General features: G+C 59.8%; 56 protein-coding genes and 6 pseudogenes (1 of these 62 only partly in view). 14 read left to right on the plus strand and 48 right to left on the minus strand.

What is annotated here, in order from left to right; all coding sequences use genetic code 11:
* From CUR85_RS17610 to CUR85_RS17740, 26 genes and pseudogenes are all read right to left on the minus strand, one after another.
* The coding region (locus tag CUR85_RS17610; RefSeq protein ID WP_280322961.1) for a DUF736 family protein at window positions 1-709 on the minus strand (709 nt) is incomplete at its 3' end.
* Window positions 710-832: 123 nt separating this feature from the next.
* A pseudogene (locus CUR85_RS17615) lies at window positions 833-1,134 on the minus strand (hypothetical protein).
* 100 nt (window positions 1,135-1,234) lie between these two features.
* Window positions 1,235-1,696: a DUF6915 family protein gene (locus CUR85_RS17620; protein WP_280322963.1), complete on the minus strand. Its 462-nt coding sequence runs from the start codon at window positions 1,694-1,696 to the stop codon at window positions 1,235-1,237.
* A 1-nt stretch (window position 1,697) separates the two neighbouring features.
* The gene (locus tag CUR85_RS17625) at window positions 1,698-2,084 is read right to left on the minus strand and encodes a DUF6878 family protein (RefSeq protein ID WP_280322964.1); all 387 of its coding nucleotides are present in this window, start codon (window positions 2,082-2,084) and stop codon (window positions 1,698-1,700) included.
* A gap of 126 nt (window positions 2,085-2,210) precedes the next feature.
* A pseudogene (locus CUR85_RS17630) lies at window positions 2,211-6,472 on the minus strand (strawberry notch-like NTP hydrolase domain-containing protein).
* A 115-nt stretch (window positions 6,473-6,587) separates the two neighbouring features.
* Window positions 6,588-6,983, minus strand: a complete 396-nt coding sequence (locus CUR85_RS17635; protein ID WP_108693367.1) for a type II toxin-antitoxin system death-on-curing family toxin — start codon at window positions 6,981-6,983, stop codon at window positions 6,588-6,590.
* Window positions 6,980-7,204 (minus strand): AbrB/MazE/SpoVT family DNA-binding domain-containing protein, encoded by a 225-nt coding sequence (locus CUR85_RS17640; protein ID WP_108693368.1) that lies wholly within the window; start codon window positions 7,202-7,204, stop codon window positions 6,980-6,982. Before CUR85_RS17640 ends, CUR85_RS17635 begins: the two co-directional genes overlap by 4 nt.
* A gap of 51 nt (window positions 7,205-7,255) precedes the next feature.
* On the minus strand, window positions 7,256-7,402 hold the full coding sequence (locus CUR85_RS20615; protein WP_369333113.1) for an antitoxin PaaA2 family protein: 147 nt from the start codon (window positions 7,400-7,402) through the stop codon (window positions 7,256-7,258).
* A 163-nt stretch (window positions 7,403-7,565) separates the two neighbouring features.
* On the minus strand, window positions 7,566-7,727 hold the full coding sequence (locus tag CUR85_RS20620) for a zincin-like metallopeptidase domain-containing protein (RefSeq protein ID WP_425520184.1): 162 nt from the start codon (window positions 7,725-7,727) through the stop codon (window positions 7,566-7,568).
* 38 nt (window positions 7,728-7,765) lie between these two features.
* Window positions 7,766-8,173, minus strand: a complete 408-nt coding sequence (locus CUR85_RS17650; protein WP_280322968.1) for a UPF0149 family protein — start codon at window positions 8,171-8,173, stop codon at window positions 7,766-7,768.
* Window positions 8,158-9,447, minus strand: a complete 1,290-nt coding sequence (locus CUR85_RS17655) for a hypothetical protein (RefSeq protein ID WP_280322969.1) — start codon at window positions 9,445-9,447, stop codon at window positions 8,158-8,160. Before CUR85_RS17655 ends, CUR85_RS17650 begins: the two co-directional genes overlap by 16 nt.
* A complete protein-coding gene (locus tag CUR85_RS17660; protein WP_280322970.1) occupies window positions 9,420-9,839 on the minus strand; it encodes a hypothetical protein in 420 nt (139 codons plus the stop codon). Before CUR85_RS17660 ends, CUR85_RS17655 begins: the two co-directional genes overlap by 28 nt.
* 331 nt (window positions 9,840-10,170) lie before the next feature.
* A complete protein-coding gene (locus tag CUR85_RS17665) occupies window positions 10,171-10,689 on the minus strand; it encodes a type II toxin-antitoxin system YhaV family toxin (protein ID WP_280322971.1) in 519 nt (172 codons plus the stop codon).
* The gene (locus CUR85_RS17670) at window positions 10,686-11,012 is read right to left on the minus strand and encodes a type II toxin-antitoxin system PrlF family antitoxin (protein ID WP_005668772.1); all 327 of its coding nucleotides are present in this window, start codon (window positions 11,010-11,012) and stop codon (window positions 10,686-10,688) included. Before CUR85_RS17670 ends, CUR85_RS17665 begins: the two co-directional genes overlap by 4 nt.
* A 139-nt stretch (window positions 11,013-11,151) precedes the next feature.
* Window positions 11,152-11,805 (minus strand): DUF6927 domain-containing protein, encoded by a 654-nt coding sequence (locus tag CUR85_RS17675; RefSeq protein ID WP_280323065.1) that lies wholly within the window; start codon window positions 11,803-11,805, stop codon window positions 11,152-11,154.
* A 105-nt stretch (window positions 11,806-11,910) separates the two neighbouring features.
* A pseudogene (locus CUR85_RS17680) lies at window positions 11,911-12,501 on the minus strand (regulator); the annotation flags it as partial.
* 73 nt (window positions 12,502-12,574) lie between these two features.
* Window positions 12,575-14,555 (minus strand): annotated as a pseudogene (locus tag CUR85_RS17695) (ParB/RepB/Spo0J family partition protein).
* Between the two features lie 153 nt (window positions 14,556-14,708).
* Window positions 14,709-15,098: a DUF3768 domain-containing protein gene (locus CUR85_RS17700; RefSeq protein ID WP_280322976.1), complete on the minus strand. Its 390-nt coding sequence runs from the start codon at window positions 15,096-15,098 to the stop codon at window positions 14,709-14,711.
* Window positions 15,099-15,185: 87 nt separating this feature from the next.
* A complete protein-coding gene (locus tag CUR85_RS17705) occupies window positions 15,186-15,395 on the minus strand; it encodes a DUF6330 family protein (RefSeq protein ID WP_280322977.1) in 210 nt (69 codons plus the stop codon).
* A 23-nt stretch (window positions 15,396-15,418) separates the two neighbouring features.
* Complete coding sequence (locus CUR85_RS17710; RefSeq protein WP_280322978.1) at window positions 15,419-16,357, minus strand: ArdC family protein; 939 nt, start codon at window positions 16,355-16,357, stop codon at window positions 15,419-15,421.
* 40 nt (window positions 16,358-16,397) lie between these two features.
* Window positions 16,398-16,883 carry a hypothetical protein gene (locus CUR85_RS17715; protein ID WP_280322979.1) on the minus strand — a complete coding sequence of 162 codons (486 nt, stop codon included), beginning with the start codon at window positions 16,881-16,883 and terminating at the stop codon, window positions 16,398-16,400.
* Window positions 16,884-18,087: 1,204 nt separating this feature from the next.
* Entirely contained in the window at window positions 18,088-19,299 is a 1,212-nt protein-coding gene (gene repC / locus CUR85_RS17720) for a plasmid replication protein RepC (RefSeq protein WP_040884173.1), read from the minus strand.
* Window positions 19,300-19,512: 213 nt separating this feature from the next.
* Window positions 19,513-20,442 (minus strand): plasmid partitioning protein RepB, encoded by a 930-nt coding sequence (gene repB, locus CUR85_RS17725; protein WP_280322980.1) that lies wholly within the window; start codon window positions 20,440-20,442, stop codon window positions 19,513-19,515.
* Window positions 20,426-21,619 carry a plasmid partitioning protein RepA gene (gene repA, locus CUR85_RS17730; RefSeq protein WP_280322981.1) on the minus strand — a complete coding sequence of 398 codons (1,194 nt, stop codon included), beginning with the start codon at window positions 21,617-21,619 and terminating at the stop codon, window positions 20,426-20,428. The genes repB and repA overlap by 17 nt, the downstream gene beginning before the upstream one ends.
* A 134-nt stretch (window positions 21,620-21,753) precedes the next feature.
* Complete coding sequence (locus CUR85_RS17735) at window positions 21,754-22,635, minus strand: recombinase family protein (protein WP_280322983.1); 882 nt, start codon at window positions 22,633-22,635, stop codon at window positions 21,754-21,756.
* A 58-nt stretch (window positions 22,636-22,693) separates the two neighbouring features.
* Window positions 22,694-23,791: a tyrosine-type recombinase/integrase gene (locus CUR85_RS17740; protein WP_280322984.1), complete on the minus strand. Its 1,098-nt coding sequence runs from the start codon at window positions 23,789-23,791 to the stop codon at window positions 22,694-22,696.
* Between the two features lie 165 nt (window positions 23,792-23,956).
* Between CUR85_RS17740 and CUR85_RS17745 the strand changes: the two genes are divergently transcribed.
* The 6 genes from CUR85_RS17745 (at window position 23,957) to CUR85_RS17770 (ending at window position 31,708) form a co-directional block, all read left to right on the plus strand.
* Complete coding sequence (locus CUR85_RS17745) at window positions 23,957-25,603, plus strand: Mu transposase C-terminal domain-containing protein (protein WP_280322986.1); 1,647 nt, start codon at window positions 23,957-23,959, stop codon at window positions 25,601-25,603.
* The gene (locus CUR85_RS17750) at window positions 25,596-26,474 is read left to right on the plus strand and encodes a TniB family NTP-binding protein (protein WP_280322987.1); all 879 of its coding nucleotides are present in this window, start codon (window positions 25,596-25,598) and stop codon (window positions 26,472-26,474) included. The genes CUR85_RS17745 and CUR85_RS17750 overlap by 8 nt, the downstream gene beginning before the upstream one ends.
* Window positions 26,471-27,490, plus strand: a complete 1,020-nt coding sequence (locus CUR85_RS17755) for a TniQ family protein (protein WP_280322988.1) — start codon at window positions 26,471-26,473, stop codon at window positions 27,488-27,490. Before CUR85_RS17750 ends, CUR85_RS17755 begins: the two co-directional genes overlap by 4 nt.
* 205 nt (window positions 27,491-27,695) lie before the next feature.
* On the plus strand, window positions 27,696-28,580 hold the full coding sequence (locus CUR85_RS17760; protein ID WP_280322989.1) for a DUF1403 family protein: 885 nt from the start codon (window positions 27,696-27,698) through the stop codon (window positions 28,578-28,580).
* Between the two features lie 2 nt (window positions 28,581-28,582).
* Complete coding sequence (scpB, locus tag CUR85_RS17765; RefSeq protein WP_280322990.1) at window positions 28,583-29,191, plus strand: SMC-Scp complex subunit ScpB; 609 nt, start codon at window positions 28,583-28,585, stop codon at window positions 29,189-29,191.
* A gap of 801 nt (window positions 29,192-29,992) precedes the next feature.
* Entirely contained in the window at window positions 29,993-31,708 is a 1,716-nt protein-coding gene (locus CUR85_RS17770; RefSeq protein ID WP_280322991.1) for a peptide ABC transporter substrate-binding protein, read from the plus strand.
* Between the two features lie 241 nt (window positions 31,709-31,949).
* On the opposite strand, the gene CUR85_RS17775 is transcribed toward CUR85_RS17770, so the two are convergent.
* Window positions 31,950-32,156 (minus strand): hypothetical protein, encoded by a 207-nt coding sequence (locus CUR85_RS17775; RefSeq protein ID WP_280322992.1) that lies wholly within the window; start codon window positions 32,154-32,156, stop codon window positions 31,950-31,952.
* A 319-nt stretch (window positions 32,157-32,475) separates the two neighbouring features.
* Here CUR85_RS17775 and CUR85_RS17780 point away from each other — a divergent pair.
* Window positions 32,476-32,595: pseudogene (locus tag CUR85_RS17780) on the plus strand (IS5/IS1182 family transposase); the annotation flags it as partial.
* 45 nt (window positions 32,596-32,640) lie between these two features.
* On the opposite strand, the gene CUR85_RS17785 reads toward CUR85_RS17780, so the two are convergent.
* The 5 genes and pseudogenes from CUR85_RS17785 to CUR85_RS17800 all read right to left on the minus strand — a co-directional run bounded on the left by CUR85_RS17785 (window position 32,641) and on the right by CUR85_RS17800 (window position 37,636).
* Entirely contained in the window at window positions 32,641-32,934 is a 294-nt protein-coding gene (locus tag CUR85_RS17785) for a putative quinol monooxygenase (RefSeq protein WP_067622669.1), read from the minus strand.
* A gap of 175 nt (window positions 32,935-33,109) precedes the next feature.
* Window positions 33,110-33,232 (minus strand): annotated as a pseudogene (locus CUR85_RS20625) (integrase core domain-containing protein); the annotation flags it as partial.
* Window positions 33,233-34,519: 1,287 nt separating this feature from the next.
* Window positions 34,520-35,605 (minus strand): hypothetical protein, encoded by a 1,086-nt coding sequence (locus tag CUR85_RS17790; protein ID WP_280322994.1) that lies wholly within the window; start codon window positions 35,603-35,605, stop codon window positions 34,520-34,522.
* Entirely contained in the window at window positions 35,602-36,999 is a 1,398-nt protein-coding gene (locus CUR85_RS17795) for a cbb3-type cytochrome c oxidase subunit I (RefSeq protein WP_280322995.1), read from the minus strand. Before CUR85_RS17795 ends, CUR85_RS17790 begins: the two co-directional genes overlap by 4 nt.
* Before the next feature lie 97 nt (window positions 37,000-37,096).
* Window positions 37,097-37,636: a cytochrome c oxidase subunit II gene (locus tag CUR85_RS17800; protein WP_280322996.1), complete on the minus strand. Its 540-nt coding sequence runs from the start codon at window positions 37,634-37,636 to the stop codon at window positions 37,097-37,099.
* A gap of 44 nt (window positions 37,637-37,680) precedes the next feature.
* Here CUR85_RS17800 and CUR85_RS17805 point away from each other — a divergent pair, with 44 nt between their 5' ends.
* The gene (locus CUR85_RS17805) at window positions 37,681-38,196 is read left to right on the plus strand and encodes a DUF2231 domain-containing protein (RefSeq protein WP_067627752.1); all 516 of its coding nucleotides are present in this window, start codon (window positions 37,681-37,683) and stop codon (window positions 38,194-38,196) included.
* On the opposite strand, the gene CUR85_RS17810 is transcribed toward CUR85_RS17805, so the two are convergent.
* Both CUR85_RS17810 and CUR85_RS17815 read right to left on the minus strand, forming a co-directional pair.
* The gene (locus CUR85_RS17810; protein WP_280322997.1) at window positions 38,166-38,678 is read right to left on the minus strand and encodes a CopD family protein; all 513 of its coding nucleotides are present in this window, start codon (window positions 38,676-38,678) and stop codon (window positions 38,166-38,168) included. The two genes, CUR85_RS17805 and CUR85_RS17810, sit on opposite strands and share 31 nt — an antisense overlap.
* A complete protein-coding gene (locus tag CUR85_RS17815; protein WP_280322998.1) occupies window positions 38,675-39,394 on the minus strand; it encodes a cytochrome c oxidase assembly protein in 720 nt (239 codons plus the stop codon). The genes CUR85_RS17810 and CUR85_RS17815 overlap by 4 nt, the downstream gene beginning before the upstream one ends.
* Window positions 39,395-39,584: 190 nt before the next feature.
* Between CUR85_RS17815 and CUR85_RS17820 the strand changes: the two genes are divergently transcribed.
* The 5 genes from CUR85_RS17820 to CUR85_RS17840 are packed head-to-tail and all read left to right on the plus strand — an operon-like array spanning window position 39,585 to window position 43,320.
* Entirely contained in the window at window positions 39,585-40,325 is a 741-nt protein-coding gene (locus tag CUR85_RS17820; protein WP_150120101.1) for a gluconate 2-dehydrogenase subunit 3 family protein, read from the plus strand.
* Window positions 40,326-40,341: 16 nt separating this feature from the next.
* Window positions 40,342-40,746, plus strand: a complete 405-nt coding sequence (locus CUR85_RS17825) for a hypothetical protein (RefSeq protein ID WP_280323000.1) — start codon at window positions 40,342-40,344, stop codon at window positions 40,744-40,746.
* Window positions 40,650-41,297, plus strand: a complete 648-nt coding sequence (locus CUR85_RS17830) for a GMC family oxidoreductase (protein ID WP_280323001.1) — start codon at window positions 40,650-40,652, stop codon at window positions 41,295-41,297. Before CUR85_RS17825 ends, CUR85_RS17830 begins: the two co-directional genes overlap by 97 nt.
* Window positions 41,258-42,100 carry a GMC oxidoreductase gene (locus CUR85_RS20415; RefSeq protein WP_280323002.1) on the plus strand — a complete coding sequence of 281 codons (843 nt, stop codon included), beginning with the start codon at window positions 41,258-41,260 and terminating at the stop codon, window positions 42,098-42,100. Before CUR85_RS17830 ends, CUR85_RS20415 begins: the two co-directional genes overlap by 40 nt.
* Window positions 42,097-43,320, plus strand: coding sequence for a c-type cytochrome (locus tag CUR85_RS17840; RefSeq protein WP_280323003.1), 1,224 nt, complete (start codon window positions 42,097-42,099; stop codon window positions 43,318-43,320). Before CUR85_RS20415 ends, CUR85_RS17840 begins: the two co-directional genes overlap by 4 nt.
* Before the next feature lie 656 nt (window positions 43,321-43,976).
* On the opposite strand, the gene CUR85_RS17845 is transcribed toward CUR85_RS17840, so the two are convergent.
* The 13 genes from CUR85_RS17845 to CUR85_RS17905 all read right to left on the minus strand — a co-directional run bounded on the left by CUR85_RS17845 (window position 43,977) and on the right by CUR85_RS17905 (window position 53,931).
* Window positions 43,977-44,231: a hypothetical protein gene (locus CUR85_RS17845; protein WP_280323004.1), complete on the minus strand. Its 255-nt coding sequence runs from the start codon at window positions 44,229-44,231 to the stop codon at window positions 43,977-43,979.
* Entirely contained in the window at window positions 44,179-45,810 is a 1,632-nt protein-coding gene (tnpC, locus tag CUR85_RS17850) for an IS66 family transposase (protein ID WP_280323066.1), read from the minus strand. The genes CUR85_RS17845 and tnpC overlap by 53 nt, the downstream gene beginning before the upstream one ends.
* Window positions 45,810-46,160, minus strand: a complete 351-nt coding sequence (tnpB, locus tag CUR85_RS17855) for an IS66 family insertion sequence element accessory protein TnpB (RefSeq protein ID WP_280323005.1) — start codon at window positions 46,158-46,160, stop codon at window positions 45,810-45,812. The genes tnpC and tnpB overlap by 1 nt, the downstream gene beginning before the upstream one ends.
* Window positions 46,157-46,564 carry an IS66-like element accessory protein TnpA gene (tnpA, locus tag CUR85_RS17860; protein ID WP_280323006.1) on the minus strand — a complete coding sequence of 136 codons (408 nt, stop codon included), beginning with the start codon at window positions 46,562-46,564 and terminating at the stop codon, window positions 46,157-46,159. The genes tnpB and tnpA overlap by 4 nt, the downstream gene beginning before the upstream one ends.
* A gap of 107 nt (window positions 46,565-46,671) precedes the next feature.
* On the minus strand, window positions 46,672-46,980 hold the full coding sequence (locus tag CUR85_RS17865) for a hypothetical protein (RefSeq protein WP_280323007.1): 309 nt from the start codon (window positions 46,978-46,980) through the stop codon (window positions 46,672-46,674).
* Between the two features lie 94 nt (window positions 46,981-47,074).
* Window positions 47,075-47,317 (minus strand): hypothetical protein, encoded by a 243-nt coding sequence (locus tag CUR85_RS17870; RefSeq protein WP_280323008.1) that lies wholly within the window; start codon window positions 47,315-47,317, stop codon window positions 47,075-47,077.
* A gap of 130 nt (window positions 47,318-47,447) precedes the next feature.
* Window positions 47,448-47,714: a hypothetical protein gene (locus tag CUR85_RS17875; protein WP_280323009.1), complete on the minus strand. Its 267-nt coding sequence runs from the start codon at window positions 47,712-47,714 to the stop codon at window positions 47,448-47,450.
* 24 nt (window positions 47,715-47,738) lie between these two features.
* Window positions 47,739-48,398 carry a sodium:calcium antiporter gene (locus CUR85_RS20420; protein ID WP_280323010.1) on the minus strand — a complete coding sequence of 220 codons (660 nt, stop codon included), beginning with the start codon at window positions 48,396-48,398 and terminating at the stop codon, window positions 47,739-47,741.
* On the minus strand, window positions 48,395-48,805 hold the full coding sequence (locus CUR85_RS17885; protein ID WP_280323011.1) for a hypothetical protein: 411 nt from the start codon (window positions 48,803-48,805) through the stop codon (window positions 48,395-48,397). Before CUR85_RS17885 ends, CUR85_RS20420 begins: the two co-directional genes overlap by 4 nt.
* Window positions 48,777-51,245, minus strand: a complete 2,469-nt coding sequence (locus tag CUR85_RS17890) for an NAD-dependent epimerase/dehydratase family protein (protein ID WP_280323012.1) — start codon at window positions 51,243-51,245, stop codon at window positions 48,777-48,779. The genes CUR85_RS17885 and CUR85_RS17890 overlap by 29 nt, the downstream gene beginning before the upstream one ends.
* A gap of 236 nt (window positions 51,246-51,481) precedes the next feature.
* Window positions 51,482-51,688 carry a COG4315 family predicted lipoprotein gene (locus CUR85_RS17895; protein ID WP_280323013.1) on the minus strand — a complete coding sequence of 69 codons (207 nt, stop codon included), beginning with the start codon at window positions 51,686-51,688 and terminating at the stop codon, window positions 51,482-51,484.
* Between the two features lie 262 nt (window positions 51,689-51,950).
* Window positions 51,951-52,694, minus strand: coding sequence for a PRC-barrel domain-containing protein (locus CUR85_RS17900; protein ID WP_280323014.1), 744 nt, complete (start codon window positions 52,692-52,694; stop codon window positions 51,951-51,953).
* A gap of 466 nt (window positions 52,695-53,160) precedes the next feature.
* Window positions 53,161-53,931 carry an endonuclease/exonuclease/phosphatase family protein gene (locus tag CUR85_RS17905; protein WP_280323015.1) on the minus strand — a complete coding sequence of 257 codons (771 nt, stop codon included), beginning with the start codon at window positions 53,929-53,931 and terminating at the stop codon, window positions 53,161-53,163.
* 70 nt (window positions 53,932-54,001) lie between these two features.
* On the opposite strand from CUR85_RS17905, the gene CUR85_RS17910 reads away from it, so the two are divergent.
* Window positions 54,002-54,991 carry a lysylphosphatidylglycerol synthase domain-containing protein gene (locus CUR85_RS17910; RefSeq protein WP_280323016.1) on the plus strand — a complete coding sequence of 330 codons (990 nt, stop codon included), beginning with the start codon at window positions 54,002-54,004 and terminating at the stop codon, window positions 54,989-54,991.
* Here the strand turns inward: CUR85_RS17910 and CUR85_RS17915 are convergent.
* Window positions 54,886-56,406: the 3' portion of a phospholipase D-like domain-containing protein gene (locus CUR85_RS17915; RefSeq protein ID WP_280323017.1), read on the minus strand. Its footprint extends 21 nt past the window's final position; 1,521 of the gene's 1,542 nt are visible here — the last part of the coding sequence; its start codon lies beyond the right edge, outside the window; the stop codon is at window positions 54,886-54,888. The two genes, CUR85_RS17910 and CUR85_RS17915, sit on opposite strands and share 106 nt — an antisense overlap.

Consider the following 56,406-nt stretch of genomic DNA (forward strand, 5'->3'; position numbering starts at 1 on the left):
CCGCGCCTGCGTCCTGCGGCTGCTCACCGCTGTCGATGAACGGGATGATCGAGAAGGTCTGGCCGCCGCGCTGTTCTTCGTTCTGCACGGCGTTGACGCGCAGGTCGCCATCTGGCGTGTTGATCAGCAGCGACAGGTAGTCATTGCCCGTGCGGCTGCTTTTCGCCATCCACGCCGAGCCGACGCGGATCGGTGTGCCCCGAGGCGAGCTGACCTCGATCCGGTAGTCGGGGTGGGTCTCCTCGGATTTGTAGCTGTTCTCGATCAGCATGAACTCCAGATCGAACATCATGTTGGCGATGTAGCCGGTGAAGGCGTTGTCGGCGTCCATGGCGGTGAGCTCGCCCGAGATCGAGCCGGATTTCATCAGGCCGTTCGAGACCAGCGGGATGATCTCAAATTCGCCGCTTTGGGCCGCACGCGCCTCTTTCGTCTGCACTGCGTTGACCCGGAACGGGCCGAGGCCGACATCGATCTGCATCGAGATGTAGGGGTTGCCGCTGGTATTGCCGGTCTCGTTCCAGGCCGTGCCGATACGCACCTTGCGGCCTGATTTGTTGACTGCCGTCACGTCAAAATCCGGGCTGCGTTCGGACATCTTGGCCCGCGCCTCCAACTGGATGGCGATATCGAAACGTGTCGAATGGATCATGCCGTTGTACTGAGCGGCTGCGGTCTCGACGTTGCGGGTGAGGGTTCCTGCGAACATGGGATAGTTCCTTTTGGATTGGCCGGTGCCTGACGTTCTTGCCAGCGCATCCGGGATTGCTTTCTCGACCCCTTGAGGGATCACAAACCAGAAAGCCTGCTTTCCTTTCAGCCCGCCCACGGGTCAGAGCTGCCGTCCGAGCGGGAATGCCCCGCCCCTCCGGGTGCTACGCCCCTCCCCTGCCCGTCTGGTCTTGATTGGCGGCCCGAATTTTCCGAGCCGCCCTCCGGTCGCGCGATGAAGAACTCTGCCTCTTTTCCGTTCAACCCGTGCCCGCCCCGGTCGGTCAGACCGATGCAGCTACCATTCGGCACATAGGTGATGAGGTATTGACCGAGCCGGTCCTTGTGGACAACGTAGCCGGCATTGGCCCAATGCACGGTCTGGCAGGCATCGACGGCGGCCTTGATTTCATCGAGTGTCATGCGAACCTCCTTACGAAGAATGGTGGGTAAACGCCGGAAGAAGCCCGATCTTCCAACCGGGCTTCTGTGCGGCATTCATTTGGCGAAGAGCCGGGACCTATCAGGCGCTTTGCGTGGTTGGCGTTGCGCGCGCCGCCATCCAATCCTTCAGGCCAAGAACCGTTCTGCCGTCGGCGACCTCGGTGGCCCAGGCAACCCTTGGGTCGCCGCAGGGCTCATTGCCGACATGCCGGTCGATATGACCATTGGCCATCCATGGCTCGGGCTGGATCCGGCGCAGCCAGTCCGCCATACTCGGGATACGGCCCTGACAGTCTTCTCGAACATGCTGCTCGCCGATCCAACGCACGGGGATCTCTCGACCCGCGCTATTGGTCAGGGTCAGACCGAAGACACGTTCAGCCTCGAACAGGCCTTGGGCATGGTGGCGCAAGGCTCTGTGCGTGAAGAGCGCAAGGTGCTCTTTCGAGGCATCGAACCAGTCGTGCACAGCCTGATAGTCAGACGGCACCCCGCCGAATTTTCGGGCCGAGCTTTCGGCATGATGAAGCGGATGCGCCATCTCAAAGCCCCTCGTCATAGCTGTGAGAACATTCGACATAGCGATCCGCATGATCGAGCGTGATGCTGTCGGCGGTGATGTCCCAGGTCAGCGTGCCGTAGCCGCCCTCGTTGTTCTCAAACCCCGGGTGATGGTGATAGGCGAGCGACCAGGCGAAATCGCCCACGGCGGTGACAAGCGCTTCCGGCAGTTTGACCTCCGCAGGCTGCACATTCACGTCCTCGACATTGCCAGAGTCGCCATAGCCTTCGTATTCGGCGGTGACCTCGCTGATGCCAAGCGCACGTAGTTGTGCGATCAGCTCCGCTCGGGATGCCTTCAGGGTGGTTTCGCGCTCGGCGCGCCACTGAGCCGCCATTGCGGCATAGTCGATCTGGGGATTGGTCATGGGTCTGTCCTCTTGTCTGAATTTGGGGCGCGCGCAGGCGTGCCATTGGCCTGCCCGCGCGCCCGGAACGCGCAGACCGGTCAAATCCCGATCCGCGACGCCCCACCCAAAGCCTGCTTTGGCTTTTCAGGCGGCTTGGTCTGCCGCCTTGCTGGTTCCCTGCCCCACGATCCGTGCCAGAATGCCCAATGTATCGACCCCTTCCTCATGCGGCAGGAACACCCGCAGCTGGAAGGCGATGATCTCGGTGAAGCAGCCGAGGGCTTTGAGGCCATCAATCATGCCCCGATCCGCACCACCAAGCTCGAGGCGCATCTCGCCAGCGACCCGGCGGCGGGTCAGGGTCAGGCCGCGGCCCAGATCGACAGGCGCGGTGGTTCCGAGGGCTGCGGTCAGCATCTCCTGCGGCGTTTGCGGGTCGGAGACGAGGAAGCGGGCGCGCAGCGCGGCCGCCCCGTCCTCGCTCAGCGTCCGCCCGATCATGGCCGTCGCCCCGTCGGGCGTGACCCGGTAGATGCGCTCATTGGTGGTCGGAATGTCCTTCCAGATCGGCAGCAGGAGACCGGTCAGCAGATAGAGCTTGGTTGTGGTGGTCTTCGGCAGGGCAGCCGCCTCTTCATCCCAGAGCCGAATGAACTCAGACTTGCCGATCTCTTCCCAGGCCGAGGACTCGAAGCGCATCTCCTCAAGGTAGCTCGACCCGTTGGGCCGTACCGCCTTGCGCATCAGCGTCACGATATCCTCGTCATACATCTGCATGGGGCGGGCCGAAATGAGCGCGGCGCGGCCGGAGGCGCGATTCACCATCGTGGTCTTGTCCAGATTGCGCGATATGGCCTCTTCGGCCCCAAGAACGTGGACCGGGTCGGTGACTTCCAGTCCGATGATCCGCGTCACGGCGCCGGATTTCGGGCAGGTCCAGAGATCCTCTGTGGAGACCTGTTCGATCTTTTCGCCGCGCAGGGTTTCCACGCCGAGATCGAGCATGCCTGCCGCGCGCGCCCGTTCCGTCTGATCAGCGATCCGGCGCATGAATTCGGCAAAGAGCGCGTTCTGCATGTGGATGGGAAGGGCAAGCACCCGATTGAGAAACCGCTGGATCGGGGGAAGCTCTTCGAGCAGCACACCGTCCTTGTCGATCAGCCGCAGGGCCGTCCAGTCGGTGAAGCTCTCGTAGCTCATCGCCTCGGCGCGCCCAGCGGCAAGATCGGCGAAATACCCACGCAGCGCCGCCCGCGCGATCGGGCTTTCGAGATTGTCCTCCTCCCGGAACATGCCCTGCGAGCCGGTCTCGCGCTGGCCTTTGGTGAGGGCCCCAAGCTGATTGAGGCGTTTCGCGATCGTCGAGGTGAAGCGCTTCTCGCCATGCACATCTGAGGTGCAGACCCGGAAGAACGGCGCGCTGACCTGAGCCGAGCGATGCGTGCGACCAAGCCCTGGATGGCCGCATCGGCGCGCCAGCCGGGCTCCAGCAGGTAGTGCCGCCGCCGTTTCTGGTTCTTCGCCGTTTGGGCCGCGTGATAGGACCGGCCCGTCCCGCCCGCATCGGAGAAGATCAGGATATCCTTTTCGCCGTCCATGAAGGCTTGGGTTTCGGAGGAATTGCTGCTGGCGGCGCGCTTCTCGATGAAGAGATGGCCGTCCTCGGCCTTGAGGGGCCGGATAGATCGGCCTGTGACTTCTGCCACGGCCTCGTCGCCAAAGGCCCAGAGGATCTGGTCGAGCGCCGAGGGGATCGGGGCCAGCGTCATCAAATCCATCATGGCCGCGTCACGAAGGGCAAGCGCCTCGCGCGAGACGACCAGCGCGCCGGTCTCGTCCCTGAGCGGCTCGGCCACCATAGTGCCGTCGATCTCGACCAGCTTTTGCGCGTGGATCGGGAAAGCCTGTTCGAGGTAGCCCAGAACATAATCGCGCTGCGTCAAGGCACCCTCGACCAGCTCGTCTTCCGGGTCCGTCGTTTCAAGCCGGCGTTTCAGCAGGCTCTCGCCTGTCGAGACGACCTGGATGACGCAAGCCTTGCCTGCGGCCAGATCTTCCTCGATGGCGCGGATGATGGTCGGGGCCTTCATGCCCATCAGGAGATGGTTGAAGAAGCGCTGCTTCGTGCTTTCAAAGCGGGACTTGGCCGAAGCGCGTGCGGCAGAGGCATTGGTCTCCCCCGAGGCATCGTTGACACCGGTCGCCGTCAGCGCCGCCTCGAGATTGTGGTGGATCGTCCGAAACGCGCCCGCATAGGCGTCGTAGACCTCGATCTGGGCCGGGGTGAGCGCGTGTTCGAGAACGTCATATTCCACGCCATCGAAGCTTAGGGCACGGGCCGTATAGAGGCCGAGCGTCTTGAGATCGCGCGCGACCACCTCCATGGCGGCAACGCCGCCGGCTTCCATTGCCGAGACGAAGCTCTCGCGGCTCGGGAAGGGGTATTCCGGCCCCTGCCCCCAAAGCCCAAGCCGCGCGGCATAGGCCAGGTTATGCACGCTCGTGGCACCCGTAGCCGAGATGTAGAAGACGCGGGCGCGCGGGGCGGCCAGTTGCAGACGAAGGCCTGCGAGGCCCTGCTGCGAGGGTTTGACCCCCCTGCCCTGCTCTGACCCGGCCGCGTTCTGCATGGCGTGAGCCTCGTCGAAGGCCAGCACGCCGTCGAAGTCGTCGCCCATCCAGTCGAGGATCTGGCTCAGCCGCGTGGTGCCGCATTTGCCCGCGGACCGCAGCGTGGCGTAGGTGACGAAGAGGATCCCGTCACCCATCGGGACGGGCTGGTCCGGTTTCCATTTGGAAAGCGGCTGGATGTCGGCTGGCGAGCCGCCAAGATCGGTCCAGTCGCGGATCGCGTCCTCGATAAGCGTGGCGGATTTGGAGACCCAGATCGCTTTCCTGCGTCCGGCCAGCCAGTTCACGAGAATGAGCCCCGCGCATTCGCGCCCCTTGCCGCAACCGGTGCCATCTCCGAGGAAATACCCGAGGCGATAGTGACACGCATACGGGTCATCATCGGCACGCGTCAGCTTTGTCTGGTCGTCATCGATCGTGAACCGGCCTGGCAAATCACGCCCATGGGCATCATGCGCCATGATGATGGTTTCCAGCTGTGCCTCTGAGAGATGTCCCTCCTCGATCAGCCTGGCGGGCAGACGCAAGTCATCACTGCCCGTGTTTGAGGGCATGGGCGGGGCAACCGAGGCCATGGCGATGCTTTCGACGAGCGGCGTGGGATGTTCTTGCGCACCCGCGATCTCGATCCGCTGCGGACGGTAGCGCGCATAGATGTCCGAGACGGGCGTGTTGTCGCGCGGGGCCTCAAGGCTTGTGAAAGTGAGCGGTATGGCGGCGTTGGTCTGAGCGTTGGACGCCGCAACTTTGGCAACTGGGCGCTTGCGCGTGACAAGTAGTGGACCGACCGATCGCGCATGAGGGTTTGTCGCCGCCCGTTGGACGGGGCGCGTCTCAGGCCGGTTTGCGGCCACGGTGTCAACAAAAGGAAGGGCTTCCTCCAGATCCTGAACCGCGGCGCGGATCATCTCGCCGTCCTCCTGCACCTTGTCGAAGACCATCAGCTGGGTTTCCACAGTTGTGCCGAGCTTGCGGTAGACCTGCCCCGGTATTGTGAGTGCCAAGCGCGGCGTAAGGAGGCCGCAGGCGCGTGCCCAATGCGCGGCATCGCGTTCGGGAGTGAATCCCGGCAGCATGATCGCCACCAGCCGCCCGCCGGGTGCCAGGCGCTTGGCAGCCCCGATGAGATGTTTGGCGGCGATGTGTTTGTCCCGGGCGCGATCGACCGAGGAGGCGAAGGGCGGGTTCATCACCACGATGTCGGGCAGAACCGGCGTCTGCAGCAGATCGTCGATATGCTCGCCGTCATGGCCCGTCACCTCGCCGCCGAAGAGGGCCCGCAGGAGGCGCTGGCGAAAGGGGTCGATCTCGTTGAGCAAAAGCGTGGCACCGGCCCGGGCGGCGAAAGCAGCAAGGGCACTTGTGCCAGCCGACGGCTCCAGAACGGTCTCGCCTTTGCGGATCGCTGCGGCCCGCACGACAAGGGCTGCGTATGGCAGCGGCGTGGAAAACTGCTGCAGCCGGATCTGCTGCTCCGAGCGGCGCGTTTCCGTCAGGAGCCGTGAGGCAAGCAGCTTTGCCGCGGCGATGTCACCTGCCGCGCCGTCCCCACGCAGCAGCATTTGGACGGCAGCGGCCTGCATCAGGTCATAGGCCATGCGCCAGTCCCAGGCACCGCCGGCATCGCTGCCATGAAACGTCTCGCGCATGATGCGCGCCAGCGCTGAGCTACGCAGGGGTTGGTGGTCGATCTGCGCGCCGATCTGCGCGAGGGCAGAGACGAGATCAGCGCCGGAATCGACGGGAGCGTGATGCGTTGAGCAAGGCTTGGCCATGGGATTTTTCCTTTGGATGAGGGTCTGAATTCCAAAGGACAAAAAGCCAGCTTTCCCCTTTTGGGGTTAAGGATCTGAAATCAAGAACCGGAGCGGGGCAGGACTGCCAATGCGATCAGACGTCATCGGTCTTTGCGGCAAGGTCACGGAGCCAAGCAGAAAACGCGGCTTCACTCACCTGATCGGCGGCAAGGTCCTCCATCATCCGGACACCCTTCCCGGGATCGGGCCGCAGATTTACGCCATTGAGCCGCAAGAACGCAAAAGCGGCCACGAATGCTGTTCGCTTGTTGCCATCGACAAAGGCATGCGCTTTGGCAAGACCATAGGCATAAGCTGCCGCAATCGCGAACACATCCACGTCCTCATAGGACGCGCGGTTCATTGCCCGTGTGCATCCCATTTCCAAAAGGGCCGGATCGCGGGTGCCTGGCGCACCGCCGTGGCGCGCGATCTGGCGATCATGGACGACGTACGAAGCGGCCAGCGGAATCCAGACCCAATCGCTCATGCAAGTGCTTGGAGCAGATCGCGGTTCTCATCCATGACGATCTCGGCGGCGGCAAGCGCGGCCTGAAGTTCCGGGTTTTCCGTCATCAGCTTCAGCCCGCCATCATCCGTGCGCACGGCATAGAGGGTATCCCCCTCCTTGGCATCCAGGAGCGCGAGCATCTCTGTGCTGAGTGTCATGACGGCGGAATTGCCGACCTTGCGGATTTTGGCTTCGATCATGGCAGGGCCCGTATGGTTATACGTATGTATATACGAGACCTCTGCGCTAGGTCAAGTTTGCTCCTGGCGCTTTTCGTCAATCAACGTCTGCAACTGATGCAACGCGTGGGCGTGCGATATCGGCGGGCGCGGATCTTTGAGCGCTTCCTGCACCCTGGATCGAAACCAGGCATCGTGGGATTTCGTTTCAGCGGTCACGGAAATGGTCGTCGAGCCCCCTATCCAGAAGCTCGCCTAGGTAACTCGGCATATCGGCAACGCTCAGAGCGACCTGAGACCGGCGGTCGGGGATTGGACCCTGGACCCGTCGACTTTGTCGCAGGCCTGTTTGCGATCTGAAGGCTGTTTCAACTCGGGTCCCCTATTGACGCGATGATCGAACGTTACAGCAAAGTTTCCCGAACGATAAGAGCCTTGAAATCTCTATCTCTTTCATCGCCTCAAGCCACCCCTCGACATAGGCGGCGCTCTGGTCGAATTCAGGTTCCACCCCGATTTGCGCGCAAAGCATGCAGTTTCCGATTTCCGCGACTTATCCTGACAGTCAATCCAAGAAAGCTATCATTTCTGCTTGTCACATTGCTTGATCAGCCATTTGTGCAAGGCGGGGGCTTGGTCGGGTTTGGTTCTGAAATCCGCCGCCTGTTCGAGGAGCGCGCGCATGGCTTTGCCGTCTTTGCCGAGGGATTTGTTAGGCCAGTGGGGTTTGTGCGCTTCCCATGCTGTCAGATAGCCGTCAGCCCAGATGGAAAACAGGACCGGGTCCGCCGGGAACAGCACCTCTGCCGGAGCACCGTCTCGCAGCAAGGACAGACGGTGATTGTAGGCTATTACGATCAGGTCGAGGAGTTTTTGCAAGTCCGCATCGGAGGCGAGATCGTCTGCCACTACATTGAAAATCGTGACGATCCACTCGGAGGGTTTGATGAACTTGGGCGCGGTGCAAAGACCTGTCAAAAAGCCTTCCATCCAGGGGGTGTGATCTTGGCTGGACGCAGAAGTTTATCCAGCGCCTTTTGTTCCTTTGTGCCGAACGGTGCGACCTCGGCGTAGGTTCCCGGGGCCGCGCGTTCTTCGGTGACCTCAAGACCGCCGAACGGCATCGGCGGCGCGTCCTGATGGACCCACGCCTCAAAGCTCATGGCGTGCACGAAATGCATGATCGGGGCCTTCTTCAGGTCGCGGCCCTCGGACATGGCCTGGGCCACGGCGACAAGCTCAGGCGTTATGGGGTTCTTTGCAGCCGCCAGCAAGGCGGCATTGCGGGCAAAGATCATGGCCCAAAAGTTGCGGCGGGTCTCCAGATGCTGCCAAAGCTTGCGGGTCATGGCATTTTGAGTCGTTGCACTTTCAATGGCATCTGACGATGCGTCGCTGTCCTCGAACCAGCTGTCCGAGATCGGGAAGTGATCAGGCCAATGCTCACTCGCCATGATCAGGCTGCCCCGTGCGCGGACGGAGAGAGTGGAGACGGCGCCTTCGGGGTCAGCAATGGCCGCGATGTCTGCAATATCTGCCGATCGCGGGCGCAGATCGGCAAAACCTGCGGTCTCGACGACATCGAGCAGACCCGCCGCGGGCATTGTCCCATTTGCTTGCCCGTCCGCAAGCGCCCAAGACAGAGCGGTGAACGCATAATCTGCTGTTGCCTCCAAGGCGCCGGACTCATTTGCAATCTGCGCGATCATCTGTTTTTGCTCGGTGGCGCTGGTGCACGGAAGCACAAAAGCGTCTTTCACGCCAAACCCCTGTTTGAGCAGCACCACCGCCAAAGCACGTCGGCCACCCGATTGAATGGCCATGGAGAGGCTCTGCGCACCGCTGCCATCGACCATCGAGGATACAACGCGGTGGATCTTGGGTTTTGAGCGCGTGTCAATTGCCTGCGTCCCGGTTTTGAGGGCGGATCGGATGATCTCATCCATACCGCGCAAGGTGTCAGGGTCTTGTAGCCAGCTTCGGATCAAGGTGATGCGCGATAACAAGGTCTGAGACAGATCACCCGCCTGCTGGCGCAGAGCGAGACCGGTTAGCGCGCCGGAGCTCACCGAGGCGTCTGTCGCAAGTAGCAGCGCTGCGGCGGCATCTCCACATAGGGACTCTGGTCGGGTAGCGAGTTTGCGAATGAAAGCAAAGCGTGCTTCTGGCGGCAAGGTTGGCAGCATCTCATCCAGCATCGCCAGCATGGCCGAAACCGAGTCTTCGCCGATGCCATTTAAGCCTTTGAAGATACCGTCGAACATCTCATCGGGGATGTCGGGAATGCCGTTGATGTCGGCAAAGGCATCCGGGTCTTCGGGGATGACCGCATGGGCCAGCGATGGTGGCGGGTCAGGCCCGCACGCGTCCAGGCGCTGGAGAGAGACAAGGCCGTTTGGGATGTCAGGTCGGCGTCGAGCAAGGCCACCACATCGCGCATGTCATCCAGTAAGGTGCGCCCTTTGCGCTGCCCGCTCTCATCGGCCATGCGGGCCTCATCCAGTGCGGCGACCAGCATCGCCATCTGGCCGTCCGACAATGGGCCACTCGCGGCCTCTTGGATCAGCGCAGCGCAAAGGTCCGGGCGCGCCAGAAGATCCTTGCCAAACTGCCGTAAAAGCTCTGACTGCTGCAACGGCAACTTTGGCGCTTCCACGGCCCGAACCATCTTTGAAAGAAACGCGTCCACCCTGATCCCCCTCGGTTGACATCATTGCATTGCAGAAAGTTTGGTTCTGTCCAAGGCAAAACCATATCTTGGCTGATCACTCGCCCGAAATCTGCCCTATCACGTTGCGAATTCGCGCGCGTTCCGCCTTGAGAGAGGCCCGCTAGGGAGCTGGCAATCGCTTCTCTTTGAGCAATGATTTGACGTCTTCCTGTGCCTTTTGCCAGGCTGGCAGGTGACGCGCGCGGATACAGGCGTTCGGGCATTTGGTTGACAGCCATAGCGCTGCCTGTGCGTCGCGGGCGTTACCAAAGCCATCTCAACGGCCAGGCGCCACCTTAACGGACTTCTCGAACCGCTTGTCCGCCGCCGCCGCTTCTTTCAAGAGCGCGTCGAAATTGTCAGGTGGGTTGCCATCTTCCAGCATTCCTTTGAACGTCGCATAGGCATCCGTCTTGCTGCCATAGGCGCGCAGGGTCTTGTCGTCGTTCACCCAGGCCACCACGATGACCTTTGCATCGCTGTTGAACCGATAGAACAGCCGATACTGCTGGAAGAATTTCGCCCGGAACCAGTGTTTGCGGTGATCGCCGAGTGTGCCGCCTTGGCGGAAGGCGGCGGCACCCGGATCTGCCGGTATGGCCTCGGTGACCAGCTTGAAGATGGCGGCCAGCCGTTTCGTGGAATTTTTCTTGCGCCAGGTCTTGGGATCGCGAGCCTTACGCGCCTCGACCTCCAGGGTCAGCCCTTCGAGCTGGTCCAGAAAGAGCGGATGCGCATAAATCGACCATCCGTTTACGACAAGTGGCGCTTGGGCGGGCATGCTATCGCCGCTCATTCATCCTCGAGCGATAGCGGCGCATCGAGATCGACGTCAACGTCTCCGACCAGTGCTGCAAGACGGTCATGCAAAGCCCCATCGAACGCCCGAATGCGGTCCGGATGCGCCTTGATATCGGCCTCGACAAAATCGAGAAAGGCTCCGAGCACGGGATCTTCCTCGTCGCTGCGCACGGGCTCGATATAGACCCTGCCACTCGGCTCGGTGCAGTAACGAATCTGGTCGCCCTTGCCCAGCTTGAGCTGTTTGCGCACACCCGCCGGCACGGTCGTCTGATACCGATCCGTGAGTTTCGAGACATCTTGTGCGAGGGCTGTCATGGCAGTCTCCTGAAGAAAAGGTTCTTTAAGAAAAGGTTCTTTGCTGCCCGCGATAGGTAATGCATTTGCATTGCCTTGTCAAGACAAGCCGCAGCATCTGCTGTCGCCGGGCAGGTCGATGAACCGTCCGGCGCAGGACCTAATCTCGCCTCGCCAGGAACTCCGCCAGCACTGGACTGGCAGCACCTTTCGCGGAGCTGAGCAGCTCCGAACCCGCAAGCGTGGCCTTCGAGAGGCGTACGAGCCCGCCGGTTTCCTCGATGCGGTAGCAGCGGCGTTTTTGCCGCCCGCGTCTGTAGTGCGTCGCGGTGACGATCTGGCAGGTGCTGCCATCGGCGAGCGTCACAGGTGCTGCAAGCTTGATCTTGTCGCCTTCGGCATAGTCCGGGATCGACGCCCAGTCCCGGCAACGCTGACGCCAGTCCTGGGCGTAGCTGGCCGGGTCTTTCAGGTCGGAGAGGAGCTCGATCAGCCCAAGAGGAGCGCGAGACTCGTTCGGGCCAGCGCTTTCCTCCATATCCTTGTAGCCCCAGCAGCCATCGTCGTAGGCGGTGAGGAAGACGGCGGCGAAGGTGATCGAGCCGTCAGGATCGGTGATATAGGTCGCGTCCTCGACAGCGGTGCCGTCGAGATTGGTAACCCTAGCCGCTGCATACCAGGTGGAGGCGACCTTGCAGGCTTTGACCAGTTCCGTCTTGCGGCTGTCGCCCTCGAAGGTGCACAGCCGAGCAATCTCCGCTTTCTCATCCGCGTAGGTCTGGACGCGGCCGTCGGTGTAGAAGAGCCATCCCATCTCAGAGTCCTTTCTCTCATTGGGGAAACTGTTGTTGCCAATGTCCCGAGCGGGCCGCAGGCCCGGCAGGGTATTGGCGATGCTTGTTTGAGAAAGGGCGCATTGCGCCACCCTCCGGTCATCGAGTTCCATCAGCGCATCGAGCGGCACGCGGTAGGGCTGCATGGCGTCGAAATCCTCGCAATTGCCGCAGTTCTGTACGATTGCGAAGGTGTCGCAGGCATCCTTGAGAATGACCCGGAAGGTGCCGCCAAGGCCCGAGGGCACTTCGTAGGTCCCGCCGATGAGATAGTCCGAGGCCCGGCGCACGAAGACGCGGATGCTGTGGCCATCGGTGGCGAGCCGGATCGCACCCCGCCCCCGGTCGATGAGCACCTGCACGTCATCCAGGATATCGGTGTAGAACTGGCCGGTCAAATCGCGAAACGCCATGCGGCGCTGCGCCATCCAGTCGGTGTCGCGAAACGGGTTCATGCCGTCGGCGAAGGCGAAGGAGGGATCGGCCTGCGCGGTGGTAACGATACGGGTGGTCGTGCCATCGATGCCGTTCGAGCGCAGATGCACACCATTGCCGACGATGAGGATCAGGGCGGGCCTGTCCACGGGCCCGTTCCAGTTGGGCAGGAAGGTCTTGCAGGCGCGCGCATGGGCGATCTGCGCCGCAACAGCGGAGGCAGAGAACTTGAGAATAGCCATGGGGATGTCTTTCCGTTGGGTGTGGGAGGGGTCGACCCGCGCGGGGAATGCCTCGCGCGGGTCGCGTGAGGACTCAGGCCGCTTGCGCGACCTCGCTGTCAGGCTCCGGAGATTCCTCGATGGGCTCCGCCTCATCACAGGCGACACCGGCGGTCTGCATCATCGGCGGGCACCAGGCGGCCACGGCAGCGAGCTGTGCGTCGGTGAGCGTGGCGAATGGCTCGGCGAAGAGCTTGTCGCAGAAGGCGACGATCTCCTTCTTGCTCGAAGAGGCCAGTGTCACCGCCTCCTGGGCGAGACCCAGATCCTCGCCGAGGATCTTCAGGAGCCAAGCCTTCTTGAAGCGGTTGAAGAGCGCCGCATTCGGCGTCCAGTGGGCGCGGATGTCGGGCATGATCTCGATCTCGAACGCATGCATCAGGCTGTCGCGCTGGCGGTCCCGCGCGAAGCAGGACTGCGTGGTGCTGGCCGTGGCATAGGCCACGAGCTTGGCCTTCTCGCCGGCCTCCAGCGCGCGAAACGCCGCGAACTGATCGGCGGGCGCGCGGCGTCATCGAGCCAGGAGAGATCAAGTGCATCATGCGCCGCCGCCACCTGCTCGAGCGAGGTCTCGTCGATCTCGTCCATCTTGGCATGGCTGCGGTATTCCTTGCGGGCATCGATCTTGATCGCCTGCGTGACACTCATGCCGCTGGCCAGAACGTCACTGACCAGCTTGAAGAGCGTCAGATCCAGCGTGGCCTCCGGATGTAGCGCCATCGCGGCCCCAAGCGCCATGGCTCGCTCGGTCTTGAGGTCCTCAGCCAGCGAGGCCGGGTAGCTGATCTCGCCCGGGTCAGGGGCCTCTTCCCCGTCTGACTACTCGAGGCGCCGCGCGTGCCCTCCGCTTTGACGGTGTCCTCCGGGCGTACGAGGCCGATATGGAGCGTCACCTGACCATTCGACCACGAGGCGATTACCCCGGACCGCGCCAGGTCCTCGGCGCTGTAGGCCTCCTGCAGATCGCGGGCTTCCTCTTCCAAGGCGTCCACGCGCTCGTAAAGCGCGTTGTAGGCACTGTCCTCGAGCCCCTCATCCTCCATCTGTAGCTGCAGTTGCTCGAGCTCGGCGGTGATCTCATCGATGCGCTTCTGGGCGGTCTCATCAGGCTCGATCGGGCCGGGATAGACCCGGCCGTAGTCGGCCATGGTCGCGTAATCATACCGGACCATCGCATCGGCCCAGGCAAAGCCCAGTTTTATGCGGGCCTCTTCGGCAGCGGCACCGAGCTTTTCGAGCAGGATGGTCTCGACCAGCGCCGCATCCTCGAGCACGGAATGCTCTTCCAGAAGGTCAGCCGCGACTGCGCCGCCACGCGCCTCGTAGTCCGCGCGCACGAAAGCCCCGATATCATCGCTGACCTGCACCCCGCGGGATTTGAGCGCCTGTCGAACGGTATAGGCCTGCAGATAGCCGCCGTCCTTCGTGAGCGCCTCGAAGACCTCGCGCTGCGCCTCTTGGCTCGGATGCTCGGCGAAGGCCTTCATCGTGTCGAGCGTGATCACCTTGCCCCGGGCCGCGGCGCGGATGTCGGGGTGGATCAGGCCATAGCGCAACCGGCCTTTCACGGCGGCCACCGTGGTGCCGAAGGTCTTGGCGATCGTCTCGGGCGTCTGGCCGTCGACCTCCATCATCCGAGCGAAGGCCTCGAACTCGTCGATCGCGTTCATCGGCGCTTGCGTGATATTCTCGGCGAGCGACAGAGCCGTGGTGACGTCGCAATCCTCCGGCACGAGGCGGCAGTCGACCTTGGTTTTCGCGGTGAACCCCTTCTCGCTTTTGTCCGCGACCAGTTCCTTCAGGGCGGCATGGCGTCGACCACCGGCCAGCACGGCGAACTTGCCGTCGAGCTTCTGGACCAGGAGCGGCTGCAAGAGGCCCAGCACCGCGATGCTGGCTTTCAGATGCGCGATGTTCTCGGGGTCATAGGTTTCCGGGGAGTTGCTGCGCACATTGGCGGGATGCGGGACCAGATCGCCGATGGCGACGGAGACGGGTTTGAAGCTTGCGGTCATGGGATATCCTTCCAGGTGGATGAGATGCGGCCCGCGCGCTTGCGCGTGACCAATCCCCGGCTTCAGGGATCACTACGACAAAAGGCCCACTTTCCCTTTGAGGGGTCAGCGGGCCATCATCGTCTCAGATGTCAGGGGGAGGAGTCCCCTGCCCTACCAGTCGCGCGCCAGCATGATGGTCAGCACGCGCATGGTGGTGGCGGGATTGTCCGGGGTCTCAGCCCCGTAGCGGAAATCCGAATCTGCCTCATAGAGATCGATTTTCCAGAACACGGTCTCGCCCCGGATCTCGAGAGCGCCGAAATCGTGCCATCCCTCGGGATCATTCTCAGGCTCGAATGTATCGAACGCACCTGTGGACTTCACCGCCTCGGCCATGAAGCCGTCACCGGCCTCCATAAGCGCGCGGGTGACATGCATCCGGCCCTGGATGGGCTGCGCGGGCGGCAGCCCAAGGCATGTGAGCTTGCGAAACGCGTCGTTTTGCGCCGCGATCACGGTCGGATCCGGACGGTCTGGCTGGGATTGAACATTCATGGACATGGGGATCTCCTTCGAGAAGTTGAAACACCCTTCCCAAAGCCCGCTTTTTCTTTTCTGCTTGTCGGAAAGACCGAAGCAGAAGGAACCCTACCCGAACAGCCCCTTGGGTCTGTAATTCGGGTTGGGGATGGTTTCGATCCAGCCGCCCTGTTCAATGATGCTCTCAAGTGCTGCCAAGAACGGATAAGCGCCCTCGGCAGCGCTCCACCAATAGGCACCGCGCTTGAAGGTGATGATCTTGCGGCGGCCGTCTTCGAAGCAGGCCACCCGCAGCGTCTTGGGTTCCTTACGTGACATGGGTGTCTCCGTTCTCCGTGCGGTCAGGCGGCCTCGGCACTGCGACCTGCCCTGCCCACCTCCGATCTGGCGATCAGATAATCACAGGCGCGCTGCGCGTCCGCGGCGTGCCGGAAGATCGCGCCCTTGTCCGACCGAAGGACCCGCAACCAGTTGTGCAGGTAGGCGGCATTCATCTCGAGCGTGTGCGCCGTGAAGCCGAGCGTCTGACCCAGGAACACCGAGGTCAATTCCGCGACGATCTCCTCGCGCGCATAGGACGTGTTGCCAAACTTCGAGAACCCGAAATCACGGTTCAGTCGATGCGGGGCTTTCGTGGCATGGGCCAGCTCATGCGCCCAGACCCCGTAGAAATTGCGCGGGTCATGGAACCGCGTGATAGACGGCATGTAGACCTTGTCCACGGGCGGCAGATAATAGGCTTCAGTTCCCGTGAAGACGGTCGTGATGTCAATGGCATCGAAAAACGCCTGCATGTGCGGGATGGGCTCGGACGGAGGATGCTCGGGTGCGGGCTCCGGGTCGGGGAAGAAACTGTCGGGCAGGCCATCGATCTGGCAGGCATTGAACACGCGGTAGGCTTTCTGGAAGCGGAAGATGCGGGCTTCCTCGGAGCGATCATCGCCATCGCTGCGGTCGTCCTCGCCGCCCGCGTCTTTCCGGCTTTGGCCGTAATAGACGACGACAGAGGATTTCTCGCCCTTGCGGACCTTTGCGTCCAACGCATTAGCCTGCGGCAACGTCATCCAGAAGGGCGAGCTGTGGCCCGCCATCACCGTTCGCATGGTGAGCAGGAAGTTGTTCACACCCTGGTAGGGTTCTCCGCCCACGCGCAGGGGACGAGAGCTGCCGCCAATGGTCCAGGGCTTGCGCCAGGGCAGGACGCCGCGCTCGATGATGCGGATGATTTCGTTCGTGATGACCTCGGAGGCATCGAATTTGGGCGTGCGGGATCGGGCCATGGCTGGCGTCCTTTCGAGTTTAGGTGAGAGGAAATGGTGATCAGATTGACTTATGGGACCGCGGATCATTGGTGATGCTCGCGCCGAGCTGTTCGACCATGTCGACGTAGGTGATCAGCGATACAGCGCTGCCAAGCCCCCAAGGTTCATGGTCGGCGGATCCGTCCCGCGTCACCCGCGGCAGGTTCGCGAAGGCAATCACATCGGTGACGGGTCGGATATCGATGAACGGGGTCCCTCGTGCGACCGCAAGAGTGGCCAAGGGAAAGCGCTCAATCGGCGCGAAGGTCGACACGGTGGTCCAACCAAGATGGATGAATGTCCCGCCCTCTCCGCAGATCACGTGCACGTTTGGCAATAACGCCGCCTGCTTCAGATAGCCGAGATCACGCAGGACGGTCTCGCGCTCGAGCCGTTGTGCCTGCCCCGTCTGGCCGGTTCGGCGTAGTTCCTTGTGTCGCCACCACGAGGCAGCGCTCGCGCGCAACACGCGCAAGACACCTGTTTGCATGGGAATGCCCTTCATCAGAAACGGCAGACCGGAACCCGGCCCGGACCCATCTGAGGGACCCCAAAGGCCCTCATCCGTCAGTCACAAAACCCGAAGAACACTTTCTCTTTTCGTGGACCAAACCCATGAAACACCCAACCGCCACCGAACTGTACTGGTACGACGGGATCAGAACTTCCACAGGGCCCATCGGCTAGACCTGTGGCGGTTCCTTCTTCACGAGATAGCCCAGACCGCTCAATCGGCCCGCAACTGCCAACTTCTTCGTAATGTGTGCTGATGCTTTGGCTTCCCGTCGATGTAGCGGATCGGCACCCTGGAAAGGGAAATCATGTCGATGAAGGCTGTTATGGGCATGATTTCTCATCGCGAATACCAAAAAACGCAATAACCTATTGTTAATAAATCATTTTCCGCCATCTGACGGATCAGATCATTCCGCAGCCAACATCAATGCACTCTTTTGAAGAGTTCGGGTGTCATGAAATCAAGAGATTGAGTTGCAACCGCTGTTCTGCGATGTCCTCGTCGTCCACTACGACCAAATCAGCGGAACGCGGGACCGCTGGCAACCAGCTGCTGCGCTTGAGGAACCGATTGCCTCGTTGGCCATGTCGCCATTATCGAAGTGACTGAGAAGTTACCGGCTCCCCTTCCCCGCGCGCGGGAATTCGAGGATCGAGCCCTTGGTCAAACGGTTTTGGCAACCATCGATCGTCTGCTCCTTGTCCGCTACGGCCCGTAGCCACGATATCATGCAACAGACATCCACAACCTACCTCTCAGGCATTAGCACCGATGAAGGGCAAGCGAATATCCGAGGCCAGGACCCAAATCGCCGTCAGCAGGCGCCGGATAGCGTAGAGCCAATTGTTGAGGGTATTTATCATCAGATCTCAGACATCGAAAAGGGCAGGGGCCGCGGAGGCGCGGAACTGCTAGGTTGGCTACAGCGCAACGCTCTGTATGTTCTTCGCTAGCCGCCTTTGCGCTACTAGCAGCGATGGTCACCGGCTGAGGTTTTACCATGATGATCGGGATGCCCTCGTCATCAGAGCTTCGCCGGGACGAAGGCGAAAGCCACTTTCACGATCTCAAATACCGCCACACCTCAACCCCCTAACTTTTCTCTCTCAAACACCGTTTGTGTGCCGAGAGCCTACTTAACAGCTGTTAAGTTATGCCATGCCAGCCGCACGAGATCGGAGTTTAACAGCTGTTAAGCCGCGTTCCGCCGGCCAATCAATGCCATGACCATTGGGCCACAGGAAAACTCGCCTGCCGCAGCTTTGGCAGTCAGAGCTCGCAAGTATCCACCAGGCGATCTTATGTCGGCGAAGCGTTCCAGCATGGCAGCAACAACGATCGACGCTTGCTCCGGACCCATGAACCGCTGTGCTTCTTCCCATGCAGACGCACTGATTCCCATGGCTGGCCGCACATGGCACGCCGCATCGAAGAGCTGATGCCAATGCCGGATCTCACCTTGGTAGAAGGTTTTAAGCGAGGGACATGCCGCGATCACTAGGTGCAGCGGGATCTTTGGCAGGTGTCTTGTGTCCTGTTCATCGACGTCAGCCACAGGCTCATCCGTGTCCACATCTGGCACACCCGCCGCCGCCCCGCTTTTTTCTAAAGCAGGTTCAAGATCTATAGATTCTTTATTTGAATTATGATGGTGACGCTCAGAATGGGCATCATTGGTGTTCATTTCTTCTGTTTCAGGGCCATCAATGATGTTGCGTGCCTGGTCAAGGAGAGCTTCAAGGTCGGCTCGATAGGCCGCGAGGTCCTCAATTGAAAGCTTGCGGCGGAGCGCGCGGGCTGTGAGTGCAGCCTTGTCGCGAAGCTGATCCCAGAAGCCTAGGCCGGGCTGTATCTCGTCTCCGAACTCGGCGAGGGCCGCGAGGTCGCGGCGCATGAGGCTTACGACCTCTCTCAGGCGCCTGACGCGCTCCTCAGCCTCACGTACGGCCTCTGCGGCCCGTGCTATCTCTTCGGACTGACAGTAGAGCGGGGAAAGATCGAAGCCAAAGGCAACGCGATCTTCGCCGTGCTTGCGGACGTAACGCTTCCCATTGGGGCTATCGCGCCGCTGGAGCAAGCCAGCCTCGACAAGACGCGCGAGGTGACGACGCATCGTGGAGCAGGGCATACCATTCAGGCGCTCACAGATCGCCTTGTTCGAGGGGAAGACGACCATCTCGGCGTTCCCGCCAAGCGCATCGTCCGGAAAGAAGCTGAGGAGCCCCTGCAAAACCGTCAGATCACGTTCCGAGACCCCAAAGGCCGCTTGCGCCTTGGAGAGCTCGCGCAGGAGTTCCCACTTGTTAACGGGTCTGGCTGGAACAGATGCCTCGGGTCGCTCAATGACGCGCAAATGGGCGTGCGAAATCGGCCGCATAAACGGCGAGATTGGTGTGTACTCCATGAAAATGTCCACGAAGACAAAAATTCTAGGGCCCGCGAATCGCTTTGCGCTTGCGGCGTAGGGGCCAGAACGCTACATTCAGAAGTGCGAAAACTGAGATTTTGTAGCGGGCTGATCCCGGTGCGAAACCTTACAAAGGTCTCGTGAAGCTAGCTTCTCGGGGCCTTTTTCTTTTTGCCTGTATCGTGCCTCCTTCTTGTTGGTTGCTCTTCCTCAGTCTCCTGAACGCTTCCAGCGCTCATGAAGCTCGGTAATCAGCTTTGGGGCATTGCCCTCCAACCAGCTGATAAAATCAGGTTCATCCGTAGTTAGATCAAGTTTGAGCTGCTTGCCTTGGCGGCCGGTCTTGACCGTCGCAGCTCCAACACCGGGGATCGCCAAAGCAGGCACACCCTTTCTAGACGGGCTTGCTTTCTTCTCTGCTCTCTTCGCAGCTGCCAGAACTGCGAGAAACGCACGCTCAGAAACCTCATCGACCGAGCCGGAACTTTCGGACTTGGCTGTATGAGCTACGGCTTGCAGTTGGTCTCGATCACCGTCGTAGGCACCCAAAGCCTTTTTGAGCTCTTCCCATCTCGGGCGACCAATCCCGGGAGCCGCACCAATTGCCTGGATGAGTTCCTCGCCGACCGTCCGAACGACACTCAAGAGTTGTGAAACCCCAGCTTCGTGGAGGTTAAGGACTTCGGCGACACCTCGATTGGTGCGCTCAGCCCCTTCCAAATGATCACCGTCCAGAAGTGCCGTCGCAACGAGCGCACGCTCAATAAAGCTAAGATCACGACGCTCTTGGTTCTCGAGAAGCTGATCTCGAAGCGCTTGATCACCTTCAACCTCTGTGACGATGGCTCGAACTTTGATACCGATTTCGCGACATGCTTCCAGGCGTCTGCGGCCATAGATCAGGTTGTAGCGATCGCCTTCCAGTGGGCGGACCAAGACAGGCACACGCTGACCGTTCTTGGAAATAGAGTTCTTCAGGCCCTCAACGTCAATCTGAAGCCTGTCATCCAACCGTCCTTCGGTAACAATCTGCGCCGGATCGATCTCAAAAACACCGCCACGCAGTCGGCGCCCTTCAAGAGCGTCAGGAGCGTTGCGAAGGGTCTGCAGCGGCAGGCCAAGTTTAGGCTTTCTTGCCATTCCGCCCCCATGTGTTCTGGATGATTTCAGCGATCTCATCGTTCACTGCGTTCATAGATTCGATCGCACGATCAAACGTCTGACGCGTGAAGTCCTTCTTGTCAGCTTCGTAGAGCGTTTGCTTGGTCAAGCCGGCATCAGAAATTGCGGTCGACTCAACCATGTGATTGGTCAGGACCGACCTCCCAAAGAGCCCGCGAATGAAGGCGATGACTTCGGTCTGTGGCGCGTCGCCGACTTTGTATCGCGTTGGCAAGAAGCGAAGCCAATCGAAGCGCAGATTTGCGCCTGCATCCCTGATTACTCCAAGGAGATCCGCAGTCATTCGCAGGAATTGGGACATCGACATAAGGTCAAGCATCTGCGGGTGAACCGTCACGAGCACACCCGAGGACGCGGAAAGTGCTGACATCGTCAAGAAACCAAGTTGCGGCGGACAGTCGATCACAACAACGTCGTAGTTCGCTTCAACACTATCGAGTGCGTCATGAACTCTCGCGAAGAACGCCTTCGCTCCGCCTCGCTGGATCGCAGCAGGCGTCTCGTGCTCGAACTCCATGAGTTCAAGGTTGCCCGGGATAAGATCAAGGCCACGGATGTAGGTTTTGCGGATCACTTCGGCGATCGGAACCGGATCGTCATAGCGAACGGCATCATAGAGGGTTCCGCCCTCCATGAGGTCGAGTTCTGGCTGGATTCCGTGAAGAGCCGAAAGAGATGCTTGGGGGTCGAGATCGATCGCAAGAACCTTGTACCCCTTGAGCGCCAAGCGCTGAGCGAGGTGAGCAGACGTCGTCGTTTTGCCGGACCCGCCCTTGAAGTTCACCACTGAAATAACTTGAAGCTCGTCACCGTCGCGACGCCCAGGCACGTAAGTTCCAGACTTTTTTGCGTTTCCTTCAAGCGTCTGCCGGATTTCCCAGATATCGTCGAGAGTATAGCGACGATGACTTCCAGCCGTCGTCTCGACGTCGACGATCTTTCCTTCTCGATGAAGCTTCCGAAGATAGGTATGGTCGACGCCAAGGAGCTCGGCAGCTTCGCCGCTGGTCAAAGTGCGCATCACCTTCTTTGCATCCGGAGGGAAGTGTGCGGCGCGCTGAGCATGCAGGTTCGACGCGAGAAGTTCCGCGTAGTGCCCGATGGCGATGTCTAAATCCTGCTCTACTTCGCTCATGTCTGCCCCGATCCGTGGGCGCGTTTTTTATGTGGCCGCGCGTTATTTTTCGAGACTATTGCCCGACCAACCAGATTCGTGCAAGCACTTTCTAGATTTAGTGGCAATCGGTTAGGCCAACACAAGTGTGATCCTCAGAGGAGCCCCAGCTTTTCAGCACGCTCCAGCAGCATTCTGACCGAGGAAGGCTGCCAGCTGGTGCGACCGCGAGGGGTGCGCTCACGCATGGATTCGAGCCGGTCGCAGATTGCCTGCAAGGTGATCTCGGGGTCAGCACCTTTGATTGCAGCGACAATCGCAGGCAGGCGATCGTCGGTTTCGCGACGTCCAGCGCGTCCAAGCACTTCAGCGGGCAGGAATCCGTCCGCCACGTATGCCTTCACGGCGCGGAGCAGGCGGCTTTGCGTCCAGCGCTGATCATAGGGCAGGGGGCCATTGATGATCCGCAGGACGTCTTCCCAAGCCATATCGGGGCGCAAACGGCGCACATGGGGCACCCAATCCTGCGCAGTTTCGTTCAAGCGCTCCATGTAGCCGTCCTGTCGCGCCAGCCGCACCTTGCGCAGCGCTTCAGGGTCCTTGGCGCGAAGACCTGGGTTGCCGCCGACGCGGCCCTTTGAGCGTGCCGAGGCAAGTCCGGCTTTGGTACGCTCGCGGATCAGAGCGCGTTCGAACTCAGCCGCAGCGCCCAGAACCTGCAACGTGAACTTGCCCTGGGGCGAGGCAGTGTCGATCGGGTCCTGGAGCGAGCGGAAGAACGCCCCCTTGCCCTCCAGTCTTTCGATCACCTCAAGTAGGTGCGACAAAGACCGCGCAAGCCGGTCGATCCGCACGACGACCAGCGTGTCGCCCTTGCCAATCCGCTCCAGCACACGTGCAAGCACGGGCCGCGCCCGATTTCCGCCTGAGGCGTGCTCTTCAAAGATCTCTACGCAACCCGCAGATTGAAGGGCCTCGGACTGGGGCAGGGGGGTCTGATCCTCTGTGGATACGCGCGCATAGCCTATCAGGGGCATGGAAAAGAGCCGTTTGCAATTTAAGATATCGCCAATAAACGACCGAATGACCGCGCGATTATAGTCCCGCGGCTTTGGTCAGGTTCACGCGGAACCTGTCTCGGCGGCGCTGGTAACGACGGGTCATTTCGGCGCTTGTATGGCCGAGCTGCTTCTGGACATAGCGCTCGTCGACTTCTGCCGAACTGGCGAGACCGGCGCGCAAGCTATGGCCAGAGAAGAGGGCGAGGCGGTCTTTCTCGGGCAGCTCGGATCGAATGCCCGCTTCCAAGACGGTGCGCTTGATCAAGCGCGCGACATGCTTGTCGTTGAGACGCGCTTCCAGCGCTTTCTTACCGTCGCGTGAGGTGCGCACGAACACAGGCCCGAAGTCGATCCTGGCGAAGTGCAACCATTGCTCCAGCGCATGCACCGGGCAGGTTTGCTCCTTGGAGCCGCGGCCGATCTCGACCTCACGCCAGCCAGTCTTGGCATTGAGGGTGAGCAGGGCACCCTTCTCGAAGATCTCGATCCAGCCACCCGAGTCCGGCGTGTCGTCCTTGTGAACGTCGAGGCTGACGATTTCGGAGCGTCGAAGGCCCCCGGCATAGCCCAGCAGCAGCATCGCCCGATCTCTGAGCCCGCGCAGCTCAAAGGGCAGGGTGGCGACCATCGCGAGGATGTCCTCGGCCAGGATCGCTTCCTTCTGCACCGGCGGACGCGCATGCCGGCGCTTGATCCCCGCTAGCACCGTGGCGATGTGACGGTTCTTGCGATCGAAGGTGAACCCGCGTTGCGCATAGTTCCAGACAAGCCCGGACAGGCGGCGGTCGATGGTCGAGACCGATAGGGCAGGGGAGGGTCCCGATCCGGACGCCAGATCTGCGAGATAAAGCCCCATCATCTCAGGCGACGGGGGCAGAGGCTCCGTGCCCTTCATCCGGCACCAGCGGGTGAAATGCGCCCAGTCCTTTGCATAGGCCTTCAGCGTATTGTCGGAGGCCGCGGCGCGCGCGTAGTCGCGAGCGGTGTCGACCAAGCGACCGAGATTGCCGGAACCGGCGACATGTGCGGGAAGGGAGATGCTGTCGCTTTTGTCTTGATCGCTGTCGCCGTTCTGAGCGATACTAAACACACCAGAGTTTGATGATGTCGACTTCTCGTCCTCTGAGGCCATTTTCCAGTGAATGTCGGTCTGCCGGAATTTCTGAGACTGCGTTCCATTTGTTTTCAATAGCTTGCCTGTGTCGCATTTCTGAAACCGATTCAGGGTATGTGAGACTGGACGCCGATTTGAGTCACCATTGGTGGGACTATCCGGCATCCATGCACTGAGTAAGTTATGTCCGATAATTTTCCAGTTGACAAGGATTGGGAAGAGGCCGAGTACCGCGCCCGAGTGATCGGGGAACTGCCGGCCCAGCTCACTCAGGGCAATGTCGACTGGGCCATGCGTCAGTTGAATGTCGGCCGATCCACGCTCTTTCGTATGGTGAAGCAGTTCCGCGAAGACGGGCGGACCAGTGCACTGCTACGGGATACCCGAGGGCCCAAACCGGGCATGCAGCCCCTGGACCCGGCGGTGGAAGCGATCGTGACCCACCATTTCAAAGGCTTCTATGCCACCCGCCGCAAACCGACCAAGACCCGGTTCTGGCGCGAGGTTGCAGCCGACTGCCGAGCGCAGGGGTTGGCCCCTCCTTCGATCCGGCGTTTGGGTCGCTGGCTGGAGGGGCACGATCAGGCAAAGCTGATGGCCCGGCGTGAAGGCAAGGACAAGGCCGAGCGACGCCATCTGGCCACGCCGGGAGGCCTTACTGCAGACAGCCCTCTCGATATCGTCCAGATCGACCACACCAAGGCCGACGTGACAGTGGTCGACCCGGTGACGCGTCGCCCGCTCGGTCGTCCGACGCTGACTGTGGCAATCGATGTGAACACCCGCATGGTTTTGGGGTTTCATCTGTCGCTGGAGCCGCCATCGCTGCTGGCCGCCGCAATGTGTCTGACCCATGCGGTGATGGAGAAATCGCACTGGCTGGCAGCGCGTGGGATCAACACAGACTGGCCAACGCGGGGCATCCCGAACGCGATTTACGTGGACAATGGCGCGGAGTTCCATGCCCGGGCTTTTCAGCTTGCCTGTTCCGAATACCAGATCGACCTGCAGTACCGTCCGCCCGGCACGCCGCGCTATGGCGGCCATATAGAGCGCCTGATCGGCACGATGATGGGCGCGATTCACCTGCTGCCGGGCTCGCATTTCTCGAATATTTTCGAGCGCGGTGATCTCGACGCGGAAGCCGAGGCGGTGATGACGCTCAGAGAGCTGGAAACCTGGCTCGCTCTCGAGATCACTGGCTCCTACCATGCGCGGGTCCACAGCGCGCTGGAAACGACACCTGCAGCGGCTTGGGCGGCGCGGACGAACGAGGTCCGGATCCAAATCCCGGCCGATCTCAGGCAGTTCCTGGTCGATTTCCTGCCCTCCGAGCAGCGAGTTTTGCAGCGCGACGGCCTGCACCTCTTCCACATCCGCTACTGGGCGGACGAGTTGCGCTGGCTGATGGGCCGGGAAAGCCGCAAGTTCACGCTCAAATACGATCCGCGCGATCTTTCGCGCATCTTCGTGCTGACAGAGAACGGGATCATCGAAGCCCGACCGGCGGATCTGACACGGCCTGCGATCACGCTCTGGGAGCACCGCGCGGCGCGACGCGCTTTGCGCGAGGCCGGGCGCCGGTCGGTAGATGAGGAGCTGATTTTCAGGACGATCGAGGTGCAGCGCGACCTCGTCGACAGCGCCGAGCGGCAGACTAAGGCCATACGGCGCCACCAGGCGCGGCGGGCGCATCTGGCCCCTTTGCCGATGATCGATGTGACACCGGATGCCGCCGCGCGAGATGCCCTGCCTGCGCCGGAAGGGAAGGGGAGCCCGTTCCTCAGCCACCCCGGCTTCAAGGTCGAGGAGTGGTACGACGATGACTGAGTTCCCGCATCTCTATCCGGGAGCGTGCAAGATCGCCGCGCTCAGCGCCGAGGAGCGCATTCACCGGATTCGCGCCGACCGCTGGATTTCCTATCCCAGGGCCGAGGCTGCCTTGGAGAAGCTGGAAACGCTGATGTCGTTTCCCGAGCGCGCCCGCATGCCGAACCTGCTCATTGTCGGCGACAGCGGCATGGGCAAGACGATGATCATCGAGAAGTTCACCCGCGATCACGCATCGAGCTTCGACGAGACCAGCGGACGGCTGCATATGCCGGTCGTCGCCGTGCAGATGGTGTCTGGGCCAGATGAATCGCGCTTCTACCGCCGGATCCTGGCGGCGATTGGTGCCCCGGAGCCGCCGCGGGCGACACTGTCTGTACTTGAAAGTCTGGCCTTGCGACTGCTCGCCGAATTGCGCCCAGGAATGCTGGTCATCGACGAGATCCACAGCCTGCAGGCGGGGACGATCCGCGAACAGGCGCGATTCCTGAACATGCTGCGCTTTCTGGGCAACGAGCTGCGCATCCCGCTGGTCTGTGTCGGTACAGCGCAGGCTCGCAACGCGCTGCGCACCGATGATCAGCTGGTGCGTCGCTTCGAGGCCTTTGCCCTGCCGCCCTGGCGGGAGGGCGAGGATCTGAATGGGCTGATGAGCACGCTCGCGCGCACGCTGCCGCTTCGGCGCCAAAGCCAGATCGACGAGAAGGCGCTGACGCGGATGATCAAGGTGACCGGCGGCATCACCTCGGGCATCTTTTCGATCTTGTCGCAGCTGGCGATCGCCGCCATCGAAAGCGGCGAGGAACGCATCCTCTCGCGTGACATTCTGGGCGGCGACCGGTTGCAGGCGGTCCTGGGAGAGCCGGTGTGACGGCGCGCGGGCGCCTGCCGGTTGTCTACCTCCCCGAGGCGGACGAACGGCTGTCTTCCTGGGCCGCGCGCATGGCCCCGTTCTACGCCATGACGGTTTCGGAATTCGTCGCCGCACTTGGTCTAAAGGGGCACGACGTGTTCGACCTGGAATGGCGTCTTTCGGAAGGGCAGGGGGCCCTGATTGCGGCCCGCACCGGTCTCGCGCTCGAGGCGGTGCAGGCCATGACTTTCCTGGAGTTGGGGGCTGCGGCGCGCATGATGATCGCGCGGAAGAACCGGTATTACTGCCCGCACTGTCCCGAAGAACCGCAACGCAAACCCACAGCGCTGCCGTGGCGATTCCGCTGCCCGGTGCATGGCGTGGAATTTCGGGACGCCACCGGCGAGACCCTGTCCGACCGCTTCGGTACGGATTGCTTCAAGAAACTTGAAGGGCATGCCGAGGCCGGTGCCGCGCATCTCGATGCCTGGGCGCGCGGCGCGGAGCAGGGTGATCTCGAAGCGCCCGACGTGCTCCAGGTTCTGACGGCACGGCATCGCCGCGCCTCGCCGCCGAACGTCGGCGAGCAGCCACGAATGTCTCTGGAAGACCGGCGGGACTATCATGATTTTTTGACCACGCCGATCCTCCGACAGGCGCTGACGGTCGTTGTTCCCGAATACGATCAGGTGGCGCCAGTGCTTGCCAAGCCGGTGCGACCCGGTCTCCACGCCCTGGCGCAGGGCTCGCTCTTGCAGTGTTTCGCGCTGACGGTCGGCATCGGGCGGATCATTGAGGATCCGGTCAATTGGGCGATCTCAGTCATGCTCGTGAGCGATGCGGAGGGGCAGGGACGGGTCCGGCAGGCGATTAGCCCATGGCCTCTCTCGTTGAGGCGAAGCATCTCGGCCCGGTTCTGGCGCGCTCAGCGCGACGAGAGAGTACGCCAGTCTGACGAAAAAGCCGCGAGACAGCGCCAGTCTCGCAAATATCGACTCATCCAGTCTCATAAATACCGGTACAGAATCTCATGAACCCCGACTCGTTTTTCAGGGAAGTGCTTGAATCTCATCAATTCCGGTCATCCGACAGATTTCTCGGTGCTTTCTGACATGCCTCTGAGCATATCCTTTTGTGTCCGATAATGCAAACTTATTGGACATATATGAGAGCGACAAGGTGGGGCGGTTTGATCGCTATTAACTAGACGAAAGCGCCGCGCTGATGTAGGCTTCAGGCATGACTTTCGCCCGGCTAGATCACATCAGCGACCTCGACACGTTACAACGGATGCCTGCCTGGGTCACCTCTGCACGCGCTGAAACCCTTGAAGATGTTGCGTTTTTGTCGGGCGCGGCGCTGAACCATCTGCATGTTGTGCTCGGACGCGCGGAGGTGCCCCAAGCTTTGTTGCGGGACCGTTTGGCACTGAGCGCGGCTGCGGCTTGTGTCGCGTTCTCTGGACGACCGGAGCGGGCAGCGGAGTTGCGCGATGCGGTGCACCTGTTGCGGCCCGGCGATCTACCCGGACCGACCGGTGAAACCTGCCTCGCCTGGCGGCGTGCGGTGGAGCGGCCGGTGTCGATCAAGGGTCTGGGCCGAGCCTTGCCGGCCTTCGAGCCGGGCCAGATCGCGACGTGGCTCGATGCGGGGAAAGGGGCGCCCGTGACCCGTGCCGCGATGGTGCTGGAGGCGGTACTGCGCGAGGCGCCGCGCGCAGAGGTTGCGGCGCTGATCCTTGCGGAGGCGGCTCTCCCCCAAACATTCGGTTGGGATCATCTCTTGCCATTGTTGGCCGCGGGTCTGAAACGCGCCGACCTGCGCAAGCATGGCGACGACTTGCGTCTCGCCTGTCATCGGGCGCTCGTCTTATCGGCAGTCGATGCCGTGCGTCTCTCCGTCGACCTCGCGCGGCGGGCGGCGCATCTCAAGGCGGTCGCTCCGAAGCTGCGGGCAAAGGGGGCGGGGGATGCCGTCAAGATGTTCCTGACCCGGGACGCCGTGGCGCCGTCGGCCTTGCCATTGCCGGATCGCGCCGCGCGGCGGCTCTGCGACCGGCTGGTCGACCTCGGCGCGGTGCGCGAGCTGACCGGGCGCGACACCTTCCGGCTCTACGGGGTGTAGCGATGGCGAAGGATCGCTCTGACCCCGAACTGGACCGCGAGCTGCCCGACCTGCCGCCAGAGTTGCGCTGGCGGGAATGGATGCGCCGGATCGAGGCGGTGCTCTTTGCCTCTGCCTCGCCGGTGCCGCGCGACGATCTGGCCCGCGTGGTGGGGCAGGGCGCTTCGGTCGACCTGCTGGTTGAGGACCTTGCCGCCGATCTGGAGGGGCGGGCCTTCGAGATCGCTCAAGTCGCTGGCGGCTGGATGTTCCGGACGCGGGCTATCTACGCCCCTGCGATCCGCGCGGCGGCAGATATCGGGGACCAATTGCTGGACCTGAGCGAATTCGACGTCGCGGTCCTGGCCGCTATCGCCTACCACCAACCGATTACACGCGAAGGTCTTAAGGATATTTTTGGCAAAGAGGTCAACCGCGATTTGCTTGGTCGGTTACATGCGCGCGATTTGATTGGAACGGGTCCACGATCACCTCAGAGAGGGGCACCTTACACGTTTGTGACGACAGAGCAGTTTTTGATCGCGTTTGATCTTGAGAGCTTGCGAGACCTTCCGGACAAGGAACAATTGTTAGATGCCGGTTTAAGCGCGGAAAACGCGGAAGCTGGCTGAATAAATGTTACTCAAACTGTTTGCTTTGTGAATAGTCTTGGCCTAAACAACTTTAGGGGGTTGGAGTGACACCCCATTACACCCCGGCTTGAACTTCCATGGGTCGCGGTAAACTGCGGCGGCCTTCGTCCATTCCCTGGCTTCTGAGGTCGCCGATTTTCTTCGAACATCCCAAAGTGCATCAGGTTGGGCATACCAGAGGAAACCTGCCATCATATTTGCTTTTTCCTAAAGCGCACGTATAGGCATTTTGTGAATGTCAGTTGTGGTTCATTCACGGCGGTGCATCCTCCCTGTAGCACCGAATAACTGCGGCGACCCTTTCCCCTTTTTACCCCAGGTGGGTCGTCGCTATTTTTTCTGCAGACTGCGCTGCTTGCGCGAGCCGGAACAAGTACAGGCGGTGAGTTGAACCAAAATATAAAAGTCTCGTTTGGTATGCGTGTAGAGATTGGCAACCAATTTAGAAGTGACGACCGGCTCGGTATCAGTGCAGCTTGTCGGGAAATATTTCGCTCAGTTCACCGTCACCGAAACCTTAGATGGAGGCTTGATTGCCCAGTGGCCCTGTCCCTTAGAAGGGCGTTTGAGACGGTCGGCGATTTAGATTAGAACCCATGGTGTCTTTGGATTCTGGTTTCCAATTGATCCTCGTTAGTCCTTCTCGGTAGTGGTCCCTATTGTCCGGAAGATGCCTACTCGTTCGCCGAGGGGCGTCCTTAGCCTTGCAAATCGTTAAGAATCTGTTTGATTGGTTAAGTATTTATTCGCGTTAAACACGAACAAAACAGAGGACAGGCCATGCGGTTCATAGTACATTTACTCGGAGCAACCTCGATGACCTTGCTGTCATCAATGGCGTTTGCCCAAGAGGGCGAGCGCGGTCGCGATGATCAACTCAACATTATCTACTGGCAAGCGCCCTCAATCTTGAACCCCTATCTATCCGGCGGTGTGAAAGAGCGCGATGCTTCCAGCATGGTGCTTGAGCCTTTGGCCAACGCCGATGAGAAAGGCGAGCTTGTTCCGAAACTGGCGGTCGAAATCCCAACGGTCGAGAACGGCGGCATGACCGAAGACCTAACGGCTATCACTTGGAAACTGAAGGAAGGGGTGACTTGGTCCGACGGCACGCCGCTTACCGCCGAGGATGTTAAGTTTACGGCAGATTATTGCATGAACCCCGAAGGCGGTTGCGCACAACTGTCAAAGTTCAATGACGTGAAAGAAGTCGAAGTCATTGATGACCACACCGTGACGATCCATTTCGACGAGCCGAAACCGTACCCCTATCTGCCTTTCGTGGGCGCGGCCGAGCCCATCCTTCAGGCCGCCCAGTTTGCGGAATGCACCGGCGCGCGGGCACCGGGTTGTACGGAGGAGAACTTCAACCCGATTGGCAGCGGCCCCTTTGTGGTGACGGATTTTCGGCCTAACGACTCAATCCAGCTTGTCGCGAATGACAATTACCGCGATCCCAGCAAGCCTGCTTTCGCCAAGCTCAACTTCAAAGGCGGCGGGGATTCCGTGTCAGCCGCGCGCGCGGTGATGAAGACGGGCGAGTTTGACTACGCTTGGGATCTGTTGATGGCTCCCGATGTGCTGGAAAAGATTGCCGAAGGCGGAACCGGCAAGCCTATTTTTGAGTTCGGCCCTTTGGTGGAGCGGATCGAGATCAATATGACGAACCCCTCGCCGGACCTACCTCCAGAAACCCGGGCGACGGTTGAGGAACCGCATCCTTTCCTTACCGATCGGCGCGTTCGTCAGGCCATGAGTATGGCCATTGATCGCGAATTGCTGAACGAAATCGGCTATGGTCAGGCAGGTCGGCCAACCTGCAATTTGGTCCCCGCGCCGCCGATCTATAGCTCTGATAACACCGAATGTCTGACGCAGGATTTGGAAGCGGCGAAGACGCTTTTGGATGAAGCGGGCTGGCAGGACCAAGACGGGGACGGCGTGCGCGAGAAAGACGGTATGCGCCTGTCGCTCCTGTTCCAGACCTCCACCAATGCGGTGCGCCAAGACTTTCAGGCGCTGATCAAAGATTGGTGGAACCAGATCGGCATCGAGGTTGAGTTGCGCAACATCGACGCGTCGGTCTTTTTCGGCGGCGACCCCGGTAGCCCCGACACTTTTCCCAAGTTCTATGCCGATGTCGAAATGTATGCGAACCTCTATGACGGCACTGATCCGCAAGCCTATCTCGCGCAGCGCCGTTGTGGGAATGAGCCAAAACCATCAACCCAGTGGCAGGGCGAGAACATCAACCGCTTTTGCGATGAGGAATACGACTCTCTGCTCGATGAGCTATCTCGCACCAGCAAGATCGAAGAGCGGGCGCGTCTGGTGAAACGTCTGAACGACATTATCACTACCGAAAGCAAATCTATGCTGCCGCTAATCAACCGCGCGGCGGTGGCAGCACAGGCTAACACGCTTGGTGGCGTCAAGCTGAACGCTTGGGACAGCGACCTGTGGAACGTCGCCGACTGGTATCGCACCGAAGGTTGAATCTAAAAAACGGTTCTCTGATTGCGGCCATGTCAAGTGGGATAGCGATCTGTCCGTTCGGGGCCATGGTTCTCTCCGAGGTCGCGTTTTGCGCCTCATGATGGTGTTCGGTGGTGGATCGTCTCCAATGTCGTTTGCGGGGTGGGCAAGCGAGCCTGCGCCCCAACCGTTTTTACGAAATCGATCTACCTCCGTCCCGTCGGGACTTCGCTTCCCACCTTCTCAGCGGCGGAAATTCAGATCAGGCAGTGGCCTCCTTTGTCCATTGATAGTCCGTGCCAGATTTCCAGATCGTCAGCATCAGGACTGCGATCTTGCGCGCTGTTGCGACTGCGGCCTTTCGGAACCCGCGTCGTCCGGCCAGTCGCACAGCCCAGCTCTTCAGTGGCGAGAAACGCTTCACCTGGCGGATCAAGCAGGACGCTGCCTCGAACAGCAGTCCGCGCATCGTCCCGTCTCCGCACTTCGACACCCGTCCCGACCAATCCATTTCGCCAGATGCAGGTCGGACCCGCAGATCGCGGTCGAAGTGACTCGGATCACGACATCGGTCGTTTCCTCGATGGTCGGGTCATCGACAGTGTCGACCTGGACCTTGCCGGTCCCTTAAAAAGTGAGGGCGCGCATAGGCTTTCTCCTGCTTTGACTAAGACAGAATGCCGCGTGGGCGCCCGCAGATCCGATAATATTTGTGTGGCTTCTGAAAGCTCACCCTTCAGATTCTAGGGTCAGACCCCATAAATTGTCTTGAAGCAGCTCGGCCTGAACTTCACTGGTCGCGGATGGGCGTTTTCGCCCGGATCTTCGTCGAGCTCGCCCAGCCTGGCGCCGAAGGCGAGACCATCATGATCGACAACACGCACATCAAGGCACACCGTACGGCGGCGATCTGCCGTTTGCCGAAGCCCGACGGAATGGTGCCGAGCACTCTGCTATTTAGCTGCCAGTAGGGTGAACTTATGGATCTGCGGCGGTTCGGAAAACAGCTCATCCGCCTTTTCCATCAGTGCGGCGGCAACCTTGCCGTCAAGATGCGCCTGCCGATCTTCCTCTGTGTCGAACGTATCGAAGATCGCGTACGCACCGGGGCCTTCCTGGATCGCATACCAGGTCAGGGTACCGGGCTCGGCTTGAACGAGCGGTAGCGCCGAGGTCAAGAAATCCGCGACATCGCTTTCTTTTCCGGCCTTGGCCTTCAGTGGCACGTACAGCGCAAGTTTGGGCATGATCAACTCCTTAGGGTAAACGAAAAGATATTATCTGGAAAAATAAACGAGCGAAAGGGTCGAAACGTTCCCGGCTCAGGACTCACAACCAGAACATGACGGTTGCAGCGATGTAGATTGAGCTGACCCCTGTCGGTTGGACAGTTTCGGGGCTGATTTAAGCTATTTTCTGCCTCTACCGGCCGGGCTCGATCTGGTTGAAGTAGATCACGGCGGGCGGGTGCCCTCCATGGGCGGCATGAGGCCGCTGGTTGTTGTAGAAGGTGATCCATCGGCCGACACCGGCCTTGGCCTGCGAGCGCCCGTCGCAGGCGAAAGATGCAACCGTAACGCCGCCGTGCGACCGCTCAAGTCTTCCTCAATCAATCTCTGAAATCGCGCCCGCAGCGCTTCTGGCAATGGTGCTGACATGATCCATCCTCCCAAACAGAATGAATCACGAAATTAGCCCGCGGGAATCCCCGCGATTCAGGTTTTCGGCAGGACGCTTTAGCGCATTTCGACAACTGCGCTGGCTTGGAAACAAGGTTGAAGAGGTTTGCAGTCGTCGTTCATCCTGCCGATGATATCTTTCTAGTAGACGACCTTCTCCGAGGTCGCGCGTGATGCAAAACAAGTTCAAGTCTGGCGTGCACCTCAGAAACTCGAGCAAATCAAGTTGATTAGGCAAGTTCCTGCATATGCGAGCCTGAACCAACAGTTCTACTAGGACGAGAGCCAACCAAATGCTATACTTCTTCAAAAGGAACACATATGCCTAGAGAAGAATCGCATATCCTCAGAAACTTGCAGCGCAAGAAGTCCCGATGGCCGTGGGGTTTTATTTCTGTGGTTGCAGTTCTGTGGCTCGTCGCGCTCGCAACCATTTTCAAAATCGTAGCCTATGATTGCATATATTACTGCTGAAGTCTAACAATTAATAAAATATTGACGGCGAATCTCGCTAAGATATGAACACAAATATCGTATGAACTTCACCAAGTTCGAGTAGCGTCTGATACGATCAACTTTTTTCCCTGACATCTACATTCTCCGAAGTTGCCCAAATCCATGGAACAGTCCGAGGACCTACTTTCGCCTGAAGTTTTCGCGAAGGGGACAAAGTGTATCGGTTTTGTGATGGGGAGCTTCTATAGCTTCTGATGTTTTTCGTTCTTTCCTAATTAGCTTTCGACCCGGTTGTGACGTATATCTGCTTCTGCAGAAACTCAGAATATTCTGGTTGTTTCGGAGGTATAACTGCATTTAAGCCTGCGAAATCAGTTCTATACACAGTTGGATGACACAGTCACCGGGAACAAAGTCCAAGCCGTTGCGATCAAAGCGGACCATGCGGATACAAGATTTAATTGATGGTAAAAACGAGACGTTCGCTTGTAAAGCTGTCTTCTCACTACCCACAATAGCAGTAGTTGCAGCTCAATAGCTGCGAACCAAGCTATCAGCAGCGCCCAACGGAATAGTGACAAGCCGAGCCAAGCGACCTTCGCCCAACCAAGAGCGCAGCCCAAACCGTGCAGCCCATAGATCGCGCTGAAACTGGCCAGCCAGACGAGCAGCGGCAAGAGAATGCGCAACAAATCTCTCACGCGATCATCCCCGGCAGATGCGCCGCAAGCAGAATCAGCACCGTGATCGCTGCCAGATAGTCGGACCAGAGCGTCACAATGGCGAAAACCGCCCGACGCTGGGGCGAGGTGAAACCACGCCGGACCTGCAGGATCAGAAAGCCCTGCATTAGCCCCACGAGCAGAGCATGGGCCAGCCCATAGGCGCCGAGGATGAGGAGCGTTGCGGCATAGGCATGGCCGTCCGGGGCGGGAGGCGCAGCAGCAAGGCCCCGAACACCGCCGCTGTGGCAACCGTTGCCAGAAATGCCAGGGCAAGAGCGACCATAGGGGCGGCGCCCGCGCGGTTGCGGCGGGCGCTCAGGTGCTGGGCGGAGGTAGCGACGAGCGCTGCGCCGATGCCGAAGCCAAGCTCGACCCAAGAGGGGCGAGCCATTGGGCAGGAGGCCAGCCGGGCGCGACGGTCCAGAGGAAGGCATAGCCAAAAAGAAGTGAGCCGAAGAAGGTCCCATTGGCCACCAGGAGGAAGGTCGAACCCCACCAGCCCGGCGATCTGTCGCCCTCACTTGCCAGCGGCAAGGTCGTGCCGCGCCCCACCTCCTGTGCGCCTTGATCGTCCCGCGCACCCAGTTGCCAGACCCAGAACAGCGCCAATGTCGCCACGCCGGCCAGCGCCACCGGGTGAGCCAGAAGAGCTTCAGCAGGATCGACAGAAAGAAGCCGCCTGTCACCGCCGCCATCAGGATCGGCAGCCTCGTGTTGCCGGGATAGATGACCAGCGCCTCGAGGCGGCCGCTGGCGGCATCGACCATCAAGGTCTCGCGCCGGGACACCTCCGGCGCGCCGAGGTAGCCTTCGCCCTTGGCCAACCGGTTGGCCAGATCTGGCGTGTCGTTGAGCGGGGCACGCGCGCCCACCATCGGCAGGCTGGCGAAGTTATAGGAGGCGGGCGGCGACATGCCGGCCCATTCCAAGGTACCGGCCCGCCACGGGTTGCGCGGCCCGCGCACCGCGACGAAGCTGTGGATGATGATGTCGACCAGCACCATGACAAGGCCGATCGCCATGATGAAACTGCTGACCGAGGAAATGAAGTTGATCACCCCCAGCCGGTCTCGGCGTCATAGGTGTCGATCCGCCGCCGCTGGCCCAGCAGCCCAACCCAATGCATCGCCAGAAAGGTGCCGTGAAAGCCTGCGAAGATCAACGCGAAGGCCAGTTCTCCGAGCCGAAACAACCGCTTGCGCCCGCTCACCAGCGGCAGCCAGTAGTAGATCCCAGCCAGCATTGGAAAGACGAAACCGCCAAACAGGACATAATGCAGATGCGCAGTGATGAAGGCGGTGTCATGGGCCTGCCAGTCAAAGGGCACCACAGCTACCATCACGCCGGTCAACCCGCCGATCACGAAGGTGACGAAGAACCCAAGGATATGCAGCATCGGCATGTGCAACTCGGGGCGTCCCTTCCACATGGTGCCGATCCAGGCAAAGACCTGCACCCCCGTCGGCACTGCCACCAGCGTCGAAGCGGCGGAGAAGAACGCCAGCCCCATATGAGGGATGCCGGTGGTGAACATATGATGCACCCAGAGCCCAAAACTGAGGAAGGCCAACGCCAAAGCGCTCGCGACGATCCAGCCGTAGCCCAGCAGGGTGGTCCGCGCCATCACCGGGATCACAGTGGAAATTACGCCGGCGGCGGGCAGGAAGATGATATATACTTCCGGATGGCCAAACAGCCAGAACAGGTGTTGCCAGAGCAGGCTGTCGCCGCCCAGATCGGCCTGAAAGAACGGCAGGCCAAAGGCACGTTCGACCTCCAAGAGCACCGAGCCGAGGATCAGGGGCGGGAAGCCGGTGAGGATCATCAGCGAGGTGACCAGCGCGTACCAAGCAAAGATTGGCATCTTGTCGAGCGACATGCCGGGCGCGCGGTATTTTAAAATTGAGACGGTGAACTCCACCGCCGCGCAGATCGCCGAGATCTCGACGAAGGTAATGCCGATGAGCCAGAAATCGGTGTTGATGCCGGGCGAATGCAGCGGCCCGGTCAGCGGCGGATACATGAACCAGCCGCCATCGGGCGCGATGCCGAAGAACAGCGCCACCAGCAGCATCGCGCCGCCGAAGGCATAGCACCAGTAGCCGTAAGCGGTGAGCCGCGGGAAGGCGAGGTCGCGGGTGCCCAGCATCTTCGGCAGCAGATAGATCGCCAGCCCCTCGAAAGCGGGAATGGCGAAGAGGAACATCATGATCGTGCCATGCATGGTGAAGAACTGCGCAAAGGCACCGGCATCCACGAAAGCAGAATCAGGCGTCGCCAGTTGCGCGCGGATCAACATCGCCAACACACCACCGACGAGGAAGAAGAAGAAGGCAGTGACAAGAAACATCCGTCCAAGGTCGGAATGGTTTACGCTGCTGGTCCAGCCCTTCCAGCCCGGCTCGGAGCCCCAGATCGCATCCAACTTGCGGTGACGGCGCAGCGCGTTCATGGCGTCTCCTTCGCGGTAAAGGCGGCCCAGCCCGCCGAGTCATGGGCTTCGACCGAGAAGGTATGGCGGCTGTAGCCCGCGCCGTTGTACTCGGCGGTCAGGCCCCGGTAGGTGCCGGGGCATCGGCCTCAATCCGCAGCACGTTGACATGGCCGGGAATGGCGTCCAGCTTTCCAGCCAGACGGGGCACCCAAAAGCTGTGCACCACATCCCGGCTGGTGATCGCCACATCCACGGGCCGCCCGGCGGGGATGTGCAGCAGGTTCTCGGTGACATGGCCGGGGCGGTCGTCATAGGAAAAGCGCCAAGCCCATTGCCGGGCCTCGGCCTCGACCCGCACCACATCCGCCGCGGCGCGGGGCATCAGCCGCTCGCCGGTGACCAGACCATAGGCCAGCAAAGCTGCGAGGACCACGATGGAGAAACACAGGCCCAGACCGATGATCCAGACCTTTTCATCCCGCGTGGCATTCTCCGCCTGCTGGGGTGTCCCGAACGCGCCGATTACCAGTGCCGCCACCAGCGCGAGGATCAGCCCCGCGCCGATGAACATCACCCACCAGAGCGTCGCGATGGCGCGCGCCGCCGGGCCCGCCGGATCGACCACCGACAGATCGCCGCTGCAACCAATCAGCACACCGCACGTTGTCCCTGCAATCACCCCCGAAGGAGTCTGCCCCGATGAGCGAGCAAAGCAATGAGACGGGCGAGGACCGGTTGATCGACCCGATCGCCTCTCAGCCCGGCTATGAAGAGACCGAGACCCGCATCGCGCTTGAGGGCCACCCGATCCACGCCATGAGCGTGGCCTTTCCCATTGCGCTGTCCTTCTGCCTGCTGGGGGCCGATCTGCTCTATTGGTGGACCGGCGATGCCTTTTGGGCGCGGGCGGCCCTCTGGGCGGCGGGGACGGCGTTCTTCTTTGGCGTGCTGGCGGGGTTTTCCGGCGCTGCTGAACTCTTGCTCGTGAGCGGCATCCGCTCCCGCGCTGCCGCTTGGACCCATGCGATCATCGCCGTGACCTTGCTGGCGGTCTTGGGCGCGAATTGGGGCCAGCGGCTCTATGGCTATGAGGCGGCGGTGCTGCCTTACGGCATCCTCCTGTCGGGGCTGGGCGCGGTGATGGTGGGGTTTACGGGTTGGCATGGGGGCAAATTGGTCTTTGATTATCGTTTGGGCACGTCGAAGGGCAATTGACCGCCCCGCGGTTCAAGCAACCAGCCGGGCAGGGGGAAGTCCCAGAGGTCGGGCTTGCCTAAAACCAGCATGAGGATCACGATGACGGGGATGCCGACGGCAGTGATCGGCAGGTAGGATCGTGGCAAGCGGTGTTTCTCTGGCTTCTCGGCCACCTGCACCACCAGATGCCCAATCCAAGCATGGGCGGCGGCAAGCGCCGCGACAAACAGCAGTTTGGCATAAAGCCAAGGGACGAAAGCCTCGCGAAAGAAGATGAGCCATGTGCCTGCCACCACCGCCACGACGGCAGCGGGGGTGACGAGGATGGCATAGGTCGTATGAGTGGCGCGGCGGATGCGACTGTATTCTGCCGCCGTGCCAGCGGGATCATGGCGCGACAGCATCAGGGGCAGGGCAAGCAGCCCGGCACACCACAGGATCAGCGCGGCGATATGCACGCCTTTGAAGAGCGTGATGAGAACCGGGAACCAGCCGCTCACGCGCTGCCCGCCCGCAAGGCCGCCCATCCGCGCTGCGCTACGGCCCCGGCGACGACCGCATAGGGCAGGCTCGCGGGCACCCACATCAAGATACCGCCAAGCTGCTGGTCGGCCAGCGGCGAAAAGCCCCAGTCCATGGGGGCAACGGCATGGGCGGCATAAAGCGCTTCGGGCGCGAAGGTCAGGATTGCCCCCAAAAGACCCATCTGCGCAAAACCGGCGATGAGCAGGGTCAGCGCCTCGACGGGCGTGCGGCCGGGGGCAAACACTTCGCGCCAGAACCACAAAGCAGCGCCGAGCAGGCTAATCTGCATTAGCCAGTACACCCCGACATGCGAGAGCGCGAGATCATAGGCCACCGGCAGATGCCAACCCCAGAGCACCACGGTCGAGACCGCGAAGCTTGCCATCGCAACACCTGCCCGCCGCGAGGGCCAAGCGCAGGCCAAGAGCGGCGCGGCGACGGCGAAGAGCAGCACGTGATGCACCACCCGCGCCGAAAACAGAGCCGAGGAAAGCGCACAGAGGGGCGAGACGAAGGCCAGCACCAGAACACCCACGGCAGCCATCCCGTGGCGGCTGCGCGCGCGCAAGACAACGATGAAGAGCAAAGACAGAGCGGCCAGAATGAGTGGGTCGAAGTTCCAGCGAAACCAAAAATCCTCCGGCCCCGGTGCCGGTCCACAATAGGTTCGGATCCAAGCATCGCTGAACAAGGTCTATTTTCCCTTCCGTCGTTCCCTGACAGGAACGCTGCGCGCGGGCACATCGTTCCGAGCGAATTGAGGCGCGGTTGGGTTTCCCCTCGGCCCGATCAATTTTCCTTGACCCCCGGTAAAAGCGATCCAGCTTCTATCACAGGGTGCATTACGCCCTGAGGCTACATGCATCACTTGGAGGGGTCACTTGTCTTTTCCGACGCGCCGCAAAATTCTGAAATCCCTGCTGTTCGGCGGCACCGCCATCGCCGCCCCTTCGGCTGTCTTCGGTGCGATCTATGGCCGGGGCGAGGGGATGCCTTGGGAGCCCCTGAAGGGCCAGCCGCCGTATTACGGCACCCGTGAGGATCGGTTCTTTACCCCCGACGAACGCGAGGCCGTCGCCGCGATCTGCGCGCGGCTGATCCCATCGGATGGGGAAGGGCCGGGGGCGACCGAGGCTGATGTGATCACCTTCCTCGACCGGCAGATGGCGGGGTTCTATGGCCGTGGGCAGCATTGGTACATGAAGGGCCCCTTCCTCGAAGGCACGGCGACCCAAGGCTATCAAAGCGAACACCCCCCGGCAGAGCTTTACCGCCACGCGCTTGCCGAACTCGACGCCTATTGCCGCGCACAGCAGGACTCCGGGTTTGCCGCGCTGAGCGCGGCGCAACAGGACGAGATCCTCAAGGGGATGGACGATGAGGAAATCACCTTCGACGGAGTCTCGGCCAAGGCGTTCTTTGACCTGATCCTAAAAAACACCATCGAAGGCTATTTCGCCGACCCAATCTACGGCGGCAACCGAGACATGGTGGCTTGGCACTACGTCGGCTTTCCGGGCACCCGTTATGATTACCGCGATTTTGTGGGCCACAACGGCGCGCGCATTGATCTGCCGCCGGTCAGCCTGATGGGCCGTCCCGGCTGGAACAGCTCTGAATAAGATACGAGGTGACGCAATGACGAAACAGCTTCCAAAGGTCGACGTGGTTCTGGTCGGTTTCGGCTGGACCGGAGCGATCTACGCCGAGAAGCTGACCGCCGCCGGGATGGAGGTGCTGGCACTGGAACGCGGCCCGTGGCGCGACACGCCCAAGGATTTCGCCACCACCTTCGCGCAGGACGAGCTACGCTATTACTGGCGCCACGGCATGTTTCAGGAAGCCTCGCAATCCACCGTCACCTTCCGCAACAACGGCGCACAGACTGCGCTGCCGATGCGGCACTGGGGTCCTTCCTGCCGGGCAATGGCGTGGGCGGCTCGGGCGTGCATTGGAACGGCCAGACTTACCGTTTCCTGCCATCGGATTTTGTTGCGAAAAGCCATAACGAAGAACGCTATGGCCCGCTGCCCGAGGGGATGACGGTGCAGGACTACGGCGTCACCTATGACGAGTTAGAACCGCATTTCGACTATTTCGAGAAGATCTGCGGCATCTGTGGCACGGCGGGCAACCTGCGGGGCGACATCCGTGAGGGCGGCAACCCTTTCGAGGGGCCGCGCAGCGATGACTACCCCAATCCGCCGATGCAGATGACCTTTTCGCAGGACCGGTTTGAGGCTTCGGCGCGGGAGCTTGGGTTGAACCCTTTCCCGGTGCCCTCGGCCAATATGTCGCGCGCCTATGTCAATCCGCTGGGGCTGCAACTGGCCCCCTGCACCTATTGTGGCTTTTGCGAGAAACACGGCTGCGGCAACTATTCCAAATCCTCACCGCAGACCACGATCATCCCGGTCTTGATGAAGCGGGAGAATTTCACCCTACGCACGGATTCCGAAGTGCTTTCGGTCGAGAAATCCCCCGATGGCACCCGCACCACGGGGTCACCTACGTCGATACCAGCGGTGAGGAATTCTTTCAGCCTGCCGAGGTCGTGGTGCTCTGTGCTTACCCGCTTGAGAACGCCCGGTTGATGCTCTTGTCCGACATCGGCACGCCATATGATCCGCAGACCGGTGAAGGCGTGGTGGGCAAGAACTACTGCTATCAGGTGATGTCCGGCGCGACGGTCTTTTACGATGAGGAATATACCAACGGCTTCGTCGGCGCGGGCGCGCTCGGCATGGCGGTGGATGAATACAATGGCGACAATTTCGATCATTCCGGGCTGGGCTTTATCGGGGGCGGTTATATCGCCTGCTACACCACCAACGCGCGCCCGATCGAGAGCCATCCGGTGCCCGACGGCGTGCCGGGCTGGGGCAGCGAATGGAAACAGTCGGTTCGGGCCAATTTCCTCAAGACCGCGAGCGTCGGTGTCCACGGTGCCTCAATGGCGCACCGCAGCAATTACCTCGACCTCGATCCGACCTATACCGACCGGCATGGCAGGCCGCTTTTGCGCATGACTTATGATTTCACCATCAACGACCGCCGCCTGACCGCCCATATCACTCCCGTGGCCGAAGAAATCGCCCGCGGCATGGGCGGGCGCGAGGTCAATGTGGCCGAGCGCAAGGGCTCCTATGACTCGATGCCTTATCAGACCACGCATAACACCGGCGGCACGATCATGGGCACGGACCCCAAAACCAGTGTTTGCAATCGCTATTGCCAAAGCTGGGATCTGCACAATCTCTTCGTTGCCGGGGCGGGGCTCTTTCCGCAGAACGCGGGCTACAACCCGACCGGGACCGTGGCGGCGCTGGCCTATTGGTCGGTCGCAGCGATCATCGATCAATATATGGCCGATCCCGGCCCGCTGGTGCAGGCATGAAGCGGCTGGCCCTGATCACCGCCCTCTGCGGCGCGAGCCTTGTCCCGGCGCAGGCGCAGGAGCTTGCCTCCTCCGAAGTGGAGCGGGGCCGCTACCTGACGCAGGCGGGCGACTGCCAAGCCTGCCACACGGATATCGACAACGACGGCATCCCATTCGCCGGGGGCAGGGCGTTGAAGACGCCCTTCGGCACGATCTATTCCGCCAACCTCACCCCGGATGACGAGACCGGGCTGGGCCGCTGGTCGCGCGAAGATTTCTACAACGCGCTGAACGAGGGGATCGACGACGAGGGCCGCCACCTCTATCCGGCGATGCCCTATCCCTATTTCACCCTCATGACCCGCGACCAGACCGATGCGATCTTTGCCTATTTGCAATCGCTCGAACCGGTGCATGTGGAGGAAGAGGAGAACGATCTGCCCTTCCCGCTCAACATCCGCATGTCGGTCAGTGGCTGGAAGCTGTTGTTCTTCGAGGACGAGGACTTCGTGACCGACCCGGACCGCTCCGAGGAATGGAACCGTGGCCGTTTCCTCGTCGACGGGCCGCTGCATTGTGGCGGCTGTCACACCGGCAAGAACCTCCTCGGTGCCAGCAAGGACGATGAATACCTGCGCGGCGGCACGCTGGAGAATTGGTTCGCCCCGAACATCCGCGGCGGTGAGAACGGCGGCATCGCCCATTGGGACGAAGATGATATCTTCGAATTCCTGAAATACGGCCGCGCCGAGCACACCGCCCCGATGCAGCGCATGGGAGAGGTCGTCTCGATCTCGACCCAGTTCCTCGAAGAGACTGACCTGCGCGCCGTCGCCACCTATCTCAAGAGCCTCGATGATGAACTGCGCGAGCCGGAAGAAGCGCCTAAAACAACGCGGATGGAGGCGGGTGAAGGGCTCTACTTCGACAATTGCGCCGCCTGTCACGTGGCCGATGCCTCGGGCGTGCCCTATTTCTTTGCGCCACTCAGCACGTCGAACAAACTGCACGCGAAGGATCCTTTGACGGCGATCCGCATCATCCTCGGCGGTGCTCGGGTGCAGCCGACAGAAACGGTCCCCAGTATGCTCGCGATGCCGCCCTTTGCGTGGAAACTTACAGACGCGCAGATCGCTGACTTGCTAACTTATTTGCGGAATACCGGGGACCGTCGGAGCGGGTCGGTTTCGGCTGAGGCCGTGGCCGAGATGCGCAAATATCTTAATGAGGAACATTAAGGGTTATTTACTTTAGGTTTGACGCTTGGCTTGTTTCTCTCAAATGTGTCAATGGCCAAACCTTCTTGGCAAAGCATCGCGCGCGCGCCCCCTCTTCGTGGGTTGGAGGAAAATGCATTGCGTGAAGCCTCAATACAACGTCGAGTATGCTAGACTTTAACAGCCAAGTTGCAGAGGCTCCGGTAAAAGGCGCTAAAACTCGAAACACCGCTTGCCGAGGTTAGGAAGCGGTCAGATTGGGAGGTTCTAAATTGAAAGTTGCCGCGATTTTGGCGCTAATTGTCCTGCCCTTGCAGGCTATGGCCCAACAGCATCCTGTATATGTCGCCGAATTTAATGGGTTCTATCTAGCTATAAGCTTTTCGACGCCTGATGAAGCTCCGGATTTCAGTCCTGCCGATAAGAAAGCAGCTGAAGTATGTCAGTCGGTCGGAAAGACTGCCGAACTGCAAAGACGGGAAGAGGTCAGAGCGCATGGGTTCATACTCTACTACCTTTGTCTTTGATAGGCGATTAGTCCCTATTAGGAATCCTCAGCTAACGTCGTTCGGTTGACGGAAGCGGTGCCTCGCCTTGTCGTGTCGAATCGGCGCGTCTAATTTCCGCCGTAAGCATCCGGCGTAGGCCACAGGTGGGTCATCGCTCGGGATCACGGTTCATTTCCATGAGCACTTGCAGGTTTTCGATCCCAACGGAGTGAAGGCGATCACGCTATCGTCGCCGGGGCCGTAGACCCAGATTATACCATCTTCGGTTTCCATACCGATGGCGAGATCGAAGATCCGATCAACGGTTTCGCCCAGTTCGACAGCGACGCGGTCGATTGTCTTGACGGAGACATCTTGTTCAGCTGCATGGTTACGCTGCTTGTGGAAGGGATAGGGCTTTCCAGTTCCAAGGCAGAAGTTCATGCACGCGCGAGACGGGCATGTCGGGCAGCCGGGCGAGAACATCGGCGAGCCAGGCCTGCGGATCGATGTCGTTCATTTTGGCGGTGACGATAAGGGTATACATGGCGGCAGCCCGTCCACCGCCGCGCTCTGAGCCTGCGAAGAGCCACGACTTCCGACCCAGGGCAACGCCACGCAGGGCGCGTTCGGCCGCATTATTCGTCAGACAGATACGCCCGTCCTCAAGGAATGCCGTGAAGGCCTGCCAACGGCCACGCTTCTCAAACATGTAGTTGATCGCCTTGGCCACTTTGTTGTGTCTGGACAGTTTCGCGCGCTCTTCCTGCAGCCAGTCGTGGAGGCCGTTCACTAGGGGACGGGACAGGTTCTGGCGGGCGGCGAGCCGGGCATCAGCATCCAGCCCATTGATCTCGCGCTCGATGTCGAAGATGGCATCGATCCGTTTTACCGCTTCCAGGGCGACTGGCGAGATCTGATGGGCAGGTTTGCCCTTGCGGACGTTGCCCGCGATATCGGCCAGTTCGAAGAACTTCCGGCGCGCATGCGACCAGCACAGCGCACTGGTCACGGGCCCCGCGTCTCGGTCCTCTCGATAGAGGTCGTTGTATCCACCATAGGCGTCCGCTTGCAGCACCCCTTGCCATTCTGCCAGATGCTGATTGGGATTGGTTGCGCCACGATCTCGGGAGAAGCGGAAGAACGCCGCCGGCGGCGCGCCACCATTCCAGGGGCGGTCATCACGGACATAGGTCCAGAGCCGGGCCTTTTTTGCACCGCCCCGCGCCAGAAGCGGCACGGTGGTATCATCGCCATGTAGGCGGTGAGCGGCACGCACGTGGGCCTCGATCAGCGCATGGATCGGCTGCAGGGCGACACTCGCGTGCCCGACCAGGTCCGCCAGGGTGGACAGGCTCAACTCTACACCTTCACGGGCAAAGCGCTCGGCCTGCCGGTTCAACGGCTGGTGCTGACCATATTTCTCGAAGATTAGCATTGCGATCAGGCTGGGCCCGGCCCATCCGCGCGGAATCGCATGGAACGGCGCCGGCGGCTGACTGATCTTCTCGCAGGCTCGGCAAGTGAACTTCTCGCGCACGGTCTGGATCACCTTCCACTGACGCGGGATCACCTCCAGCGTCTCGGTGGTGTCCTCGCCCATCTTCACGATCCGGTCCGAGCCACAGCAAGTGCAGGCGACCGGTGCTTCGACGACAACCCGTTCGCGCGACAGGTGATCGGGGAACGGCTTGCGCACCGGATGGCGGCGCGTGAAGGCGCGCACCGTGCTGGCTTTCTCGCTTGCTTGATCTGCGGCCAAGGCATCCTCGGTGGCCGCCGCTTCCATCTCTTCAAGCTGCAGTTCCAGTTGATCGATCAGCCGGGCGCGTCGTTCTGACGAGATACCGTATTTGTCACGGCGCAGTTTGGCGATCTCAAGCTTGAGCTCTTGGATCATCGCCTCGGAGCAGGAGACAACCGCGCGGGCCTGCGCCAGCTCGCTTTCCGCCACATCTGCACGGGCCTCTGCGGCAGCCAGGGCAGCGCGTAATTTAGCGAGTTCGGAGGCGGCATCAGAAATTAACCAGCCTTTGCAGGGCGTTGTGTCCAGCGTGGGTTACGCCAGTCGATGCCCTCCAGAAGATAACCCAACTGCGCCGCCGAGATCTGCACCGGTTCGCCCGACCGGCTCACCGGCCAGATGAACTTACCTGCCTCCAGGCGCTTTAGATAAAGCGACATGCCCACGCCATCATGCCACAGGATCTTGACCAGATCGCCTTTACGGCCCCGGAAGCAAAATATCTCACCCGCATGGGGATCATGGCCAAGCCCTTCCTGCACCTGTAGTGCCAGCGTGTTCATGCCCCGCCGCATATCGGTGGCACCGCCTGCGATCCAGACCTTCACGCCCGCCGGAAACGCAATCATTGCCCGTCCACCACTGCCAGAAGCCGAGCAAGCGCTTCGGGCTCCACGCCCACCGGGACGATGAGACGACGCCCATTCGGAAGAGCCACCTCAATCCGACAGTCCGGAGGTGGACTGGCATCGATCGGATTTGCCTGCGACGTGGAAACTTCCGTCGGCACAGTCACCGGCGCGAACGATACAGAGCCAGAAGGCCCAAGCTTACCAGTTCGATACTGCCGCCGCCAAGTGGTCAGAAGCGACCGGCAAATGCCGTGCCGCCGAGCTGTGGCTGTTACCTGACGGTGGCCAATAAAGCTTTCTTCCACAATGCGCAGTTTGTCATCATCCGACCAATGCCGGCGGCGTTCACCATCGGCAGCAGACAGAACTTCGATTTGAGGGCGATTGATAAAGTCGGACATAAGGTCGGACTTACCATCAGATCGAGTCCGAGATCAGACGGCCGTCGCCGGAGGTTTACTTTCCGCCCGCTATCGGCTTGCAAAGAAATTTCGCGCTGGCATTCGCCTCAACGCCGCGTTGGCGAAGGTTCCGAAGGCCGGCGGCAGCGATCTTTGGCTCGCGGGTCCTGCGGATCGCCTGAAAACTCGCCGCCAATCCAGTTGCCATAAAAATTCGCTCCGAATTGATGGCGAGCCCTGTTGCCGCGGTTGTTTTCGATCAAGGCGACGATGTGCTTGGGCGAGCGGTTTTCCAAGTGCTTGCGCGACTTGCGCTTTCTCGTCGTAACACCACATTGCTCGTCCGAACTGGATACATGATGAGATCGTCTCAGTCCGGAGCAAGGTTGGGAAGCGCCGTTGAACACAACCTTCACGATCGCGTGATACTACTAACAATTCTATCGGGTCTTTTTATGAACCTGCCAAAGCGATTTGCCACCATTTTCCGCAGATCACGCTAATTTCCATTTACGCAAGCGGACGCTGACGTAGTTCAAGAAGCAGTTCATTGGCTTGTCGGATAAAATCGTGTTTTTCTTTATCGTCTTTTAGGTGTTGGGTCTCTTTAAGGAGCGTTTCCGATTTCCTTTGAAGCACCAATAATTTTTGATGTTCAGCTTCTGAAGCTCTGCTTCGCGCGATTTCACCTGACCGCTCCGTCAATGCTTCTTCCAGCTCATGAGCTTTCTCTTCAAATTGGTTCGGTTCCATTGGTGTCTCCTTGTTGATGTTGTGATGAGTATATGTCTCGCTGTGGCACCCGTCGTATGGAATGTAGATTCCAACATTGACTCTCGGAAATGGTGTGAACCTGGCAGTAAGGAGAAACCTCGCGCCAGATTCACAAGCTATCGTCCGCTTTGGGGTCACCCGGGACGTTTTCGTTTAGGATATCCGTAATCTCGGCCACCAGTTCGGCGCGGGTGCCGTTCGGGCTTTCGCGCTGCTCCGTTGCAAGTTGGGTCAGAACCTGCTTCAGCCAGCCTTTCCGTCCGCCCGCCGGATAGCCTTCATCCGCCAGTACGTCCATGATTTCATTGCGGGTCAAATTTTCTCCGATTTCGGGCAGAAGCACTTCACCGGGCGCTGGCTTTTCGGGGTCGGTCATCTCAGCCTCCTATTTTCTGAAACGTCACCGCAGCGTGAACAGCAACGCAATCCCTCCGATATAGATAGCCATAACGGCGTAGGAATCGAGTCCGACGCCGATCAGAGCCGGATCGCGCCGCTCGATCAGGCCGATCACATAGACCGCAGTGACCACAATGCCTGTCAGTCCGGCGACGATAGAGAACATTCCAACCTCGTTTAGAATTGCCCCGCCCGGATAGAATAGATCAACCAAGAATATCACGCCAACGTCGAACAAATTGGTGCCGAAAATGTCCGAGACCGCCATGACATGACGTCCCAGCTTGACCGCAGCGAGAACGGTGCTGATTTCGGGTAGAGATGTCGAGATCGCGATAAATACCGCGCCGAAAAAGCTGTCGCCCAGCCCTGTGCGCTCTGCCAGTGCCTCGCCGCTGGTGGAGAGAAAATATCCCATGATCAGAATTCCCAGAGCTACTGCCGCCGTTGCACCCAACAGTTGCGGGCGTGAGAGATTCTCAGTCGGGTCATCCACGTCGATGTCCGGCGAAGGCGGTTCGCCTATAACTTCCCAACCGGGTTTGTCCTGGGCGCGGGCGACCATACGTACGGCATAGACGAAGAGCGCAGCAATGCCCCATGTCCAGAGGCCTGCCCCAGCGAAGGGGATATCGCCCACACCGATGCCGGTGATCGTCACAGCAATGAGAATGAGCCCAGCACACCCTGCAGGAGTATGATGGGATCGGGCACGGTGGCAGTTAGTGCGTTGCGACGGATTGCCATGTCGGCCAGAGCAAGCACGGTGACTTGCATTGTGAACCCGCCCAACAAGTTGTTGACCGCCAACGCCGCATTGCCGCCAATCGCTGCCGTGCCCGTCACGGCAATTTCGGGTAGCGAGGTGATCCCGCCCAGGAGAACTACCCCCAACACTGCCTGCCCAACCCCGAATTCACGCGCGATCCCATCGGCATAGCGTGACAGGCGCATACCCGAGAACCAGACGGACCCAGCTGCGACACAGAAGATCGCGAGTAGAATAGCAATGGACAGATCATCAAATGGAACCATAGCGCTACCTAATGAACCGATCCCAAGTGCCATAGGTGCTCCTGATTGTGCCACGAGGAATGCTGAGTGCGATCAGCGCAATGCCGGCGAGAGCGGAAAAAAGCAGGGCACCCCAGCTGGCGCCGACGACCAAAGGTGCAAAAATCAGGACTATTCCCATCAGCGCGTTCAGAAAACGTCCCAGTCGAGCCACTGGCGCGAGTGCGGCGACGGTCACGGTGATGACCAGCGCGCCCACGACGTGGTTCGTAGCGGCACTCCCGCTGTCCCATCCGTAAACCAGTGGCGACAGCATTAGCACGAGGCCGAGCGCGAGTGATGCCATAAGCGTCCAAGGAAAGGTCATTCCGCTTGAAACCATGTCCTTTATGATCACTTGGGGGCTGCGGTCGAAATCGTCCGACGGATGGTCATCGGGACCTTCGTCGGTGTCGCCTGTAAAAAACACGAGCAACCAAGGCTGACCTGCCCGGTGACGCCGTCGCAGGAACTGGTAGGTCGCGACCAGTTCGTCAAGCGAATAGGGGATCTGCCAGACCATTGCGGCGGCAGCAATCAGAGCCAGTGTTGAGTAAGTACCGATTACAATAGGCTGGATCACGATGAAAAAGATCGACACTGCGCCGAGCGGCACGATCATGATCCCGAAGAGTACTACGAGCCATGGCATCGTGCGCCACCGCCTCGCTGAGCCTATGGCACCAACGATGATCTCCAATGCATAGGTCAGCGCACCTATACCGGCGTCTGGCACCGGCCAAGCTTCGGAAACGGATGAGGTGATGATCTGTTCGGTTCCGTTCTTTCCTTCCAAGGTGCCGCTAAAAAACGGTTCCCAAACGCCGCCAATGGTTTCGAGTTGATAGGCCGTGAGATAACGGGAGACGAGAAGACCCACGACCGCCAACATGATGACCGGAAGGCGTTGGAACCAATCAGATGGAGAGTAATTCCAGCCCTTGGGAATTGTCGGCCCGGTTTGTGCGGCCACCGGCGAAACTCCCGGCGCCGGCAACAAGCATAGCGCGAAGGCCACGGCGAGCATGCCGACGAGGGTGTCATTCAGGTAAGCCGCACCATTGTCTGTCCAGAAGACTAGCGGCGCGAACATGATCCAACAGCCCAGAACTGCGGCGCCAAACCGTGCCCAAGGCATCCGCCAAGACAGTGATAGCATACCAAAGACAAACAGGAGCAGCCCAGAGATTACGTCGCTAATGATCATACCGGGATCCTGTACGCCCAACAGAGGCGGGGAGGTCAGCAACCACAGGCCAAGGCCCGCGTTGGCCCAGCCGCTCCATAGGTTGGCACGGTGCTGTTCGCGATATTCCGTCTCGTGTTGCACGCGCAACGCTTCAGGATCATCTACCCGTTTGTCTGCCGCTTCAAGCCAGGGCGGCGGCGTGATGCCGTTGGCGCGGTACCAACCCAAAGGATTATCCTTCAGTGCCTCGATCAGCATCGGCAGCCGGTCCATGATGCGTCGCTCCGGCTCCCAGTCCAGCAGGTGGCGCGCCTTCGAGATGTCGAGCGCGTATTGATCGCTTGCCATGTCGATCATGAAAGGTCGGATAAAGGGCTTTTCCCCTTGATCAAGAGTATCGGGCACCACCGGCTCGGATTCTGTTTCGAGTCTGGCGCCCAACTTGGCCATCGAGGAAGGCAGGACAAACGTTCTCCAACTCTCCTCGCCATGGATCAACGCCCCGATGCGGTCTTGTAGCGCGTCATAGCTCACAGTATCTGGCTCACCCGCGAGAATTACCTCCCCGTCTTGCAACACCGTGCGGCGGTTTACCACGCAAACGAAAAGCTCCAACATGTCATCGAGATGAATAAATGCCTGCCCGGCATCGGTATTACCTGAATAAAAATTCGCCTTGAAGCTGCGCTCATAGATGCGGGCGATCTGGTGGCTCAGCGTGGGCACCGCAGTCTCGTCGTCATAGAGCCCGGCCAGATGTAGAAAAACGGTGGGTATATCGCCAGCTTCTTCTCGGATAATCTCTTCGGTGCGGGCCTTCGACCGCGGATAGGCCCAGCCGGGGGCCAACGGTGTATCCTCGGTGATCCGTTCACCCGGGCGTCCCGCCTGATGTACAAGCATGGTTCCCGAATAGACGAATTGTTCGACCTCGATATCTTGCAGGGCACGCAGCAGGTTGCGCGTCCCTTCCTCGTTCACCGCTTCGTATTGCGGGCGATCTTCTCCGCTAAAGTCGAAATAGGCAGCCAGATGGATGACTGATGCAATAGGTTCGTTGGCTGTTGCCTCGTGCAATTTCTCTATGGCCCGCGCAGTCGATTCAGGGTCAGTAATGTCGCAGCCAATCAATCCTTCCCGCCCTTCACAGTTCGCTGGAAGGTCGAGGCCGATCACTCGATGCTTGTGCGCGAGAACCTTGCTAAGCTTGCTGCCGATGTTGCCCGCTGCGCCGGTAACAACTACAACTGGTTTGTTCCCTGTCATGCTTCTGAGCTCCCCCTGTTGTGTATTCTATCAACTCCTCACAAAACGATATGATCCAGCAAAGGAATTTAATTACGCAAACGCCAAGGGTGCGGCGTTAAGTTCCTTGATCCGCAGTATCACCCATGACCGTTGAGAAAAGCTGGGAGGAGATAAATATGGAAGAGCAGAGGTGGACAAAGGACTGCGGCGGCACAACAGCGCGCGGCTTGATCAGTTCAACTGGAAGATGCCTGTTATCCGGCGTGAACTTTTTCTCCGTCAGGCGTAATTAGATACCATTCACCGCCGAAGGATTCGACATCCTGCCCCTGCGGCGCATCTGCATCTTCATCGCGGGTAAAGTAATAGAGGGGCCACCCGTGATAAGTCACAACTTTCTGCCCCTCGTAGTCGACTGTTCCAAGCATTTCTTCCCCGACACCGTCCCCGGCCTGGGGCATGTCCGCTGCCCCCACTAACGGCCACGCATTCAGGCATTCTGGGGTTGTGCAGGAAATTTCTGCCGCTTTGTCATCCGCAGCTCGTGGGTTGACAGTGAGACGATAGACTGGTCTCCCGCCACCAGGCGCGAGAAATTCACCCTGTTTATCGCTTTCGACGACTTAAATCGATGCCGCATCCTGAGTGGCGGCAGGGATGGAAGCCTAACTTTCGGCCTATGACTGAAATAGCCCGCTCGTCAGAAACGAGCGGGCTGATGGATTATCGCTGAACTGAGTTGTCGAAGCGATTATAGTCGAGACGCTCGGCGTCGCGGACATCATCTTCGGTATAGGGCATGTCGTAGTTGGGGCTGCCAGCATCCCAGCCGGAATCATAACCATAGTAAGGATAAGCCCGATATCCTGGTCCATATTCGGACCGAGGTTGAACAACCACGGCAGCGACCTGATTGTCGCGCAGAATCAGGTCGCTGACATATCCGTAATCGTTATAGCCATCATCATTCTGAAGCCGAGCATAGTCCCCAATCAATTCAGAAGCTCGCCACGCGCGTGGGATAGGCTCATCATCTACACCTTCGACGATGTCGGAGTCGACTGCACCGTTCTGGATGGGTTCGTCGTTCCAGAAGCCGTAATCGCCAACGGTATCTTCCGTAATCGGAACCACGATCTGGCCATTCGACATGTCCACTCTGTTGAGGGGAATGCTGACATGGGTATCACCGATATCCCAGAAGCCACCGACTTCCGCAACGATCGAACGAACCTGCCCATCCGAACCGATGAGGATATCTTCTACGTCGCCGATCTCGTCACCGGTTTGTCCGTACACTTCCCTGTCGATTAGGTCTCGGGCACTTACACCGTTTGTATAGAGGTCATCGTAACGCCAGTCGTCAAGCGCAACGACCTGCGCGTTCTCAAGAGCGTTCTGCTGAGCCAAGAGCGGCTCTGCCAATACTAATGCTGTAACCGTCAAAATCGTTGAATTCCATGTCATGTCATTACTCCTTTGCCGCATTGCAGTTGTCGCAGGCTGAGAACCCGACTGAGAAGCTCTTGCCAGTGGAGGCGCAATGCATTGATGCCACAGGCTGACCTGCATTGTTACTACAGACAAACGAGATGAGGCTGTATCAAGTTCCGCCACTCTATCGGCATTTCAGGTTAAAAGCGTGCTCAAGAACTTTGGCGAAAACCAGCGGGTCGAAAGCGTATCGCGCATGGGTTAAACGCGATAATGGCGTGAATCGTTTCTTTTCGGTAAGGTTGTTCAATGACCAGAGAATTCATGAAGCAGCATTGCCAAGTTGTTCGATAGGGCTGACCAGATTATTCCAACAAAGTGAGTATTCCAAAATGTGTCGCGCCTCCACACTGCAGTCGAAAGAAGTCTCTAGATGGATGACGGAAGTGACATGGTGGCTGCCAATGGTGTCAGGCGCCTTGGCCATAATTTTGTTGCGCTACGGGCAGTTTCCCAAGATGAGATCAGCGATAACTGGAAGATGGTCGGAAGCGAGCCGAGCCGTATAATCTGTCTGACTGCGCTGCAGTATCGACTTCGGGCGGCAATATATGCGGTCCAGCGGGAAAATGGGCCGAGATGCAGGGAACGTCTTCATGTGGCTGTGTCCCGGGAATTGTCTGTCCAATATCCGCCGCACTGCACCTCCGGCAATCCAATCATTCAGATCGCCCATGAGCACCGAACATTTATCACTCTTCCGAACGATCTGCACAAGCTTTTCGGCTTGTTGGCGTCTTTCACGAAAACTCAAACCAAGATGTGCTGCCACAACGTGCAGAGAGCCATGGGGTGTATCCACCACTGTTTCGATCGCCGCGCGCGGCTCGCGCCGCTTGTAGGAAATGTCATGATAGCGCGCCGCTGCCATCGGCCAGCAACTTATTACCGCATGGCCATAGTCGCCGTCCGGGGCGCGGATCAGACGGGTTGCATGGCTGTTGCCGCCAAGTTCCTTGTTTAGAAAATCAAACGCATCGGGTGTGGACGATGTTCGGCGACGCGAATCAATTTCCTGCAGCGCAATGATTTGGGGCTGATGGCTTTGAACCAAATCCACCACGCGTCGCAGGTCGCGGCTACGGTCCGGGCCTATGCCACCATGAATGTTCCATGTCATGACGCGGATGGTATGTGAGAGAGCATTATACATAAGCTTTTTTACCCCCGACGTTTCCGCCAACAGGACGCGTGGGTCGGACCCGGCCATGATGCTTTTTGTGGATCGAATGCTGCGCGTGGGGTGTTAAGTTGCCATATAGCGAAAAGGAAATCCTCATTTGGCAGCCGACGACCGCCCTCAAAAACAAGACTGGAAACCAGCGTACAAAAGACGCCGTTGGCTTGGCTATATTATCGCCGCCGTCGTAGCAACGCTGGCGCTTTACCTGCTCTATCGGACATTGTCCCGGTACGATTGGCTTGACCTCGTCGATGCAGTGACGGCGGTTTCTCGGGCACGGTTGTTTGCCGCCTTGGGCTTTTCGGTGCTGAGCTACCTTGCTTTGACCAGTTTTGACTGGCTGGCGCTGCAATATGTCGGTTGTCCATTGGACTACCGCAAAGTTGCCATCGCGTCTTTTGCAAGTTTGTCGATCGGCCATTCGTTGGGGTTGGCAGCGTTGTCCAGCGGGGCGATCCGCTATCGCTATTATACCCGATGGGGGCTTGGTCGTGCTGATGTCGCACAACTGATCGTTTTCTGTGGGGCGACAGTTGGCCTCGGGCTTGCCGCCCTCGGGGGCATAGCGCTGCTCGTAGCGCCCGAAATTGCGATAAACGCCTTGGGACTTAGCCCAAGTGTTGTCATGTTGACGGCTCTGGTTACGCTCGCTTGTCCAGTTTTGTATCTCGGGATGGCCGCTTTCGCGACGGGGGCAATCCACATTCGTGGGCACAAACTCGCGATCCCAAAGCTCTGGTTGGCCGTGGCGCAGTGTGTAATCGGACCAATGAATTTCGTCTTCGTTGCTGCCGCGCTGCATCAGACTGTTCTTTCCGTTGCCGAAATAAGTTACTTTCCTGTTGTCGCCGCCTACGTCAGCGCAAATGTCGCCACAATCGTCAGCCATGTGCCAGGCGGGCTTGGCGTGATTGAGGCTGTGCTGACCTACTTGTTGCCGGGCCAGGCCCTGATTGGCGCAATTCTCGTGTTCCGCTTCGTCTATTTTCTCATCCCTCTTTGTGCTGGGTTGTTGGTCTTAGGGGTTTCCGAGTTGTTTTTTTCGCGTACTGGGTCACGGCGGGTCACTCGGGACCATGACCTGTGAAGCGCGTTAAGAAATGGAAGAGGCCGTTCGGGATCAAGTAGAAATGTGCCGGGAAACGATCGTGTCTTCCCCGGGCCCACGTTGATAGGCCGTAGGCTTTTGCCATCGCACAGCAGCTCGTCAATTATCTTAAGTAGGTTTCTTTTGTGCGCCGTCGATTTCTGCAACTCTTCCCGTGCAACACCCAGATGTTCTCCTAACAGCGTGTCTCGCATACGATGGATCGTATCGCGAGCTTGCTGTGTCTGCGCGATCACGGTCACATCACATTCGGTGTCCAACCCCACCGAGCGGTTGTTGAGGTTCGCCGAGCCAATGCGGAGAAAACGGTCGTCTATGATCATTACCTTGGAATGAATGAGCAGTCGGTGCTTTTCGTCGTTGTCCATCACGGGGCAATAGACTTGAAGGCGATTGTGCCGGTCGACAGCCTTCAGTCGACGCAGCAGCCGCTCCCTGTTCGCCCCCATAATGAAGCGTTCTAGGATGCCGTTGGCGATAAGCGTGCAAATGACCACGATTTCTGGACCCTCCCGCTGCGCAAGCAACCGCTTGAGCTTTCTGCCCATGCGCCGTCCAGTGAAATACTGCGCCTCAATATAGATCGTCTCACGTGCCGCCTCCAACAAATCGTCCGTTAGCTGCGCCGCCTCTTCTATACCACACTTAGCATGTAATTTTGGTTTTGTCTGGGAAACCGCAACACTGATATTTTCGAAGTCAGGTCTCACCGCGCGAGGCCAACGGTCTTTAGTGGCCTGGATTGACAACGCTTCCCCTGTTGCATCGTACCATCGGGAATGCGCGATAGTACAAAGATCACTTACTACTGGCCCGTCCAGAACCATTTGGACATCATGAACCGGTTCATAGGGTGTCCCGTCAGTATCCTTTCGTAGCGGCTCGTCTGACGAGTGTTCAGGCTTGTCCCAGCGTGCAACCGTTAGATCCATTCCACCGACAAAAACCACCGCGTCATCAACGATAACAATTTTCTGATGATGAGATGCATAGAGGGGATGATGAGTGTCAAGATGCAGGTGGATACGCTCATGGTCAGCCCAACCGGATCCAACAAGGAGCGGCATAGCTGCACTTGGCGTATGAACTGTCGCCAGACTCCAAATTAGGATCCGAACATGGAGGTCCGCACGCTTTTCGACCAGATCGCGCAGCAGATCCCCCAACACAGACGCATTAGGTCCGTCCTGAGGACGAAGACGAATACTCGCGTCAAAATCCCAGCCGATAATTGTAATGGATCGTTCAGCGCTTCTCAGGGCGGCGTCCAAAGCTGCGAAATAAGACGCACCATCTATCAGTACCGCCGCACGGTGTGCGATTGATATGGCAGAGCAGTTACGGCCGGGTGAGAGAACCGGCTGCGCTTCTGCCGCAGTCGGGTTAATTTGGTC

The organism is Sulfitobacter faviae, assembly GCF_029870955.1.
Lineage (GTDB): Bacteria > Pseudomonadota > Alphaproteobacteria > Rhodobacterales > Rhodobacteraceae > Sulfitobacter > Sulfitobacter faviae.

What these genes read in the sequence shown, in the direction of transcription:
- CUR85_RS17900 (WP_280323014.1), bottom strand. Translation starts at nt 52,694, where the DNA reads ATGACATGGAATTCAACGATTTTGACGGTTACAGCATTAGTATTGGCA.
- CUR85_RS17890 (WP_280323012.1), bottom strand. Translation starts at nt 51,245, where the DNA reads ATGACAGGGAACAAACCAGTTGTAGTTGTTACCGGCGCAGCGGGCAAC.
- CUR85_RS17675 (WP_280323065.1), bottom strand. Translation starts at nt 11,805, where the DNA reads ATGGGATGGCTCTTCTACACCGACGGCCGCGTCCAGACCTACGCGGAT.
- CUR85_RS17700 (WP_280322976.1), bottom strand. Translation starts at nt 15,098, where the DNA reads ATGTCCATGAATGTTCAATCCCAGCCAGACCGTCCGGATCCGACCGTG.
- CUR85_RS17620 (WP_280322963.1), bottom strand. Translation starts at nt 1,696, where the DNA reads ATGGCGCATCCGCTTCATCATGCCGAAAGCTCGGCCCGAAAATTCGGC.
- CUR85_RS17905 (WP_280323015.1), bottom strand. Translation starts at nt 53,931, where the DNA reads ATGGCCGGGTCCGACCCACGCGTCCTGTTGGCGGAAACGTCGGGGGTA.
- CUR85_RS17805 (WP_067627752.1), top strand. Translation starts at nt 37,681, where the DNA reads ATGAGCGAGCAAAGCAATGAGACGGGCGAGGACCGGTTGATCGACCCG.
- CUR85_RS17655 (WP_280322969.1), bottom strand. Translation starts at nt 9,447, where the DNA reads ATGTTCGACGGTATCTTCAAAGGCTTAAATGGCATCGGCGAAGACTCG.
- CUR85_RS17665 (WP_280322971.1), bottom strand. Translation starts at nt 10,689, where the DNA reads ATGAGCGGCGATAGCATGCCCGCCCAAGCGCCACTTGTCGTAAACGGA.
- CUR85_RS17870 (WP_280323008.1), bottom strand. Translation starts at nt 47,317, where the DNA reads ATGGAACCGAACCAATTTGAAGAGAAAGCTCATGAGCTGGAAGAAGCA.
- CUR85_RS17710 (WP_280322978.1), bottom strand. Translation starts at nt 16,357, where the DNA reads ATGGCCCGATCCCGCACGCCCAAATTCGATGCCTCCGAGGTCATCACG.
- tnpB (WP_280323005.1), bottom strand. Translation starts at nt 46,160, where the DNA reads ATGATTGCGTTTCCGGCGGGCGTGAAGGTCTGGATCGCAGGCGGTGCC.
- repC (WP_040884173.1), bottom strand. Translation starts at nt 19,299, where the DNA reads ATGGAGTACACACCAATCTCGCCGTTTATGCGGCCGATTTCGCACGCC.
- CUR85_RS17895 (WP_280323013.1), bottom strand. Translation starts at nt 51,688, where the DNA reads ATGCCCCAGGCCGGGGACGGTGTCGGGGAAGAAATGCTTGGAACAGTC.
- CUR85_RS17795 (WP_280322995.1), bottom strand. Translation starts at nt 36,999, where the DNA reads ATGAACGCGCTGCGCCGTCACCGCAAGTTGGATGCGATCTGGGGCTCC.
- CUR85_RS17705 (WP_280322977.1), bottom strand. Translation starts at nt 15,395, where the DNA reads ATGTCACGTAAGGAACCCAAGACGCTGCGGGTGGCCTGCTTCGAAGAC.
- CUR85_RS17650 (WP_280322968.1), bottom strand. Translation starts at nt 8,173, where the DNA reads ATGGAAGGCTTTTTGACAGGTCTTTGCACCGCGCCCAAGTTCATCAAA.
- CUR85_RS17740 (WP_280322984.1), bottom strand. Translation starts at nt 23,791, where the DNA reads ATGGCCTCAGAGGACGAGAAGTCGACATCATCAAACTCTGGTGTGTTT.
- CUR85_RS17640 (WP_108693368.1), bottom strand. Translation starts at nt 7,204, where the DNA reads ATGATCGAAGCCAAAATCCGCAAGGTCGGCAATTCCGCCGTCATGACA.
- CUR85_RS17785 (WP_067622669.1), bottom strand. Translation starts at nt 32,934, where the DNA reads ATGCCCAAACTTGCGCTGTACGTGCCACTGAAGGCCAAGGCCGGAAAA.
- CUR85_RS17885 (WP_280323011.1), bottom strand. Translation starts at nt 48,805, where the DNA reads ATGGCACTTGGGATCGGTTCATTAGGTAGCGCTATGGTTCCATTTGAT.
- CUR85_RS17760 (WP_280322989.1), top strand. Translation starts at nt 27,696, where the DNA reads ATGACTTTCGCCCGGCTAGATCACATCAGCGACCTCGACACGTTACAA.
- CUR85_RS17735 (WP_280322983.1), bottom strand. Translation starts at nt 22,635, where the DNA reads ATGCCCCTGATAGGCTATGCGCGCGTATCCACAGAGGATCAGACCCCC.
- CUR85_RS17845 (WP_280323004.1), bottom strand. Translation starts at nt 44,231, where the DNA reads ATGAACTTCTGCCTTGGAACTGGAAAGCCCTATCCCTTCCACAAGCAG.
- repB (WP_280322980.1), bottom strand. Translation starts at nt 20,442, where the DNA reads ATGGCAAGAAAGCCTAAACTTGGCCTGCCGCTGCAGACCCTTCGCAAC.
- CUR85_RS17715 (WP_280322979.1), bottom strand. Translation starts at nt 16,883, where the DNA reads ATGAAGGGCATTCCCATGCAAACAGGTGTCTTGCGCGTGTTGCGCGCG.
- CUR85_RS17840 (WP_280323003.1), top strand. Translation starts at nt 42,097, where the DNA reads ATGAAGCGGCTGGCCCTGATCACCGCCCTCTGCGGCGCGAGCCTTGTC.
- CUR85_RS17875 (WP_280323009.1), bottom strand. Translation starts at nt 47,714, where the DNA reads ATGACCGACCCCGAAAAGCCAGCGCCCGGTGAAGTGCTTCTGCCCGAA.
- CUR85_RS17775 (WP_280322992.1), bottom strand. Translation starts at nt 32,156, where the DNA reads ATGCGCGGACTGCTGTTCGAGGCAGCGTCCTGCTTGATCCGCCAGGTG.
- scpB (WP_280322990.1), top strand. Translation starts at nt 28,583, where the DNA reads ATGGCGAAGGATCGCTCTGACCCCGAACTGGACCGCGAGCTGCCCGAC.
- CUR85_RS17750 (WP_280322987.1), top strand. Translation starts at nt 25,596, where the DNA reads ATGACTGAGTTCCCGCATCTCTATCCGGGAGCGTGCAAGATCGCCGCG.
- CUR85_RS17670 (WP_005668772.1), bottom strand. Translation starts at nt 11,012, where the DNA reads ATGACAGCCCTCGCACAAGATGTCTCGAAACTCACGGATCGGTATCAG.
- CUR85_RS17770 (WP_280322991.1), top strand. Translation starts at nt 29,993, where the DNA reads ATGCGGTTCATAGTACATTTACTCGGAGCAACCTCGATGACCTTGCTG.
- CUR85_RS17745 (WP_280322986.1), top strand. Translation starts at nt 23,957, where the DNA reads ATGTCCGATAATTTTCCAGTTGACAAGGATTGGGAAGAGGCCGAGTAC.
- CUR85_RS17825 (WP_280323000.1), top strand. Translation starts at nt 40,342, where the DNA reads ATGACGAAACAGCTTCCAAAGGTCGACGTGGTTCTGGTCGGTTTCGGC.
- repA (WP_280322981.1), bottom strand. Translation starts at nt 21,619, where the DNA reads ATGAGCGAAGTAGAGCAGGATTTAGACATCGCCATCGGGCACTACGCG.
- tnpA (WP_280323006.1), bottom strand. Translation starts at nt 46,564, where the DNA reads ATGTCCGACTTTATCAATCGCCCTCAAATCGAAGTTCTGTCTGCTGCC.
- CUR85_RS17635 (WP_108693367.1), bottom strand. Translation starts at nt 6,983, where the DNA reads ATGAGCGATTGGGTCTGGATTCCGCTGGCCGCTTCGTACGTCGTCCAT.
- CUR85_RS17625 (WP_280322964.1), bottom strand. Translation starts at nt 2,084, where the DNA reads ATGACCAATCCCCAGATCGACTATGCCGCAATGGCGGCTCAGTGGCGC.